Annotated in this window: 69 protein-coding genes (1 of these 69 only partly in view); 59 read left to right on the top strand and 10 right to left on the bottom strand. The window is 38.3% G+C overall.

Features of this window, described 5'->3' with window-relative positions; genetic code table 11:
- A protein-coding gene (locus tag R2S57_RS23695) for an alpha-2-macroglobulin family protein (RefSeq protein WP_316847398.1) crosses the window boundary here: on the top strand, positions 1-4816 show its 3' portion. 1622 nt of this gene lie to the left of the window's left edge; only the last 4816 of its 6438 coding nucleotides appear in the window; its start codon lies beyond the left edge, outside the window; its stop codon occupies positions 4814-4816.
- A gap of 211 nt (positions 4817-5027) precedes the next feature.
- Here the strand turns inward: R2S57_RS23695 and R2S57_RS23690 are convergent, their stop codons facing one another.
- From R2S57_RS23690 to R2S57_RS23680, 4 genes are all read right to left on the bottom strand, one after another.
- Positions 5028-5702 carry a LytTR family DNA-binding domain-containing protein gene (locus R2S57_RS23690; RefSeq protein ID WP_316847397.1) on the bottom strand — a complete coding sequence of 225 codons (675 nt, stop codon included), beginning with the start codon at positions 5700-5702 and terminating at the stop codon, positions 5028-5030.
- A gap of 52 nt (positions 5703-5754) precedes the next feature.
- Entirely contained in the window at positions 5755-5901 is a 147-nt protein-coding gene (locus tag R2S57_RS30595; RefSeq protein ID WP_410479107.1) for a hypothetical protein, read from the bottom strand.
- 4 nt (positions 5902-5905) lie between these two features.
- Positions 5906-6070, bottom strand: a complete 165-nt coding sequence (locus R2S57_RS23685; protein ID WP_316847396.1) for a GIY-YIG nuclease family protein — start codon at positions 6068-6070, stop codon at positions 5906-5908.
- Positions 6071-6269: 199 nt separating this feature from the next.
- The gene (locus tag R2S57_RS23680) at positions 6270-7808 is read right to left on the bottom strand and encodes a sensor histidine kinase (RefSeq protein WP_316847395.1); all 1539 of its coding nucleotides are present in this window, start codon (positions 7806-7808) and stop codon (positions 6270-6272) included.
- A gap of 446 nt (positions 7809-8254) precedes the next feature.
- Between R2S57_RS23680 and R2S57_RS23675 the strand changes: the two genes are divergently transcribed.
- The 12 genes from R2S57_RS23675 to R2S57_RS23620 all read left to right on the top strand — a co-directional run bounded on the left by R2S57_RS23675 (position 8255) and on the right by R2S57_RS23620 (position 20935).
- Entirely contained in the window at positions 8255-8602 is a 348-nt protein-coding gene (locus tag R2S57_RS23675; protein WP_316847394.1) for a Spx/MgsR family RNA polymerase-binding regulatory protein, read from the top strand.
- A gap of 68 nt (positions 8603-8670) precedes the next feature.
- The gene (locus R2S57_RS23670; RefSeq protein ID WP_316847393.1) at positions 8671-9411 is read left to right on the top strand and encodes a carboxypeptidase-like regulatory domain-containing protein; all 741 of its coding nucleotides are present in this window, start codon (positions 8671-8673) and stop codon (positions 9409-9411) included.
- 117 nt (positions 9412-9528) lie between these two features.
- Positions 9529-11514 (top strand): M1 family metallopeptidase, encoded by a 1986-nt coding sequence (locus R2S57_RS23665; RefSeq protein WP_316847392.1) that lies wholly within the window; start codon positions 9529-9531, stop codon positions 11512-11514.
- A 122-nt stretch (positions 11515-11636) separates the two neighbouring features.
- Entirely contained in the window at positions 11637-12044 is a 408-nt protein-coding gene (locus R2S57_RS23660) for a RidA family protein (protein ID WP_316847391.1), read from the top strand.
- A 337-nt stretch (positions 12045-12381) separates the two neighbouring features.
- On the top strand, positions 12382-12990 hold the full coding sequence (locus R2S57_RS23655) for a class I SAM-dependent methyltransferase (protein ID WP_316847390.1): 609 nt from the start codon (positions 12382-12384) through the stop codon (positions 12988-12990).
- 23 nt (positions 12991-13013) lie between these two features.
- The gene (locus R2S57_RS23650; RefSeq protein WP_316847389.1) at positions 13014-13235 is read left to right on the top strand and encodes a VF530 family protein; all 222 of its coding nucleotides are present in this window, start codon (positions 13014-13016) and stop codon (positions 13233-13235) included.
- A 196-nt stretch (positions 13236-13431) separates the two neighbouring features.
- Complete coding sequence (locus R2S57_RS23645) at positions 13432-13830, top strand: hypothetical protein (RefSeq protein WP_316847388.1); 399 nt, start codon at positions 13432-13434, stop codon at positions 13828-13830.
- A gap of 154 nt (positions 13831-13984) precedes the next feature.
- Positions 13985-14155, top strand: a complete 171-nt coding sequence (locus tag R2S57_RS23640; RefSeq protein ID WP_316847387.1) for a hypothetical protein — start codon at positions 13985-13987, stop codon at positions 14153-14155.
- Positions 14156-14769: 614 nt separating this feature from the next.
- The gene (locus tag R2S57_RS23635) at positions 14770-17799 is read left to right on the top strand and encodes a SusC/RagA family TonB-linked outer membrane protein (RefSeq protein ID WP_316847386.1); all 3030 of its coding nucleotides are present in this window, start codon (positions 14770-14772) and stop codon (positions 17797-17799) included.
- 12 nt (positions 17800-17811) lie between these two features.
- Positions 17812-19314 carry a RagB/SusD family nutrient uptake outer membrane protein gene (locus tag R2S57_RS23630; RefSeq protein WP_316847385.1) on the top strand — a complete coding sequence of 501 codons (1503 nt, stop codon included), beginning with the start codon at positions 17812-17814 and terminating at the stop codon, positions 19312-19314.
- A 31-nt stretch (positions 19315-19345) separates the two neighbouring features.
- Positions 19346-20356 carry a discoidin domain-containing protein gene (locus R2S57_RS23625; protein ID WP_316847384.1) on the top strand — a complete coding sequence of 337 codons (1011 nt, stop codon included), beginning with the start codon at positions 19346-19348 and terminating at the stop codon, positions 20354-20356.
- Positions 20357-20476: 120 nt separating this feature from the next.
- The gene (locus R2S57_RS23620) at positions 20477-20935 is read left to right on the top strand and encodes a hypothetical protein (protein WP_316847383.1); all 459 of its coding nucleotides are present in this window, start codon (positions 20477-20479) and stop codon (positions 20933-20935) included.
- Positions 20936-20950: 15 nt separating this feature from the next.
- Here R2S57_RS23620 and R2S57_RS23615 read toward each other — a convergent pair whose 3' ends face one another.
- A complete protein-coding gene (locus R2S57_RS23615; RefSeq protein ID WP_316847382.1) occupies positions 20951-21502 on the bottom strand; it encodes a rhodanese-like domain-containing protein in 552 nt (183 codons plus the stop codon).
- A 19-nt stretch (positions 21503-21521) separates the two neighbouring features.
- Positions 21522-22427 carry a prohibitin family protein gene (locus tag R2S57_RS23610; RefSeq protein ID WP_316847381.1) on the bottom strand — a complete coding sequence of 302 codons (906 nt, stop codon included), beginning with the start codon at positions 22425-22427 and terminating at the stop codon, positions 21522-21524.
- 571 nt (positions 22428-22998) lie between these two features.
- Between R2S57_RS23610 and rpsL the strand changes: the two genes are divergently transcribed.
- The 5 genes from rpsL (at position 22999) to R2S57_RS23585 (ending at position 26929) form a co-directional block, all read left to right on the top strand.
- Positions 22999-23412 carry a 30S ribosomal protein S12 gene (rpsL, locus tag R2S57_RS23605; RefSeq protein WP_029278631.1) on the top strand — a complete coding sequence of 138 codons (414 nt, stop codon included), beginning with the start codon at positions 22999-23001 and terminating at the stop codon, positions 23410-23412.
- Positions 23413-23429: 17 nt separating this feature from the next.
- On the top strand, positions 23430-23897 hold the full coding sequence (gene rpsG, locus R2S57_RS23600; protein ID WP_316847380.1) for a 30S ribosomal protein S7: 468 nt from the start codon (positions 23430-23432) through the stop codon (positions 23895-23897).
- A gap of 131 nt (positions 23898-24028) precedes the next feature.
- Positions 24029-26143 (top strand): elongation factor G, encoded by a 2115-nt coding sequence (gene fusA / locus R2S57_RS23595; protein ID WP_316847379.1) that lies wholly within the window; start codon positions 24029-24031, stop codon positions 26141-26143.
- A gap of 137 nt (positions 26144-26280) precedes the next feature.
- Complete coding sequence (rpsJ, locus tag R2S57_RS23590) at positions 26281-26586, top strand: 30S ribosomal protein S10 (RefSeq protein ID WP_008244591.1); 306 nt, start codon at positions 26281-26283, stop codon at positions 26584-26586.
- 97 nt (positions 26587-26683) lie between these two features.
- On the top strand, positions 26684-26929 hold the full coding sequence (locus R2S57_RS23585) for a hypothetical protein (RefSeq protein ID WP_316847378.1): 246 nt from the start codon (positions 26684-26686) through the stop codon (positions 26927-26929).
- 4 nt (positions 26930-26933) lie between these two features.
- Here the strand turns inward: R2S57_RS23585 and R2S57_RS23580 are convergent, their stop codons facing one another.
- Positions 26934-27587, bottom strand: a complete 654-nt coding sequence (locus tag R2S57_RS23580) for a response regulator transcription factor (RefSeq protein ID WP_316847377.1) — start codon at positions 27585-27587, stop codon at positions 26934-26936.
- A gap of 460 nt (positions 27588-28047) precedes the next feature.
- Here R2S57_RS23580 and R2S57_RS23575 point away from each other — a divergent pair, with 460 nt between their 5' ends.
- A complete protein-coding gene (locus tag R2S57_RS23575) occupies positions 28048-28320 on the top strand; it encodes a hypothetical protein (protein ID WP_316847376.1) in 273 nt (90 codons plus the stop codon).
- Between the two features lie 276 nt (positions 28321-28596).
- On the opposite strand, the gene R2S57_RS23570 is transcribed toward R2S57_RS23575, so the two are convergent.
- Both R2S57_RS23570 and R2S57_RS23565 read right to left on the bottom strand, forming a co-directional pair.
- Entirely contained in the window at positions 28597-28803 is a 207-nt protein-coding gene (locus R2S57_RS23570; protein ID WP_316847375.1) for a YtxH domain-containing protein, read from the bottom strand.
- A 10-nt stretch (positions 28804-28813) separates the two neighbouring features.
- Positions 28814-29176 carry a hypothetical protein gene (locus tag R2S57_RS23565; RefSeq protein WP_316847374.1) on the bottom strand — a complete coding sequence of 121 codons (363 nt, stop codon included), beginning with the start codon at positions 29174-29176 and terminating at the stop codon, positions 28814-28816.
- Positions 29177-29368: 192 nt separating this feature from the next.
- On the opposite strand from R2S57_RS23565, the gene dgt reads away from it, so the two are divergent.
- The 5 genes from dgt to R2S57_RS23540 all read left to right on the top strand — a co-directional run bounded on the left by dgt (position 29369) and on the right by R2S57_RS23540 (position 34512).
- A complete protein-coding gene (gene dgt, locus R2S57_RS23560; protein ID WP_316847373.1) occupies positions 29369-30712 on the top strand; it encodes a dGTP triphosphohydrolase in 1344 nt (447 codons plus the stop codon).
- A 252-nt stretch (positions 30713-30964) separates the two neighbouring features.
- A complete protein-coding gene (locus R2S57_RS23555) occupies positions 30965-31660 on the top strand; it encodes a hypothetical protein (RefSeq protein ID WP_316847372.1) in 696 nt (231 codons plus the stop codon).
- A gap of 62 nt (positions 31661-31722) precedes the next feature.
- Positions 31723-33111 (top strand): hypothetical protein, encoded by a 1389-nt coding sequence (locus R2S57_RS23550; RefSeq protein WP_316847371.1) that lies wholly within the window; start codon positions 31723-31725, stop codon positions 33109-33111.
- A gap of 5 nt (positions 33112-33116) precedes the next feature.
- The gene (locus R2S57_RS23545; protein ID WP_316847370.1) at positions 33117-33620 is read left to right on the top strand and encodes a gliding motility-associated C-terminal domain-containing protein; all 504 of its coding nucleotides are present in this window, start codon (positions 33117-33119) and stop codon (positions 33618-33620) included.
- 13 nt (positions 33621-33633) lie between these two features.
- Positions 33634-34512, top strand: a complete 879-nt coding sequence (locus R2S57_RS23540; protein ID WP_316847404.1) for a PorP/SprF family type IX secretion system membrane protein — start codon at positions 33634-33636, stop codon at positions 34510-34512.
- Positions 34513-35284: 772 nt separating this feature from the next.
- Here the strand turns inward: R2S57_RS23540 and R2S57_RS23535 are convergent.
- On the bottom strand, positions 35285-35896 hold the full coding sequence (locus R2S57_RS23535; RefSeq protein ID WP_316847369.1) for a hypothetical protein: 612 nt from the start codon (positions 35894-35896) through the stop codon (positions 35285-35287).
- A 171-nt stretch (positions 35897-36067) separates the two neighbouring features.
- Between R2S57_RS23535 and R2S57_RS23530 the strand changes: the two genes are divergently transcribed.
- From R2S57_RS23530 to rplQ, 35 genes are all read left to right on the top strand, one after another.
- Complete coding sequence (locus R2S57_RS23530; protein WP_316847368.1) at positions 36068-37324, top strand: prephenate dehydrogenase; 1257 nt, start codon at positions 36068-36070, stop codon at positions 37322-37324.
- An 8-nt stretch (positions 37325-37332) separates the two neighbouring features.
- Positions 37333-37947 (top strand): hypothetical protein, encoded by a 615-nt coding sequence (locus tag R2S57_RS23525; protein ID WP_316847367.1) that lies wholly within the window; start codon positions 37333-37335, stop codon positions 37945-37947.
- Between the two features lie 60 nt (positions 37948-38007).
- Positions 38008-38688, top strand: a complete 681-nt coding sequence (locus R2S57_RS23520) for a hypothetical protein (RefSeq protein WP_316847366.1) — start codon at positions 38008-38010, stop codon at positions 38686-38688.
- Between the two features lie 115 nt (positions 38689-38803).
- Positions 38804-39637 (top strand): sulfite exporter TauE/SafE family protein, encoded by an 834-nt coding sequence (locus R2S57_RS23515; protein WP_316847365.1) that lies wholly within the window; start codon positions 38804-38806, stop codon positions 39635-39637.
- Positions 39637-40032, top strand: coding sequence for a DUF1634 domain-containing protein (locus R2S57_RS23510; protein ID WP_316847364.1), 396 nt, complete (start codon positions 39637-39639; stop codon positions 40030-40032). The genes R2S57_RS23515 and R2S57_RS23510 overlap by 1 nt, the downstream gene beginning before the upstream one ends.
- Positions 40033-40108: 76 nt before the next feature.
- Positions 40109-41371, top strand: a complete 1263-nt coding sequence (locus R2S57_RS23505) for a hypothetical protein (RefSeq protein WP_316847363.1) — start codon at positions 40109-40111, stop codon at positions 41369-41371.
- A 282-nt stretch (positions 41372-41653) separates the two neighbouring features.
- A complete protein-coding gene (gene rplC, locus R2S57_RS23500) occupies positions 41654-42271 on the top strand; it encodes a 50S ribosomal protein L3 (protein WP_029278646.1) in 618 nt (205 codons plus the stop codon).
- A 4-nt stretch (positions 42272-42275) separates the two neighbouring features.
- Entirely contained in the window at positions 42276-42905 is a 630-nt protein-coding gene (rplD, locus tag R2S57_RS23495; protein WP_316847362.1) for a 50S ribosomal protein L4, read from the top strand.
- A gap of 1 nt (position 42906) precedes the next feature.
- Positions 42907-43197, top strand: coding sequence for a 50S ribosomal protein L23 (gene rplW / locus R2S57_RS23490; RefSeq protein WP_086547743.1), 291 nt, complete (start codon positions 42907-42909; stop codon positions 43195-43197).
- Between the two features lie 20 nt (positions 43198-43217).
- Positions 43218-44042, top strand: a complete 825-nt coding sequence (gene rplB, locus R2S57_RS23485; RefSeq protein WP_055910079.1) for a 50S ribosomal protein L2 — start codon at positions 43218-43220, stop codon at positions 44040-44042.
- Positions 44042-44308, top strand: a complete 267-nt coding sequence (rpsS, locus tag R2S57_RS23480; RefSeq protein ID WP_010599906.1) for a 30S ribosomal protein S19 — start codon at positions 44042-44044, stop codon at positions 44306-44308. Before rplB ends, rpsS begins: the two co-directional genes overlap by 1 nt.
- A gap of 7 nt (positions 44309-44315) precedes the next feature.
- Positions 44316-44678, top strand: a complete 363-nt coding sequence (gene rplV / locus R2S57_RS23475; RefSeq protein ID WP_029278650.1) for a 50S ribosomal protein L22 — start codon at positions 44316-44318, stop codon at positions 44676-44678.
- A 9-nt stretch (positions 44679-44687) separates the two neighbouring features.
- Complete coding sequence (gene rpsC / locus R2S57_RS23470; protein WP_116250178.1) at positions 44688-45542, top strand: 30S ribosomal protein S3; 855 nt, start codon at positions 44688-44690, stop codon at positions 45540-45542.
- 40 nt (positions 45543-45582) lie between these two features.
- A complete protein-coding gene (gene rplP, locus R2S57_RS23465; RefSeq protein ID WP_010599903.1) occupies positions 45583-46005 on the top strand; it encodes a 50S ribosomal protein L16 in 423 nt (140 codons plus the stop codon).
- Between the two features lie 73 nt (positions 46006-46078).
- On the top strand, positions 46079-46291 hold the full coding sequence (gene rpmC, locus R2S57_RS23460) for a 50S ribosomal protein L29 (RefSeq protein ID WP_116250179.1): 213 nt from the start codon (positions 46079-46081) through the stop codon (positions 46289-46291).
- Positions 46292-46304: 13 nt separating this feature from the next.
- Positions 46305-46559: a 30S ribosomal protein S17 gene (gene rpsQ, locus R2S57_RS23455; protein WP_010599901.1), complete on the top strand. Its 255-nt coding sequence runs from the start codon at positions 46305-46307 to the stop codon at positions 46557-46559.
- Between the two features lies 1 nt (position 46560).
- Positions 46561-46929, top strand: coding sequence for a 50S ribosomal protein L14 (rplN, locus tag R2S57_RS23450; RefSeq protein WP_010599900.1), 369 nt, complete (start codon positions 46561-46563; stop codon positions 46927-46929).
- A 1-nt stretch (position 46930) separates the two neighbouring features.
- Positions 46931-47272, top strand: coding sequence for a 50S ribosomal protein L24 (gene rplX, locus R2S57_RS23445; protein ID WP_116250180.1), 342 nt, complete (start codon positions 46931-46933; stop codon positions 47270-47272).
- Positions 47269-47835: a 50S ribosomal protein L5 gene (gene rplE, locus R2S57_RS23440; protein WP_088301915.1), complete on the top strand. Its 567-nt coding sequence runs from the start codon at positions 47269-47271 to the stop codon at positions 47833-47835. The genes rplX and rplE overlap by 4 nt, the downstream gene beginning before the upstream one ends.
- Positions 47835-48104, top strand: a complete 270-nt coding sequence (gene rpsN / locus R2S57_RS23435; RefSeq protein WP_025145214.1) for a 30S ribosomal protein S14 — start codon at positions 47835-47837, stop codon at positions 48102-48104. The genes rplE and rpsN overlap by 1 nt, the downstream gene beginning before the upstream one ends.
- 155 nt (positions 48105-48259) lie before the next feature.
- Positions 48260-48658 carry a 30S ribosomal protein S8 gene (gene rpsH / locus R2S57_RS23430; RefSeq protein WP_056869756.1) on the top strand — a complete coding sequence of 133 codons (399 nt, stop codon included), beginning with the start codon at positions 48260-48262 and terminating at the stop codon, positions 48656-48658.
- Between the two features lie 18 nt (positions 48659-48676).
- Positions 48677-49234, top strand: a complete 558-nt coding sequence (gene rplF / locus R2S57_RS23425) for a 50S ribosomal protein L6 (protein ID WP_055910076.1) — start codon at positions 48677-48679, stop codon at positions 49232-49234.
- A gap of 5 nt (positions 49235-49239) precedes the next feature.
- Positions 49240-49593: a 50S ribosomal protein L18 gene (rplR, locus tag R2S57_RS23420; RefSeq protein ID WP_029278655.1), complete on the top strand. Its 354-nt coding sequence runs from the start codon at positions 49240-49242 to the stop codon at positions 49591-49593.
- A gap of 17 nt (positions 49594-49610) precedes the next feature.
- Entirely contained in the window at positions 49611-50129 is a 519-nt protein-coding gene (gene rpsE, locus R2S57_RS23415) for a 30S ribosomal protein S5 (RefSeq protein WP_010599893.1), read from the top strand.
- Between the two features lie 4 nt (positions 50130-50133).
- On the top strand, positions 50134-50313 hold the full coding sequence (rpmD, locus tag R2S57_RS23410; protein ID WP_010599892.1) for a 50S ribosomal protein L30: 180 nt from the start codon (positions 50134-50136) through the stop codon (positions 50311-50313).
- Positions 50314-50417: 104 nt separating this feature from the next.
- Positions 50418-50864: a 50S ribosomal protein L15 gene (gene rplO / locus R2S57_RS23405; RefSeq protein ID WP_316847361.1), complete on the top strand. Its 447-nt coding sequence runs from the start codon at positions 50418-50420 to the stop codon at positions 50862-50864.
- A 7-nt stretch (positions 50865-50871) separates the two neighbouring features.
- Positions 50872-52212 carry a preprotein translocase subunit SecY gene (secY, locus tag R2S57_RS23400; RefSeq protein ID WP_116250182.1) on the top strand — a complete coding sequence of 447 codons (1341 nt, stop codon included), beginning with the start codon at positions 50872-50874 and terminating at the stop codon, positions 52210-52212.
- An 8-nt stretch (positions 52213-52220) separates the two neighbouring features.
- Positions 52221-53006: a type I methionyl aminopeptidase gene (gene map / locus R2S57_RS23395; protein ID WP_316847360.1), complete on the top strand. Its 786-nt coding sequence runs from the start codon at positions 52221-52223 to the stop codon at positions 53004-53006.
- A gap of 71 nt (positions 53007-53077) precedes the next feature.
- Positions 53078-53296, top strand: coding sequence for a translation initiation factor IF-1 (gene infA, locus R2S57_RS23390; RefSeq protein WP_010599888.1), 219 nt, complete (start codon positions 53078-53080; stop codon positions 53294-53296).
- A gap of 1 nt (position 53297) precedes the next feature.
- Positions 53298-53414 (top strand): 50S ribosomal protein L36, encoded by a 117-nt coding sequence (gene rpmJ / locus R2S57_RS23385; RefSeq protein ID WP_010599887.1) that lies wholly within the window; start codon positions 53298-53300, stop codon positions 53412-53414.
- Positions 53415-53482: 68 nt separating this feature from the next.
- The gene (gene rpsM, locus R2S57_RS23380) at positions 53483-53860 is read left to right on the top strand and encodes a 30S ribosomal protein S13 (RefSeq protein WP_116250184.1); all 378 of its coding nucleotides are present in this window, start codon (positions 53483-53485) and stop codon (positions 53858-53860) included.
- Between the two features lie 151 nt (positions 53861-54011).
- Complete coding sequence (gene rpsK / locus R2S57_RS23375; RefSeq protein WP_116250185.1) at positions 54012-54401, top strand: 30S ribosomal protein S11; 390 nt, start codon at positions 54012-54014, stop codon at positions 54399-54401.
- Between the two features lie 62 nt (positions 54402-54463).
- On the top strand, positions 54464-55072 hold the full coding sequence (gene rpsD, locus R2S57_RS23370) for a 30S ribosomal protein S4 (RefSeq protein WP_029282720.1): 609 nt from the start codon (positions 54464-54466) through the stop codon (positions 55070-55072).
- Positions 55073-55157: 85 nt separating this feature from the next.
- Positions 55158-56150 (top strand): DNA-directed RNA polymerase subunit alpha, encoded by a 993-nt coding sequence (locus R2S57_RS23365; protein ID WP_025145205.1) that lies wholly within the window; start codon positions 55158-55160, stop codon positions 56148-56150.
- A gap of 134 nt (positions 56151-56284) precedes the next feature.
- Entirely contained in the window at positions 56285-56809 is a 525-nt protein-coding gene (gene rplQ, locus R2S57_RS23360) for a 50S ribosomal protein L17 (protein ID WP_316847359.1), read from the top strand.
- Positions 56810-56853: the final 44 nt, after the last annotated feature.

Here is a 56853-nt window from a genome sequence, read left to right as displayed (position 1 = left end):
TGATAAAAATGGCTTTGCAGAAAGTGTGCTAAATACTGCTGTTAATAAGGTTGTAGTAAGTAGTGGTACCGATTCGGTAGTGTTGGACGTTAATGAGCGCGTTTTTAGGTACTTATCCACAAACCAGAAGGTGGTGTTATTTACCGACCGGCCAATTTACCGCCCTGGCCAAACAGTTTATTATAAAGGGATTTATTTTGAATATAAAGAAAATAAAAACCAAATCTTAAAGGAAAAGAGTATTGATGTCACCTTTAATGACGTGAACCGGAAAGAAATTGAAAAAATATCAAAAATTACCAATGAATATGGAACTTTTCAGGGCAGCTTTATCATTCCGGTGGGTAAATTAACTGGTCAGATGAGTATCAATACGGCTTATGGAAATGCTTTTATACAGGTAGAAGAGTATAAAAGACCAACTTTTGAAATCGTATTCGATAAATTGAACAAAAAATATAAACTGAACGATAGTATACGAGTAGAAGGGAAGGCAAGTAGTTTTGCTGGTTATGCCGTTTCGGGTGCTAAGGTTAAATACACAGTTACCAGGAATATGCTGGCCGCCAATTACAGGATCAGCGAATTCGACCGTAGCAAACAAGTGGCATTCGGTGTAACCGAAACCAAGGCAGGAGGGGCTTTTAATATCAATTTTTTTGCTGAGGCCGACAACAGCGGGGCGGATGGATATTCGTATCAGTTACAGGTAAATATTACCGATGTTAATGGCGAAACCAAATCGAAAACATTTGTGGTTAATGCTGCGAAGAATGATGTACTGTTAAACGTATTTATGCCCACGCAATTTTTTAAATCCTCAAAAACCGATAGCATTCCTTTTGTAGTAACCAATATCAACATGGAGCCTATAATGGCAAAAATCAGCACAGAATGGTTTAAATTAAGCAGTCCCGAACGTATCATCTACCAAAATATCAACTCCAATTTAAAAAAGATAGAAAAGTACAATATCACCAGGGAAGAGTTTTTAAAGAATTTTCCAAACGAAGATTATGACGGCGACGGAAATCCGGGAAACTGGAAAACGGCGAAGATTGATTTTGCTCAGCAATTAAATGCTGATACGGGAATTGGGCAAATGGCGGTAAATATGAATAAAATTTCTTCAGGTTATTATAAAGTGAAATTTAAAGCTAGTAGCCAGGATCAGGATACCGTTATTGTGGAGAAGATTGTGAGGGTGTATAACAACGGAGATGAAAAGATCCTATCAGGCAGAGAATGGCTCGTAGCAGAAAAAACGACTATTAAACCAATGGAGGTAGCCATTTTTAGGCTAGCAAGTATTGCCACAAATGCAAAAGCTTATTACGAGGTATATTATAAAGATCAGGTTGTTGAAAAAAACTGGGTCAATATTTCGCAACAACAAACAATGATCGATATTAAGCCGCAAGCAGGATGGAGAGATGGTTTTGCGGTACAGTTTTATTTGGTGCAGAACGGAAGGGTTTTGCAATCGATGAATGAAGTTGCTATAATAGACAGTGATCATGATATTGAGATCAAATTTTTAACTTTTAGGGATAAACTCCAGCCTGGTGAAAAAGAAAATTGGAAGCTTAGCATCGCCAATAAAAAAGGCGAAAAACAGATGGCCGAAATGGTGGCTTCATTATACGATGCATCGCTAGACGATTTGAGAGAGATGAGCTGGAATAAAATTACAGCACCAAAATATAATTATTATTACTATAACTGGAATTTTGCGCTCAACAACCTTTCGATGGGGAACGAGTTGTGGTTTTTAAGAAATTATGCTAATTATTACGATATTATAAAAAGAGATTACGAGGCGATAAATTTTTATGGGTTTTACTTTAATCATTATGATCTTAAAAGTAGCTACAACGAATATTTAACAGCAATAGAAGAGGCAAAACGCCGGGGTGATGCCAATGCAGCTGCCCAAAAACTTGCAAGCTTAGAATTAAGCGGTAAAATTTATGGAGTGGTAACCGATAAAGATGGTTACGGAATCCCGGGTGTTTCGATTAAAGCTGGCAATAAAAAAGCAATAACCGATGCCTTTGGAATTTACAGCATTGATGCAAAAGCAGGAGAAGAACTTAGTGTTACATTTGTCGGTTATAACCGGTCATTTGCCAAAGTTGGCAATGAAAAGCGGATTAACTTTAAATTAGAAGAAGATGGTAAGGGCCTAAATGAGGTATCGGTGGTGGGTTATGGCACCCAGGATAAATCTGCTGGTGCTGCTGGTGTGCGAAGTTTTGATATGAATTTGAGGCAGGAACTAGCACCTCAAAACGTCGTTTTAAGAGAAATTAGAACGAAAAGTGTGGGTTATACTGCGAATGGCGCGCCCTCACCAACATTACCGATTGAAAAAGGAATCGCTGTTGACGATAATAAGGTATACGATTTTGTTAGCATTAATGCTTACGACCCAAAAACAGATACCTACATTGTAAATGGCAAACCTGTTAAAAGAACAACCGTAATACCCCGTACAAATTTTACCGAAACGGCATTTTTCTACCCACAGTTGCAAACCAATGAAGCTGGCGAAATTTTTATCGAATTTACCATTCCGCAATCATTAACACGTTATAAAATGATGGGCTTTGCCCACACCAAAGACCTTAAAACAACAACTATTACAAAAGAACTGGTGACCCAAAAACAGCTTTCTATCTCTGCTAATGCACCCCGCTTCTTCCGTGAAGGCGATACGATTTTGTTCAGTGCCAAACTGAACAATCTATCTGGAAAAGAAATCGGGGGAAGTGCAATTTTGGCACTAAGGAATGCACTTACGGGTAAAGTGATTTCAATTTTTAATAAGGGTGCAGAAGCTGAGCAAAAATTTCAATTGGATAATAATGGTAATCAATCTTTAAAGTGGTCTTTGATTATCCCCACGGGCGTTAGCGCTATTACCTATAAAGTATTGGCCGAAAGCGGTAAATTTAGTGATGGTGAAGAAAACACCATTCCGGTTTTGGCCAATGCCATGTTGGTAACCGAAAGTATGCCGATAAATGTACGTGGTAATACTACTAAAACATTCGACTTCGAAAAACTGGACAAATCGGGCAGTTCAAAAACCTTGCGCAACCAGAGTTTAACCTTTGAGTTTACCTCAAACCCGGTTTGGTATGCCGTGCAGGCCTTGCCATACCTAATGGAATACCCGTCTGAGTGTGCCGAACAAACTTTTAGCAGGTTTTATGCCAATAGTTTTGCAACAGGAATTATCAATTCATCTCCAAAAATTAAAACTGTTTTTGAACAATGGAAAAATACCAATAACGGCGAGGCGCTTTTATCCAATTTGGAAAAAAACCAGGAACTTAAATCTATTTTGTTGGAAGAAACACCCTGGGTACGCAACGCGGATAATGAAACTGAACGCAAAAAACGTTTGGCTGTGCTTTTCGATTTAAACAGAATGACTTACGAGTTGAAAAGCAATTTTGAGAAGCTGGAGAAAATGCAATTTGATAATGGTGCGTTTCCGTGGTTTAGCGGGATGCGTGAAGACCGTTACATTACCCAACATATTGTTTTAGGTATGGGGCAGTTAAAAAAACTTAAACTGATTGACGAAAAAGCCAATCCGAAATTTAATAACATGCTAAACAAAGCCATTGTGTATTTAGATGCTGCATTGGTTAAGGATTATAAAGATGAAGTAAAGGGAAAAAGTTTTGCCTATTTACCACTGCATTACCTGTTTGCCAGAAGTTATAGCAACCAGAAAAATACCAATGCCGATTTTGTAAAGGCCAAAGATTTTTACCTGAAAAAATTAACAGCCAACTGGAAAACATTCGATACCTATCAGTTGGCACAAACTGCGCTGGTATTAAATAGAAACGGCAATAATGTAGAAGCAAAAAAAATCATTACGCTGCTCAGTCAAACCGCACAGCAAAATGATGAGTTGGGCATGTATTGGGCTACCAATAAAGCAGGCTGGTGGTGGTACCAAAGTCCGATTGAGACACAGTCATTGTTGATTGAGGCTTTCGATGAAGTAGCGAATGATGCCAAAGCCGTAGAAGAAATGAAAATCTGGCTGCTCAAAAACAAACAGACCAACGATTGGAAAACTACCAAGGCCACTACCGCCGCCTGTTATGCATTGCTAATGAAAGGGACTGATTTACTAACCGAAAACAATGATCCGGAAATCACTATTGGAAGTCAGAAAATAGCAGATTTACAACAGCCTAATGCCGCAAAAGAGGCTGGAACGGGTTATCAGAAATTAACCATTGCAGGTCCAGATGTAAAACCGGAAATGGGTAAAGTACAGGTGAAAAATAACAACAAAACCATTGCCTGGGGTGCATTGTACTGGCAATATTTCGAGCAATTGGATAAAATAACCTCGGCCAATACCGGAGTGAAGATCAAAAAACAGTTGTTTATCCAGAAAGCGAGCGAAAAAGGCGATGTGTTAACACCGCTTACTGCCAGCAATATTTTGGCTCCCGGCGATTTATTGAAAGTACGTATCGAAATTTACTGCGACCGGGATATGGAATATCTCCACTTGAAAGATATGCGTTCATCGGGTTTTGAACCTGTAAATGTGATCTCACGTTACAAATATCAGGATGGCCTGGGTTATTATGAAAGTACCAAAGATGCCTCGACCAATTTCTTTATCAGTTATATGCCAAAAGGAACCTACGTATTCGAATATCCGCTGCGGGTTACCCATGCAGGGAATTTCTCGAACGGAATTACTTCTCTGCAAAGTATGTATGCGCCAGAGTTTACTACCCATTCGGCAGGAATAAGGGTAAATGTTAAACCCTAGTTTTAATTTATTTGGGTTGTCTGGTCTGTTGTTTTAGTCTTTTGAAGAGCAATAATAGTAATGCTTCGGATGCTGTAGTCCTGCTTTTTGGTACAAGTCCCGGTGATACCGGGAGCTTTCCCCGCCAATCAGGTCTAGATTTGGGGTTGTTTTGCTACTATTAACGGTTAAATGATATGGAGCAGAAAATTATATTGTGTTCTACACTAGTTTATATCAACTGAATACCGCCATAGGTTGCACCAATAGGAATCACTTTTTCTCCAATCCAAATTTGGCTCCGGTCAAATTTGGACACTTTGTTTTTGGCTACAATGAAGGCCCGGTGGCAGCGGATAAAATCTGCCCTTGGTAGCAGTTCGGCCAGATCGTTGATGGTAATGCGCGAGCTTAGAAGTTTGTCTTTTAGTTGAATTTGGGTATAGTTTCCTGAGGCTTCCACATAAAGGATTTCGTCTAATTCCACCTTAATTTGTTCATAACCATCTTTCACGAAAATATACTCCGATTTAGCTTCCTGCTTTTGATTTCGCAGGTTAAAGAGTTCCTGTGCCTTATTACAGGCCTTTAAAAAACGTGAAAGTGAAAAAGGTTTTAACAAATAATCAACAGCATCGAGTTCAAAACTTTGTACGGCGTGCTCGGTATAGGCGGTAGTAAAAATCACCATTGGTGCTTTGCTCAAACTCTTTAAAAAATCAATGCCACTAATGTCGGGCATTTTGATATCCAGAAAAAGCAGGTCAACTTTGTTGTGTTGAAGATAACTGATCGCAGCGAAAGCATCTGTAAAAGTTTCCTGCAATTCTACAAACGGAACTTTTGAGGCATGAGATTTTATAATATCAAGTGCAATGGGTTCATCATCTATAGCAATAGCAATCATGTTTTTATTTGTTCTTTGTGTTTTTCTTTCCTGTCATGCTGACGAAGGAGGCCTATGATTTGGTAAAATTCGTATGGCTAGTAATATTTTTGCAAATGGATAGTTCTTTAAGTTTATCCCAATTATCGTTTATAATAGCCTCTTTCTTTTTTCTCGACCAGCCTTTGATCTGTTTTTCAAAACTTATTGCTTCGTTAATATCTTTAAAGTGCTCGCAAAATACTAAAACTAGCGGTCTTTTGTGAGGTATAGCAAGTTGGATTTATAGCATTATGGTGTTCATATAGGCGCCTATCAATATCATTGGTAACACCTGTATAATAGGAGTGATCAGCACATTTTAAAATATAGACCGTATAAGTTTCCATTTAATTTTTTCGCTTCGACTCAGTTCATTATAAAGAGGGTGTCATCCTGAGCGGAGTCGAAGGACATTTTAAATATAGTTAAATCTAGCAGTTATTAAAAAGCTATAATCGCGCTACGACTCCGCTCAGCGTGACATAGCTCTGTAAATCGGTCATCTTAAATTTATGATCGGTTGTCATCCTGAGCGGAGTCGAAGGGCTAATCCAACTGTAAAGTTAAATGCACAAAAAACTCGTTGGCACTTTCGCGGATAATTAATTCATGTTTACCATAATAAAGCAATGATAAACGTTGTTTTACATTTTCCAGTCCGATACCACTTTTCAGTTTCTCAGGATCGTTATCGGCTTTGACATAAATGCTATTGCTGATATCGAAATATAAAGTACTTTCTTTTGTTTGCAAAGTGATTTTAATGTACGATGGTTGCTGCAAACTGATCCCATGTTTAAATGCATTTTCGATAAAAGGAATCAATAACATAGGCGTAATCTGTAAATTATTGAGCTGCTCTTCGATGTGTGTATCGATCCGGATATCTCCAGAGCGCGAAGTGCGAAGCTTTTGTAAATCGATATAATTGTTAAGGTATTCTACTTCCCGCGTTAACGAAATTTTATCCTGGGTATTTTCGTGGAGCATAAAGCGCATCATATCACCCAGTTTTTGTATGCCTTCTCCTGTTCTTTCGGCATTTTCCTGTAAAGCCGTTCCAAATAGGGTATTTAATGCATTGAATAAGAAATGTGGATTGATCTGCGATTTTAGAAAATTTAAGTTCGCATCCGATTTGCCCAACTCTGTTTTGAGCATTTGTATTTCGCTCAGTTTTTCGAATTTATGTTTGTAAATATACCAGGCTGAAGGCGTACTGATGCAGATCAAACAAATGGCATTTAAAATTAAAGTAATAGGTACTACTGCGCCATTGCGCATAAAAGGGATAAGGATGATCAACAACAGGAGTGAAATGATAATGGTTAAACCAACATTTCCCCAAAAATAGCGGCCAAAACCTTTAAAATCTTTTCTGAGATTTGGAATAACATAATAAATAGAACAAAAAGTTAGAAAGATGTTTACCGGAGGTACGATTAACCAAACGATCAATATTTCGTAATCTATTCTTACCGAAAATATAGAAGCAGCAATCATCAGCGTAATCAGCCAGATTCTGGTCGCGGTAAAAAGTTCCGGAATCACATTTTTGTTATCGCTTTTTAAAAATTGAATTTTACTTAGCAGCTCCAGGCCCCGCTCATTAAAATAGGCATAGGCATTAAAGAGTAGATAGAGAAAGAAAATATAAGTAAAGGCTTCACCAAAAAAGATTCCGTAAGCGTTATCGATGTTATCGTATTCTAACAATCGGTAAGCTTGAGAGTAGGTATTGTAAACCATCCACGCAACTACAGAGAACGACGTGACTAAAATGATCAGGATGAGATTAAGTGCAATATTTTTTTTGTTCGCCAGTTGCGGCATAAAACAAAAATTGAACAATAAAAAACTGATATACAAAATAGTGATCTTAAATAATTCGGGGATAAAGAAATTTGCCATTACACTATAATCAATCTGGCTTTCTTCAAAGCGATAAGAATTGCCTCTGCTATAAACGGTAGAGGAACAGATACTGATCAAGGCCAGGATATATAGTGTTGTAGAAATCCAAAACTCAAGCTGGTTGATGTTTTTGGATTTTATCGTAGATGGTTTGCCAGATAGAATTTCCATTTGATTTAGTTTATGATACAATTTTACGAAGAGTATCTACATCAATACTTAAAATGTGATGGATGAGCCAAAAAATGTGATGAATGAATAGGATTTTTAGGATTATGGGATTGGTTGTGTAATTCCATCATCCGTTTTACATCTTCCACCTCTTAGGGTTTCGGATTGTAGAGTTGTCAACTTTCATAGCCCGCTAACTAGAAAGTTGACAACTCTTGATGTGTAGTCAGATGTTACCATCTGACTAATTTTAGGTAGGGTAATTGATATTAATGCGAGTGTCGGATAGTAATATCCAAGGCCAAAAACGTTAAAAATACCTCACACCACGAACGTAATATCCGCCACCGATAAACAATTTTACTATCTTTGAAAAGGATTGCTGGAACGGTTTACATCATCCATGTTCATTCACTCATTCAACATTCATTCATTCAACTATTAATATGACCGTTTACGGAATTCCAAATTGCAATACAGTAAAAAAATCGCTCGATTGGTTAAAATCGCATCAGGTTGATTTTGAATTTCATGATTTTAAGAAAAAGGGCATTACCGAAGAAAAATTAAACGAATGGTGCAATATCTTCGGTTGGGAAACGGTATTAAACCGAAAAGGCTTGACCTGGAAAAAACTCAGCAAAGAGGAGCAAGCGAAAATCGATAACCAGGATTTGGCAGTAGCTTATTTAAAAGAAAATACCAGTGCCATCAAACGGCCGATCGTTGAGCAAAACAATAAAGCCATATTAATTGGATTTGACGATGACAATTATTTAAAAACACTAGCCTAATTCATTTGTTCTAATGTTAAAGTTTGTTAAAAGCAGATTTTAAATGTCGAACTAAATTACTTTTGAGTATGAACAAACTGATCATTTTTCTATTGCTTGCCCTGCCTATCGGAGTCTTTGCACAAACGGTAACTACGGGTACGGTTTTCGATTATTCGAAAAAAACGCTTTCACTGCCTGGTGTTAACATCAGAAATTTGAACAGTAAAAAAACAACCAGCACCAATAAAGAAGGAAAGTATACTATTGCGGCGAATATTGGTGACCTGATTGAATTTTCGGCGGTTGGCTATCATACCGATACCTTATATCTTACTAATTTATTAAATAGAACCATTTATCTTCCCGTAAAATCAAACAGTTTAAATGATGTAGATGTTACGGCCGTGCGCATGAACAGTCAGGTTACGGACGCGAAAGATCCTTTGGCAGAAAAATATACACTGTTGGCTACTGGCGGAAATTTAAACCGTAAAAGAATGACGGATAAGGTTGGTGGCTTAAACCTAAACCTGGGTTATGGTAAATATAAAAGACAACAACGCAAAGAAGCCGATCTCGATGAAAAAGAAATGTACCAGCAAGAGATTGATGAAAACTTTACTCCAAAAGCCATTACCGATTTAACCAAACTGGAAGGAGAAGACCTTAAGAACTTTATGATCATCTACAGGCCTTCTATTGAAGCAGTAAAAGGTGAAAGGCCGTATCGCTACCCTTATTATATCTCGCGTGCCTTTGTCGCATGGAAAAAATTATCACCACAAGAAAGAAAACTACAGGATTTGCCAAAGTTAAAAGGGAATTAACATCTTTTAACTGCTTAACGCCCGTATTGTAGCCAATATAGGTAACATTATAACCACATATAAATCTATATGTGGTTATTTTTTATATTTACCACTTATTACAATCTTATTATTATCATGAAATTGACTAAACTGATTAATTTTTGTTTGGTTTGTTGTGTTTTTGCCTTTTCGGCATCGGCCCAACAAGCTACAACACCTGCTCCGGCAACGAATTATAATCCTGCTGAAGCATTCGGACCACTATTTTATACGCAAAATGGAAATGAGTTCCGCTCTGCAATAGGCGCACCAGGACCAAAATACTGGCAGAACCGTGTAGATTATAACATTACCGCTAACCTTGATGAAACCAAGAGTATGGTTACCGGAACGGTTACCATCACTTACAAAAATAACAGTCCTGACAAATTACCTTATTTATGGTTGCAGTTAGATCAGAATACTTTTAAAGAAACTTCGCGTGGTTATGCCATTACACCATCGCGCAGCCGTTATGGTGCACAGGGCGAAAAATTTGATGGCGGATATAAAATCCAGAACATCAGTGTATCGCAAAAAGCGGGCGCTGTAAAATTTACTTCCCTTGTTGAAGATACGCGTATGCAGATCCGTTTAGATCAGCCTTTGGCGGCTAACGGTGATATTGTAACCGTTAAAATGGACTATTCGTATGTGGTGCCAAAAGAAGGATCAGATAGAACCGGGCATTTAACCACAAAAAATGGGGAAATTTTTGCCATTGCACAGTGGTTTCCACGCATGTGTGTGTACGATGATGTAATTGGATGGAATACTTTGCCCTATTGGGGCGGTGGTGAGTTTTATTGCGAATATGGCGATATCAACTTTGCCATTACTGCACCAGCAAGTCACATCGTAATGGGTTCGGGTGAGTTATTAAACCCTGCCGAAGTTTTTACAGCAGAGCAGTTAAAAAGATGGAATGCGGCTAAACTGAGCGATGCTACGGTTCACATCCGTAGCGAAGCGGAAGTAACCGATCCAAAATCTCGTCCGGCGAAAGATAAGCTGACCTGGAAATTTAAGATTACCAATGCACGTGATGCCGCCTGGGCTTCATCAAAATCTTTTGTATTAGATGCTGCAAGAATCAATTTGCCAAGCGGTAAAAAATCTTTGGCAGTTTCTGCGCAACCTGTAGAGAGTAACGGTGTTGATTCTTATGGCCGTGGGGTTGAATATGTAAAATCTACTATCGAGCATTATTCTTCAAAATGGTTCGAATATCCGTACCCAATGGCTGTTAACGTAGCCACCAATATTGGTGGTATGGAATATCCGGGTATTGTGTTTTGTGGCTGGACTGCAAAAAAAGCAGGCGCATGGGGCGTAATCGATCACGAATTTGGCCATACCTGGTTCCCGATGATTGTGGGGTCTAACGAACGCAAATACGGCTGGATGGACGAAGGTTTTAATACTTTTATCAACGGTATTTCTAAAAGCAACTTTAACAAAGGCGAGTATGCCACTCCTCCTGCTGATTTAAACAGAATTGGTAAAGCTGTTATCGGTAACCCGATTTACGAAAACATTATGCAGATGCCTGATGGAATGGCAGAAAGAAATATCGGGGTAAACTTATATAGCAAACCAGGATGGGGATTAGACATTTTAAGAAACCAGATTTTAGGTGAAGACCGTTTCGATTATGCTTTCCGTCAATACATTAAAAACTGGGCCTTTAAACACCCAACACCGTTTGATTTCTTCCGTTCGATGGAAAATGGTGCAGGTGAAGATTTAGCCTGGTTTTGGAGAAGCTGGTGGTTAAACAGCTGGAAAATGGATCAAGGCATTGCTGCAGTTGAACCGGTTAAAAAAGACGATAAACTGGTAGGTTATAACATTAAAGTGGTAAACCTCGAAAAAATGCCAATGCCAATTATCCTTCAGGTTAAAACCAAAAGTGGTAAAACCGAGATCGTAAAAGTTCCGGTTGATGTTTGGATGAAAAATACAAGCTGGTTGGTACGTTTCCCAACAGCAGAAGAAATTGAATCGGTTACTTTAGATCCAAATAAAGTACTGCCAGATTCGAACCCTGATAACAATACGTGGACTGCTACAGGTAACTAATCTTTCCATAAAATAATATAAGACCTCCTGATTTTAAAACATCAGGAGGTTTTTTTATTGCAAATTGCCGACGGTTTACTATTTCTTAACGGATAATTTAGCGGTGATTAAACTTATAATAAATGGAAAAACATGCTTTAGAAATTACCAACCCCGAAGGGATATACGATCCCCGTGCACATGGCTATTCTCATGTAGCCTCAGTTCCGGCAAACAGCCAACTGGTGTTTGTTGCCGGTCAGGGAGGCAGCAGAACAGACGGCATATTGAGTGATGATTTTAGAACGCAGGTAAGTATTGTATTTGAGAATATTGCGCTAGCTTTAAAAAGCAAGAACGTAACAATGGCTCATATTGCAAAACTGACCACCTTGGTGGTGGATTATGATGACGAAAAACACCATATCCTGATAGAAGAATCAACCAAAATATGGCCCGATCAGAAATTTCCGGTGAATACTTTAATTCCGGTACAGCGCCTGGCTTTGAACGGTATGTTGATTGAAATTGATGCAACGGCAATAGGGTAGTTATTCAATAATTAGCAGATTTATATTTGTAAATTGATAGAGTTATAGCCATAAATAAACACAACAAGCATCAATTTACGTAGTGAAAACCGAGCAAAGAGCCTATTTCAGGGTTAGATGGGTAAAACGTTATGAAAGCTTCCCACCATGGGTGGCGGTAAATCATAAGGGTTATGAGAGCTTCCCACCATGGGTGGCAGCAAATCATAAGTAAAAAGAGAAAATAGGATAATAGGTTGGCAGTATAAAATAGCGTTGTATAACCTGCAGCAACCGGGTTAACCATTTTACACGATCCATAAAGCCTATAATTAAACAAGGGCAGTCAAAAAACAGCATGGAAAAAGGAGAACGCAAAAACGTTTATAAGGTATACGACAAAATGGGCCATTGGTTTGCAGAAAACCGTTATGCCGTTTTGGAAGAAAAAGGTTATCTGGACAATATGCTCGAAAAGCTAGCACCTCATGCAAGTGTTTTAGATTTAGGCTGTGGCAGTGGTAAACCTATATTAGAATACCTGATCAGTCAGGATGTAAAGGTTTTGGGTATTGATGCCAGTGCACAGATGCTCGCAATCGCCAGGACAAATTTCCCTGATGTACGGTTTATTCAGAAAGATATGCGTAAGCTGGATCTGGATGAAAAGTTCGACGCGGTAATTGCCTGGCATAGCTTTTTTCATCTCCCTGTGTCCGATCAGCCCGGCATGTTCAGTATTTTTAGGCGCCACCTTAAGCCCAATGGTATTTTATTGTTCACCTCTGGTACCGAAAGGGGAGAAGCCTGGGGAATGAATGGTGGTGAGAATCTGTTTCACGCTTCGTTAGATACAGCAGAGTATCTCCAATTGCTTCAATCGAACGATTTTGAGGTATTTACACATAAAATTAACGATCCCGAATGCAGTGGTGCAAATGTTTGGATGGTGCAATATAAACCCTGATAATTTTGCATTAACTTTGCCTCATGGCCGAACAGCAAAAAAACAACCCCTTACACGGTATCACCTTAGAGAAAATTGTAACCGATCTTCAGGTACATTACGGTTGGGAAAGACTGGGATCACTGATCAGGATTGATTGTTTCAATAATAACCAGACCATAAAATCAAGCTTAAAATTTCTAAGGAGAATGCCCTGGGCAAGGAAAAAGGTAGAAGAGTTATATCTCGACACTTTTCATAAATGAGATCTAGTGATTGATTGATTGATTGATTTTTGAATGAGTGAATGTGCCAGCGATCAAACTCAGCATTTAATCATTCTCTAATCCTCTAATTCACTCATTCAATAATTCCATCATTCTCTAACCTCTCATTCAATATTTACAACTCCTTGCAACCTTTCTTTGATAAGGGGCGTCATCTTAATCTAAACCTGATCATATGAAAAATATTTTCTATTGTTTTTTGTTCATTCTTGTGCTGAGCAGTTGTTCGATTCAAACCATGACAACCTTCTATACCATGTCGAAAGGCAAAATAGATATTCCCCAAAAAGAAAGTTATAGTGTAGTATATCAGGCCAAATTCGGTGATGGTTTAACGGCCGATGTAGCTTATATTAATGAAAGCGGAAAACATACAGAATTAAAAGAAGTAAGTGGTGCCTGGGAAAAAACTGTTACCTTAAAATCTGGCGCACATGTTCAGCTCAAAACATTGGCCACGGCAAAATCGAGATCTAAAGGTGAATATAAAATCCTCGTTGATGGGAAAGTGGTTTCTGAGTATATTTTAAGCGGAAAAAGGTTGAATTATACTTTCTCATTCGATTTACCGTAACGCGCTAAGTTTATTCTATCATTCTCTAATTCAGTCATTCCAACATTCAATCCTTCTATCATTCAATAATTAATTATTCATAAAATCTTCATTTTGATTTTCGAGATTTAATAAACAAAATAACAAGGTTTATTCATCATTAATCCATTTGAAAATGAAAGCAATTAAAGTTTTAGTAATCGCATTAGTAGCCGCTTTTACCATTAATACCGTAAGCGCGCAAACCACAGTTCCGGCAAAAGCAGGTACCGAAAAATCACAGACCAAAAAGGGCCATAAAAAACACCATCATAAAAAGCACAGCAAAAAAATAGCTAAAGCTTAAAAAATAGAAAGTCTTTCAGGTAATAGTGAAGGACTTTTTGTTTTCCATCTATTCGTTACCAGGTATTTTTATCGCGAAAGAAGCAATCCAAATCATACGGTAAATTAAGTAAATCTGTAAATTTTCATCAAGTCCTTAACAATTGATATCGTAAGTTAATTGTTAAGGGCTTTTTCGTTTTCTATTTAATAAAAAACTTAACGCAAACGTTTGTTACTTTTTTTATTCGACAGCATCTATCTTGTTTTTTATGGTAGATTTCTATAATTAATGAGAAAAAAAATCAATTCATTAATATTCTAAGCCTGTTCTTGCTTTAAGTTTCATTCCCTGTCTTGTAACGGTTGCAAAATCGGTTGATTCTTTTATTTATGATCAAACGTTTGCGTGGTGTTTGGCGATTTTATGCATATTAAATCGCATAAATTAGGTCTGGAAAGAGAAACTCCTGAGATTAACCATGTCATGATCATCCCTCTTTTTATAATAGTCGGGTAAGCAAATTATTCAAAATTTTTATGGTGTGACTAAAATATAATAGGCTTATGATTTAAAAGAAAACGCATCTAAATTCTCCCACAACAACCTATCAACTAACTTAAAAACAACAAAATATGAAAATCAAGTCTTTACTGATTTTTGGAACAGTTGGCTTATTATGGCTAAACGAAAGTAAGGCTTTTGCCAATTTTGGCCACAATGGAAATACGAAGTCCAGGACCATTAATCCCATTCATTTTGATGATATTACCATCAAAGGAAAAATAACAGATAAAGCAGGGCCAGTTCCCGGAGCAACCATCACTTTAAAATCAAATCCGAGTATTGGTACCTCTACCGATGGATCTGGTAATTTCGCCATCACCGTTCCTGCAGATGGTATTTTAATCATCAAATCTGTAGGCTATTTAACACAAGAAATCCCTGTTCAGGGAAAGAGCACCTTCAACATCAGCTTAGTGGAAGAAAATAACATCCTTAATGATGTAGTTGTAGTAGGTTATTCGTCAAAAAAGCAGGGCGAATTATCAAGTTCTGTTTCGGTAATCTCGGCCGAAAAATTAAAAGGCGTTGCTTCTAATGATGTAATTTCTATGATCCAAGGTAAGGCGCCCGGTGTAGTCGTTTCATCCGGATCAGGTGATCCTACTTCTGCGCCTAAAATGACAATAAGAGGTATTGGAAGTATTAATGGAGGAACAGCACCACTATTGGTTGTAGATGGAAATATCCTTGGTGCCTATGGTACTGAGGGCGCTACATACAGTCCGAATGATGTAGAATCTGTAACCATTTTAAAGGATGCTGCGGCAACAGGGTTATACGGCTCGCGCGCAGGTAGTGGCGTGATTATCGTAACCACTAAAACCGGTAAAACCGGCGAGGCAAAAATAGAATTTAGCTCTACAGTAGGTTTCAACTCGCCTTCTACAGGCAATTTTAAATTAATGAATAGTCAGCAATTGTATGATTATCAAAAAACATTTTCCAATCCCGATCCGTCCGTTTTAAACAATGATACCAATTGGTGGGATTTGGCAACCCGTAATGGGATGACCCAGAACTATACTCTTTCTGCATCTGGTGGAACAGAAAAAACAAAATATTATATCGCCGGCAACTTTTACAGGGAGCAAGGTACCGTAATCAATAACGACAAAAATGCCTATAATTTAAGGGCAAATCTAAATAGCCAGCTAACCAAAAAACTTAAAGTAAGCCTGTTGTTAAATGGTGTATTTACCCGAAACAACTATGCCAATAGCAATACACTTGGCGATGGCTATTTAAACCTTCCATTCGATCCGGCCTATAATGCAGATGGAACACCCGTTGATGCACGGATTACCCCAACATGGAAAGGACGTGATATTGAAAATTTCCTTCATTCTACTCAGTACAACCTTTCTTATGCGAGGAGTTTAAACCTGAGTGCCGATGTAAACATTGATTACAATATTGTTAAAAGCCTGACTTTTTCAAGCTATAACAGAACAACCTTTTACAATACTTTTGCGGTTGATTATTATGATAAAAGAACCAAGGAAGGTGGTGCAACCAATGGTTCTCTCTACAACTCAACAACCTATAAAAACAGATTGTTAAGCTCGAACAGGTTGAAGTATGAAAATAGTTTTGGCCAAAATCATTTAACGGTTTTAGCTGTGGGCGAAGCCGAAAAATCTTATTATGATGAAGCCAATTTAAATGGGAAGAATTTACCGGCTGGTCGTCCGGTCATGTCGACCGCAACCGACATTATCAGCAACCCATCTGGCGGTACCAACGAATATAACTTCAGTAAATATTTAAGTCAGGTAGATTACAATTATGCCGGTAAATATTTTGCCATTGGGTCCTTTGTGCACGAAAATTCATCACGCTTTGGTTTAAACAAAAGTGGCGGAGATTTTTATCAGTTGGGTGCATCCTGGATTTTAAGCAATGAAACGTTTTTAAAAGGGGTAAAACCGATCAGTTTTTTAAAGATAAGGGCAAGTTACGGTACAACGGGTAATGCTGAAATCGGTGATTATCCATCTTTAGGACTGTATGCAATTGATGCCTCTGCAAGTTATGGTGGAATCCCGGGAGCAAGGCCCGACCAAAAAGGTAATCCCGATTTAACATGGGAAAAGCAAAAAACAGCGAATATTGGTTTAGATATTGGTTTTTGGAATAGGATTGATTTAACAATTGATTTGTACGACAAACGTTCGAATGCCTTACTGTTTAAAGTGCCATTGCCTTCAACCGACGGCTATGCTTACATTTTCCAAAACGTTGGCGCCTTAAAAAACAGAGGCTTGGAGTTTAGTTTAAATACTAAAAATTTTACGGGTGAATTTCAATGGGAAACCAATTTGAATATGGCTTTTAATCGAAATACGATTTTAGGGCTTACCGAAGGAAAAGATGCCATTACACCAGGTGGCTCACAGCCTAAAGCGATAGGTCATGATATTTACGATTACAAAATGCCAATATGGGCGGGTGTAGACCCCAATAATGGAGACCCGCTCTGGGAAAAAGTAATTACCGATGCAGATGGGGTAGCGCATATTGCTGTAACAAATACATACGCTCAGGCAACCCGCCAATATACCGGTACATCGGCCTCACCGAAATTTACAGGTGGCCTTACCAATACCTTCAGTTATAAAGGCATTTCGTTAAGTGCATTTTTCAATTTTGTTTACGGCAACGAAGTATATAATAATAGCCGTGCATATTTTGATAATGATGGATTGTATGAAAGTTATAATGCCATGGTTTTAAAATCGGGTTGGACCAGATGGGAAAAGGTTGGTGATGTAGCTACGCACCCAAAACCAGTTTTGGGAGGTAACCACGATTCGAATCAACAATCTAGCCGATATCTTGAAGATGGAAGTTATATCCGTTTACGGAATGTTACCTTGGGTTACCAGATCCCAAGCAGCTGGTTAAGTAAAATTAAAATAAGCAGCGCAAGGATTTTTGTAAGTGGAGATAACTTATGGACGGGTACTAAATTTTCGGGAATAGATCCAGAGGTTGTGCTTGCACCAGATGACAACGATCCCAATGTTATTCCGGGTAGCTCAAGCTTTAGATACCCAATTAGCAAAAAAATATTGTTTGGTATAAACATTGGTTTATAGGAGAGGAAAAACATGAAAACGAATCAAATAAAAATATATATTGTTGCACTTGCATTAATTTTTAGTGTAAGTAGCTGTAAAAAGGAAGTAAAACCATCAACTGCGATTGATGACGAATCTGCGTTGACAAACCCAGGAGATATCGAGACCGCTACTATTGGTACCTATGCGGTGCTAAGAAATGCCGATTATGTTAGGAGTGCGCATTTTTTGACCGAATATCAGGGGGATAATGTTGCCCAAGGACAGCCCTCATCTGATGATTTGTCAAGATGTTACCGATATACCCATATTCCAACAGGAACTCATGGTGCTAATTTTTGGAAACAGGCTTTTTATGTAATTGTAGCGGCCAATAAAATTATTGCAGCTATTCCAGATAATGCTAATGTCGATTTGAAACAGCTAAAGGGCGAAAATCTTTATCTAAAAGGGATGATGGAATTTAACCTGGTGCGTGTATTTGGCAGGCCATACACTCAGGGAAATGGCGCAAATCCTGGTGTGCCCATTTTAAAGGAAGGCGTTGCAGCAGGTACTCCTGCCAGAAATACCGTTAAAGAAGTTTACGATGCTGCTATTGCAGATTTATTAAAGGCGGCAGATTTAATGACTATCGCGAAACAGGATGTTTTCGCCTCAAAAGAAGTGGCTTACGCACTACTATCCCGTATCTATTTAAATATGGGCGATAATGCCAATGCCATTAAATATGCTGATTTAGTGATTGCCTCTGGGCGTTATAAACTGCTTCAGGGGGGAGATTACCAGAGCTATTTTACCAAAACACCTGAAGCCAATTCGGAAACCATTTTTGCTATCCGTTATACCAAAACAGAAGATCAGGATTTTGGTGCAATTGGTTCGATGTACTATAGCGGTACACCTGGAAGTTTGGCTACACCTGGCCCTCAGGGCAGTACAGGCTATGCTGAAATTTATGCCTCTCAACAATATGTTGCAGAGTTGGATAAAAACCCTGCAGATTTGAGACATAGTTTTATTGCACCTTATAAAGATAAAGGTGTACTGCAGGTAAATACCAAAATTTCACCAAATGTGCCCATGTATTATGTCACCAAATATAATTTACAGGAAGGGATTGCAAATTTAAGTTCGCCGGTATACCTTCGTTTGGCAGAAATGTACTTAAATAAAGCAGAAGCCAATGCCAAACTGGGTAATGCACAATTGGCATTAGATGATGTAAACCTGATCCGTACCAGGGCCGGAATTCCTATTTTAACCCTTGCAGGTATCACTGCAGCAAATAAAACGGCACTAGATGTTGTTCTGGAAGAAAGAAGACTCGAATTTGCTTTTGAAGGGCAACGTGCTTATGATCTGTTTAGGAACAACAGACCGATGGTAAGAAACTATCCTGGTACGCATGCTTTAAATAACACGCCAAATACAAATATTACGCAAACTATTTTGCCAACCGATGCACGTGTTATTTTTTACATTCCCCAGTATGAGATAGACAATAACAAAAATCTAACTCAGAATCCTTAAATCATCGCCCCCTTGAAAACAAATTAAAGAGATGAAAAATATAAAGATATATGCCATGTGCCTGCTTTTTGCAGGTACGGCAATAAGCTCCTGTAAAAAGGAAAAAAGTGCAGAACTTACTTCTAATTTAGAAGAGGTGGTGTTAGACCGTACAGGGTGGAGTGCAACAGCCTCAAGTCAGGAAACAACGAATCTCCCTGTAACTGTTTTAGATGGAAATACCAACACTTTTTGGAGTTCGAATGCTACTGCAGCATTTCCACATTGGTTACTGATCGATATGAAAAAACAAACGGTAGTAACAAAGATCGGTTTAACCACTAAACAAAGTGACCCGAAAGGGTTTACCAAATTTAGGCTGGAAGGCAGTAACGATGGAACCAGTTTTATAGCTATTGGCGAGCTTACATTTAACCCGGCACTTTATACCGAACAGGCATTTACCTTATCGCCGGCTAGAAATGTGCGTTACCTTAAATTAACTGCCATAGAAAAAGCTGCAACGCAAACGGGTAACATTACTTTTTTAGCGGAATTTAGTGTGACTGGCCTGCAGGAAAGAAAACCGCTTACCGATATTGCATTGAGCAAAACAGGCTGGACGGCAACAGCTTCGAGCGAAGTAAATTTTCCGGGCGATGAACTGAACCTGGCCTCAATGATCGTAGATCCTATATCTACCAAAAGCCCGATACCTGATGATTCAAAAGTTCCTTCATTTTGGCAAGCTGATTATGATGTGCTGCATCCGTATCCGCATTGGATTATTGTTGATATGAAAAAAGCAAGTTTACTTTCTTACATCGGTCTTAACGCCCATACCGACCCGAAACAAGGTTTTAGCAAATTTTCTATTTCGGGGAGCGTAGATGGTGTTACTTTTACTCAATTGGATGATGACCGCAATTTCAATCCAACAACGGTAAACGAACAGAAATTTGCGGTTTCTCCTGCAACTCCAATCCGTTATGTAAAAATTACCCTGCTTGAAGGTACAAGTTACCCGTGCTTAGCTAATTTTGAAGGCTATATCAAGTTATAAAATTTAAGATAATTTCAATTAAAGCGGTCAGAAATGATCGCTTTAATTGTTTTATACAGCAGCATATTAAAATGTTCTCGGATAAATAATATCTTTGAAATATACTTTTGCCTGTTGTTTATGAAGAAAACTTTACCCCTCATTTTTGCAATTGTGATCAGCCTGTCCTTTTCTGGCTGTAAAAAAGGTGATATTAAAAACCTGAACAGCATTGGTTATGGCTCGTCATTTGGAATGTGTGCTGGCTATTGTTCGAGTAACCTGCTCATCAGCGATTTAAAGCTCATTTTTTCAAAATCGAAAAATGGGCAAACTGCCGATACCAAAACCTGTAGCAAAACAATTTCTGAAGCTGATGTCAACGCGATTAAAAGCGAGTTGAATATTGATAAAATTTCGGCCTTGCCCGAAGTAATCGGCTGCCCTGATTGTGCAGACGGCGGTGCAGAGTGGATCGCGATCAATGCTGATGGCAAACAATATAAAATTACCTACGAATACGGTAAAGCCCCAAAAGAACTGGAAGCTGCGGTTGCACGGTTGAAGTTGCTGAAGGATAGTTTTAAGGATTGTAATTAAATTTCTTGATGTAAATTACTTTACATCGCTGCCTTCAAAAGTTATGCTTTTATCTAAAGTGCTTACCAATTCAGAAAGTTCGTAAACATTTCGATATCCATATCCGTAAAGGTTAATATAAGTAGGGATATTTAAGGCTAATGAGATAGGGGCTATTTTTTTGTTAATTAAGTCTGGAATTACGATTTTACTGGCAAAATTTATGGCGTCATCTCTAAAGTTGTTATTGCAATAAATTAATATTTTAGTATCAGCATTTGGTATAATCCTGAGGAGGTTTTGTTGTGTAAAATCTGCAAAGTTTAAATGTATGGCACCCTTAACATGTTTTCGCTTGTATAAGCTATCCGAGCGCGTATCTAAAATAATGGTGCCTTTTTCTTCGGCCATCTTTAAAAAAGTTGATAGGTCTACTAACCTGTTTTTCCGGTGGGCTTTTACTTTGGGTATTAATTTTTCATACGCATCAAAGTCTACATTAGCCTTTCTTTTAGCCGGCGTTACGTTTTGTGCGTTACATAAGCACGCTATGCTGAGCAATATGAGGGTTAAGATTTTAATTTTCATACTTCGGGTACTTGAATCATTAATTGCCGCCTAAAATAATCGGGGCACTTTTGCCATTGCCCATAATAATTACTTTGGTATTTGCCGATTTTGCGATTTCCTTTTGCGCCAAAATCGATTCGTACTGGAGCTGGCGATCGCTTAAGCCTGTAGAAAGTATGCGTTGGTAATCGGCAATACCCTGTGCTTCCACTCTTTTACGTTCGGCTTCCTGGCGTTCCTTTTGAAGTACAAAAGTCATTTTTTGTGCATCTTGCTCCGCATTTATTTTAGATTCGATACTGGCTTTTACCGATGCTGGCAAAGTGATGTTCCGTACCAAAAGTTGCTCCAGCTCTAAACCTCTTTTGGCAAAACTTTTTTCTATGGTATTAAATATTTTAGCCTGAAACTCATCCCTTTTACTCGAGTACAATGCAACCGCATCATAAGCAACCGCATTATCTCTTATCGCTGTGCGCGAAACCGGACGGACAATCTTCTCCAGATAATCTGTTCCTATTTCCCTTAGGATGTTTGGTGCTGCACTTCCCTTTACCCTGAATAACACCGAAAGATCAATAATGACTTCCAATCCATCTGCTGATAAAACGCGTAAAGCATCATCGGTTTGTTTATTGCCTTCATCATGAACGCCAGACATGGTATAATTCTGGGTTTTAACATCGAATGGTGTAATTACGGCAATCGGGTTGATCAGATTTAAACCGCTGTATAAAACATCGTTGTCGACTTTTCCAAAAACAGTTTTAACACCAACCTGGCCGGCATCAATCACTTTAAACATAGAGAAAGAGAGGCCAATGATGACCAGCGCCACACCAATTATTTTGGTGATACTGCTGTATCGGCCAATAAGATTGTTTTGGTTAGCAAAGGCAAAACCAATAAAAATGATAATAATCCCGATGATACTTAAGAACATATAATTTAGATTTTTATTAAAGATAAAGTATTTAGCACAATCTTTTATGGATTTAAGGCCAATGTAATTTAAGTGTTTTTAAAGCGTGAGGGGGACATGGCTAATTCTCTTTTTGTAAAATGAGCTTAGAAAGTTAATAGGAGCCATTTACTTTGCAACCTAAACCCGATATACGTGGAAAGCGAGTTCTTCACGAGCTTGTAACATTAGCGGGGCCGAACCCAGCCTAAGGATTACAGCAATTGCTTTTCAAATAACAGTTTAGAAAAATGAAGCGATGTTGTAATTGATTTAATTTTTAGGGAAGAAAGATTGCTTCACGCCATCACAATTTCCTCCGCTTCGGTTCGCAATGACGGCAAGCGAGAGTAAGAACTGCAACTCCTTAACCTTCAACTGAAAAACTGTGCCAAAGGCATGCCTCTGGGAATAATTGCCAACTGAAAACTTTTTATGCTAACCCCTTGATTTTTAAAAAGAATTGTTCTACTTTTGCAGTCCGTTTTATGGGCTATCTGCAAGGATGCCGGGGGAGCGGTAAATTTTTTAATAAAAAACATAAAAAAGCACAATGCCAACCATTCAACAATTAGTTAGAAAAGGTAGAGTAGCACTGGAGTTCAAGAGTAAGTCTCCAGCGTTGGACAGCTGTCCACAGCGAAGAGGTGTATGTACACGTGTGTACACCACTACCCCTAAAAAACCAAACTCAGCAATGCGTAAAGTAGCCCGTGTTCGTTTAACGAACGGTAAAGAGGTTAATGCATACATTCCTGGGGAAGGTCACAACTTACAGGAACACTCAATCGTATTGATCCGTGGTGGTCGTGTTAAAGATTTACCAGGTGTACGTTACCACATCATCCGTGGTGCATTAGATACATCAGGTGTAGCTGGTCGTAACCAACGTCGTTCTAAATATGGTACTAAACGTCCTAAACCAGGACAGGTAGTTGCGGCACCAACAAAAGGTAAAAAGAAATAATCGGGAGGAAATAAGAAATGAGAAAGTCAAAACCAAAAAAGAGAATTATTCTTCCTGATCCAAAATTTAATGATGTTCAGGTAACTCGTTTTGTAAACAATATGATGTACGATGGAAAAAAATCTATCGCATATGCTATTTTTTACGATGCTGTAGAAATTGCTGAGAAAAAAGCAGGTGAAAGCGGTTTAGAGATATTTAAACGTGCTTTAACTAACATTATGCCAGCTGTAGAGGTTAAATCTCGTCGTGTTGGTGGTGCTAACTTCCAGGTTCCAACTGAGGTTAGACCAGAGCGTAAAACAGCTTTAGGTATGAAATGGTTAATTTTATATGCTCGTAAACGTGGCGAAAAAACCATGAAAGAGAAATTAGCTGGTGAAATCGTAGCTGCTGCTAAAGGTGAAGGTGCCGCTGTTAAGAAAAAAGAAGATACGCATAAAATGGCTGAGGCTAACAAAGCGTTCTCTCACTTCAGATTCTAGTTATTAGGATTAACAGATTAGTAAGATTACACAGATTTAATTAGAAGATTATACTGATTAGATAAATTACACCGATTTGTTTTAACATAATCGGTGTAATCATTTAAAATCAGATAAATCAAAAATATAACATGGCAAGAGATTTAAAATTTACAAGAAATATTGGAATCGCGGCTCACATTGATGCAGGTAAAACTACAACAACAGAGCGTATTCTTTATTATGCTGGTGTAAGTCATAAAATTGGTGAAGTGCACGAAGGTGCTGCAACAATGGACTGGATGGCACAAGAGCAAGAGCGTGGTATCACGATCACTTCTGCTGCAACTACTGTTGACTGGAATTACAGAGGTCAAAAGTATCACGTTAACGTGATTGATACACCGGGTCACGTGGATTTTACCGTAGAGGTAAACCGTTCGTTACGTGTACTAGATGGATTAGTATTTTTGTTTTCTGCAGTTGACGGTGTTGAGCCTCAATCAGAAACCAACTGGCGTTTGGCAAACAATTACAGTGTGCCTCGTATTGGTTTCGTTAATAAAATGGACCGTTCCGGAGCAGACTTTTTAAAAGTTGTTAAACAAGTTAAAGAAATGTTGGGTAGCAATGCAGTTCCATTGCAATTACCTATCGGTGCTGAAGACGGATTCAAAGGTGTGGTTGATTTAATCAACAACCGTGGTATCGTTTGGAATGAGCATGATAAAGGGATGACCTTTACTGAAGTGCCAATCCCTGAAGATATGCTTGATGAGGTTGCTGAGTGGAGAGAGAAATTACTTGAATCGGTTGCTGATTATGATGAGTCGTTAATGGAGAAATTCTTCGAAGCGCCAGAAACAATCACAGAACGCGAAGTTTTAGATGCTTTACGTGCAGCTGTTTTAGATGCCAAAATCGTTCCTATGGTTTGTGGTTCATCTTTCAAAAACAAAGGTGTACAAACGATGCTTGATTATGTGATGGAATTATTGCCTTCACCTATGGATAGCGAAGGTGTTATTGGTACTAACCCAGATACTAACGAAGAGGTTTTATTAAAACCAAGCATTAGTGAGCCATTTGCAGCTTTAGCTTTTAAAATTGCAACCGATCCATTCGTAGGCCGTTTATGTTTTATCCGTGTTTACTCAGGTAACTTAGAAGCGGGTTCTTATGTTTTTAACTCTCGTTCAGAAAATAAAGAGCGTATTTCACGTATCTTCCAGATGCATGCTAACAAGCAAAACCCGGTGCCAAATGTGGCTGCTGGTGATATTGCTGCGGTAGTTGGATTTAAAGATATCAAAACAGGCGATACACTTTGTGATGAGAAACACCCAATCATTCTTGAATCTATGGATTTCCCAGAGCCTGTTATCGGTTTAGCTATTGAGCCTAAAACTCAGGCTGATGTTGATAAATTAGGTATTGGTTTAGGTAAATTGGCTGAAGAAGATCCTACATTCAGAGTTCAAACAGATCAGGAAACTGGTCAAACTGTAATCTCTGGTATGGGTGAGTTACACTTAGATATTTTAATTGACCGTTTAAAACGCGAATTTAAAGTAGAGGTTAACCAGGGTGCGCCGCAAGTTGCTTACAAAGAAGCAATTTTTGGCACAACAACTCACCGTGAAACGTACAAGAAACAATCAGGTGGTCGTGGTAAATTTGCTGATATTTCGGTAATTATCTCACCAATTGATGCTGATTTCGAAAAAGGTGGTTTACAGTTCGTAAACGAAATTACTGGTGGTTCAATTCCACGTGAATTTATCCCTTCAGTAGAAAAAGGTTTTGCTGCTTCTATGGCGAATGGCGTATTAGCAGGATATCCACTTCCTGATATGAAAGTACGTTTGATTGATGGTTCATTCCACGCAGTCGATTCAGATGCTTTATCATTTGAGCTTGCTGCTAAAATGGCATATCGCGAAGCTTTACCTAAATGTAAACCTACTTTGATGGAGCCAATCATGAAAATCGAAATCTTAACCCCTGAAGAAAACATGGGTGATGTGATCGGTGATATGAACCGTCGTCGTGGTCAGTTATTAGGTATGGATACCCGTAACGGATCTCAGGTAATTAAAGCAACTGTGCCACTTTCTGAAATGTTTGGTTATGTAACTCAGTTGCGTACAATCACTTCAGGCCGTGCAACTTCTACAATGGAATTCGACCACTACGAAGCTGCGCCTAAAAACGTACAGGATGAAGTAATTGCTAAATCTAAAGGAAGAGTAAAATCTGAAGACTAATTAGTATCAAGATTATAGTATCAAGTATCGAGACCAGCACTGAGTCTTGATACTCGATACTAAATACTTGCTACTTAAAAAGATAAATCCGGTCTTTGTTATTAATAGCTCTAACAAGGATCATAATTAAAATAAAAATGAGCCAAAGAATCAGAATTAAATTAAAATCTTACGATTACAACTTGGTAGATAAATCTGCTGAGAAAATCGTAAAAACTGTTAAACCTACGGGTGCAGTTGTAAGTGGTCCGATTCCACTTCCTACAGAGAAAAAAATCTTTACTGTTTTACGTTCTCCACACGTAAACAAAAAAGCTAGAGAGCAATTTCAATTATGCGCTTACAAACGTTTATTGGATATTTATAGCTCTAACTCTAAAACAGTTGATGCTTTAATGAAACTTGAATTACCTAGCGGTGTTGAAGTTGAAATCAAAGTTTAATTGATTTAAAAAAGAACAGAAAAGTCCCGATGCAAATCGGGACTTTTTTTATGCCCTAAAATTTGAAACAAAAGGGGAGCTGATCGGTTTAACAGGTATGAAAAAGCACGAAAATCAACAAGAGGAATTACCAGTTGAAGGGCAGGATTTCGCTGATCCTAAGGAAGAACTGAAAGAAAAACCTTCCTCGCATGGTGAAGTTGCCAATCAAAAAGGCAGTGATTTTTCCGAACTTGAAGAGAGTAGGATGGAAAATCCGCCGGAGCATAGAGATGAAAATGGATCCAGTAAAAAGGATTTAGACAGCGATACTAAAATTGACCAGAGCAAAGGCGTAAAATAGACCTTTAATCGATGATGCCATTCCGTACCACATAATTAATCAGGGAGGCCGTGTTTTTCTTTCCGGTTTTATCTAAAAGGTTCTGACGGTATCCTTCGATGGTTCTTTTACTGGTAAATAGTTTTTCGGCGATTTCGCTGTTTGTATAACCATCGGCAATAAGATAGAGGATTTCAATCTCCCTTTTGGTGATATTCAGGTTAGATAAATCAGGCTTAAAATTTTTGTTAAAGCCGTTTTCGCCCAATAATTTTAAAGCGATGCCCGTTGATAAATGTTGATAACCAATAGCTGCCTGGTTAATGGCAAAAACAATTTCGTAAACACTTACATTTTTGAGTAAGTAAGCGCTTGCACCTGCTTCAAAACACATTAAAATTTCCTGAAGCTCATCTATCCCACTTAAAACAATAACGTTGATGTGTTGAAAAGATGTTTTTACGTTACTGATTAAGTCTAAACCGCCCATTATTGGCATTTTTAGATCCGTGATAATGATTTTTGGCGCTTCATGATTTTGTAAGTAATCAATTGCTTCCGATCCATTCGATACCTGACCAACAATCTCGATTTCGGGGAACTCTTCCAATATAGCAATGATGCCATTTCGCACAATTGCGTGATCATCAACGAGTAATACTTTTATTGGATTATTCAATTTATGGGTTAATTTACCTATTGGGCTAAATTCAAATATCGATATAATAAAATGCGGCAATTAGTGTGTTAATACTCAAAATAAGCGTATTAATACGTATTTTAAGGCATTGGAAAGGTTAGCAGTACGCTAATTAAATGGAGTTTCTTTTGAAGAGTAACAGTATGAGGTCAAATATGATGCCCCGATAAAAATGCTTTATATTAAATGAGGATTTAAGAGGATAAATTACCGGATTACAGCCCTTAAGAGGAACTAAGGCAACATTAATAATTCTGAATAATTTTAAAATATCAGCGACTGAATAAGCTATATTCTTAAAGTGTACTGTAATTTATTGATTATTAATAGGTTGTTCCGTGTGTTGATGGTTTTTAGTATGCAATAAATACGTCTGGCATAAACTTTTTCACCACAATAATTGTTATTAGCATAGAAGCATCTGCAAATAATAACGATTATGGAAATGAATGACAATAAGAATGTAGATCCTCAACTGGGCATTAATCGTGATGAGGATATCGAATGGGACAATGGCGAGGCTACTTATGGCCATAAACGTGCTGACTTTAAACGGAAGGACCAGCCTGATGAGGCGCATTTAACAAAAACAGCAAATGACCCCAATCACCACATCAACGAAGAACTAAAGAATGCGAACTTGAGCCAGAATGAAGATATTGGCAATAGAAACAAGGAAAGAGATAAAGGAGTGAGCGGGAAAGATTTATAAGTTACGCCATTTAGAAAGGGAATATTCATATAGAATAATCCCTTAATAATATTGATGCATTTTCCGGTAGATGGAAATGAATTAGGATTCCACAACTGAAATGCGTTAACCAAGCAGCAAATGCCCTTAAATCGTTTAGTCTCTGATTTTATTTAATCTTTGTCGCGAATCCTACAGTAGCACAAATTTCAAGAACTTAAATTCAAATTACAAGGTATCCCCTATAAATGAATTGATATAAGTCAATTTTTTTTGTCTTTCGGATTTGTTAATCTGTCAGTATAAATCACTGGTCTGCGAGTAGTCCTGTTTAATCCGTTCCCCATAATTTTTAGCTTTGTCTACATATCTGTCAACATATTCTGGACCGCGTTCTTTCAAATCGTCAAGTAACGATTTCCCATCAGAAGCTCTTTTCTTGGTGACATACTTAAAGCCGTATACAGCTGCTGCGCCTAAAATGGCATATTTTAATAATCCCATAATTTTAAATTTATATTCCGGTATTTAAAGCATGATCTTCGTCGGTCTCGTCAATACCAGTCTTCGTTTTAAAGTCGTCTGATGAACTTCCGGTGTGGCTTTCGGCACTTTTTAGGGTGGGATGTTTATCAGCGCTATTGTAAGCATCATCACTAAGAGAATCTTTTCCCTGAGTGCCTGAATTGTCGAAACCATCTTTTGCCAAGGGATTGCCTTTAATCAGTTCACTTGGCTCCTTTCCGTAAGCAGTTACCACGTTGGTGTCATTACCTTCTTCGTAAGCTTTCTGTACATCCGATTTTTCAGCTGACTCCCCGTTTGGCCCTACATATCCTTCAAGGTGTTTTTCTTTATTATATATGCTCGTTTTCATTTGATAACTATCTTGGTGTAAAATAATAACAGTTCATTTCAAAAATGGTTTCGATTTAGTAAGGTTCCCGATAGCTATTCCCAAAGTTTAAAACATTATGTGTCAATGTAAATGAGCTACATTTGAAATTGTTTTGGTGGCATTTTCTCCTTTTGTTTAACTTGCGCTAAATTTTAAAGGCAAACGGGATAAATGGAGTGGAAATATTTACTTTCAAATAAGCGGTACGGACAGGAACAATATGGTGCAAGTACAGATCGGGCGCGTTCAGATTTTCAACGGGATTACGACCGTTTGATTTTTTCCTCGCCCTTTAGAAGGTTACAAAATAAAACCCAGGTTTTCCCATTACCAGGAAGTGTTTTCGTACACAACCGTCTAACCCATAGTTTGGAAGTGGCGAGTGTAGCCCGCTCCATGGCCAATATCTTTTTAAATAGCGTAGAGGTACACCATCCCGAACTGATTAAAGAAGTGCCCTTAATTAACGAGGTAGGGAATATTGTGGCCGCTGCTGCACTCGCACACGATTTGGGTAATCCGGCTTTTGGTCATTCTGGCGAAGCCGCAATTTCAAGGTATTTTACCGACGGTGATGGCCGTGTTTATCAAAAGGATATGAACGAATCGCAATGGCACGATTTGATCAACTTTGAGGGTAATGCAAATGCGATTCGGATTCTTACCCATCCGTTAAAAGGAAAAGGCAACGATGCTTATGCCTTAACTTATTCCACACTGGCCTCCATTGCAAAATATCCCTGTGCGTCAATAGCAGGTAAACAGAAAGCTTTGTTACACCGTAAAAAGTATGGCTTCTTTCAATCAGAATCTGAGACTTTTAAAAAGATTGCTACCGAACTCCATTTAGCACAAGAAGAAGGCGAACACCTTGTTTACAGGCGCCATCCATTGGTTTATCTGGTAGAAGCTGCCGATGATATCTGTTACAGCATAATTGATCTGGAAGATGCCCACCGTTTGAAAATCCTTTCTTATGAAGAGGTAAAAAACTACTTGTTGCCTTTTGCCAACTCTAACACTATCGAAGATCGTTTAAAAAATGATTATGAAGACGACGATGCAAAAATTGGTCTCTTAAGGGCAAAAGCCATTAATACGCTAACAAACCAGTGTGCAACTATATTTTTCAGGGAACAAGCGCAATTGTTAAAGGGCGAACTCAACCAAAGTTTAACTGATTTACTACCCGAGCCCTATATTTCTGCATGGAAAGCTGTTGAGAAAATTTCTGTAGAACGCATTTATAACTTCTCGTCAGTGATACAAAAAGAAGTGGCAGGGTATAAAATTATGGCTGGCTTGTTGGAAGAGTTTGTTCCTGCACTGATCCACAACAATACCCACTATTATAAAAAACTGGTAAAACTGATCCCTAAACAATATCATACCGATTTAACCGATATTTATTCCATTATACAGAGTGTGCTGGATTTCGTTTCCGGAATGACAGATCTATATGCCGTTGATCTATACCGCAATATTAAAGGAATATCTTTCCCTTCAGAAACATAATCTCACTTACTTTAACTGCTGTGAAGACGTATTTCTGCATTATTTCAGTTTTAAAGCGTTGAAATAAGGCGTTGATGTAAAATTGTGAAATGACGTTTTGTTTAAGACGCTGATTTGTAATTGTTTGTATTTTATCTAGTATTTGCAATAAGCCTTTCGTGTAAAGCTGGGGTATCGATTTGTACTAATTATTAGATTTGATCGTTAAGCTGCTTTTTTTTGTGGCTTGGTATTTTAGATCTATCCCTATTCATGAAAAAAATTTTACTCATCGCTTTGTTATGCGTGGGCTTGGCATTGGCTGTTAAAGCGCAGGCTCCGCAACAATTCAATTATCAAGGTGCTGCCAGAAACGCCAATGGGACTCCACTGGCCAACAAAAACATATCCATACGCATCAGTATTTTGGATGCCTCTGCCACAGGTACCGCTCAATATTCGGAAGTAAGAAATGTAATTACCAATGCTTTGGGCTTATATGCCATAGCAATCGGATCGGCTGGCGCAACTTCTGTTAGCGGTACAATAGGTGCTGTAACCTGGGCAAGTGGATTAAAATTTGTAAAAGTAGAAATCGATCCTGATAACGGTTTCAACTTTAATTTAGCCGGAACCGCGCAGTTATTGAGTGTTCCTTATGCGCTTTATGCAGCTAACGGACCAATTGGCCCAAAAGGAGACACAGGGGCAACTGGCCCTGCGGGTGCGCAGGGAATTGCAGGCACTGTAGGAGCTCAGGGGCCAATTGGATTAACTGGTGCCAGCGGTACACCAGGACCGGTTGGTGCAACTGGTGCTACCGGATTACAGGGTTTGCCGGGTGTTGCGGGAGCAAAAGGAGATAAGGGCGATATTGGGCCAGTAGGTCCATCAACCGGAGTTGCCGGAGGAGATTTAACCGGAAATTACCCGAACCCTACAATCGCTAACCTTCAAGGAAAATATTAAACGCAACTGCCCCGACCAACAATCAGGTACTTTTATTTGATGGAACGGCTTGGAAACCGGCTGTGTTAGGTGTTAACCAGTTATCTGGAGCTAAAGCATTAACTTCAACTGATTTAAGTATTAGCGCGAATGGAAATTCAGCCTTGTTAAAAGATGTTGTAATCGACATTAATGCAGGTGCGGTGAGTACGGTTAAACTTGCGGATGGATCGGTAACGACAGCCAAGTTGGCTGATGCAGCAGTAACCTCAATAAAAATAGGAAACAAAGAAGTTAAAAATTCTAATGTTGCTGATGCAGCGGTGAGTACAGTTAAACTTGCGGATGGGTCGGTAACCACATCAAAACTTGCTGATGCCTCAGTTAGCCTTGCAAAGTTGACTACCGAGGGGGCGAGCGATGCCAACAAAGTATACATTACCAATGTTACAACAGGAAAGCCAGAACTCATCAGCAGGACATTATTTGCCAATGCAAATGCATGGGCGTTGAGGGGCAATACTGGTAATGCAGATCAAAACAATAATTTTTTAGGCAATACCGATGATGTAGCCATTAACTTTTTAGTGAACGGTTTTAAATCTGGCCGTTTGGGCAATTCATCCGAAACCAATATTGCCTACGGTTATAAAACACTTACTGCTAACGTATCGGGTTTCGACAATAGCGCATTTGGAAAAGAAGCATTATCGGTAAATATTTCTGGTTACGAAAATAGTGCCTTTGGTTACCAGGTGTTACAGCGCAGTTTTAGTGGCATTAATAATAGTGGCTTTGGTTCGCAGGCATTGGCCATCAATACTGTAGGCTCTAACAATACGGCGGTAGGTACACATACTTTAATGGCCAATGGAACTGGTGTGGCTAATACAGCAATCGGAAGTTTAGCCTTAGAGGCAAATAATGCCGATAACAACACGGCAATAGGTTATGCTGCCGGATCTAAAAACAATGGCGCTGGTAATGTTTTTATTGGAAGCAATGCAGGTGCCAACAGCACAAACGTGAACAATACCTTAGTGCTGGCCAATAGCAATACTGCATATCCCTTAGTGGCTGGTAATTTTGCCGCAAATGGCGGTACATTAACGTTTAACGGAGCTTCGGCAGTAAATTCTACCAATTATGCGCCTGCAAATGCGAGTACCTTGAATGTGAATGGTTCTGTGGCGGCAAGTATTTTAACTTTTACCACAGCTGGTACAATAACGCTCGATGCCAGCCATTATACCGTTAGGATAAAAAATGGAGGTGCAGCGGTAACCGTTAATCTGCCAGGTGCCTCAACTTGTAAGGGAAGGATTTATGTTATCGTGAAAGCTTTATCTTCAGGCAATGTGTCCTTAAATAGTCCGGTTTTGTTGAACGACGATTCTGGCTTAACAGCCCTAACTGGAGCAAAAACACTCACCATCCAAAGTGATGGCTCGGCCTGGATCGCTATAAACTAAACACCATGAGAAAAATATACTACCTGTTTATTTTCCTGCTGTTGGTTTTTTGTGGTGGCAGGATACAAGCGCAGCGTTTACCCTACGTTTTAAATTCGGCCAGTGGCTACTGTAAGATCAACAATCAACTCTACGATTTCAGCATAGGGGAGATGGCGATTGTGCAGACTTTCCAGTCTGCCAATACCACCTTAAGCCAGGGATTTTTGCAGCCCTTCCTGATTATACAGACCACGGCCGAGGTAGCCATTGTAAATAATATCATTACCCCCAATGGCGATGGTAAGAACGATTTTTTTGTGGTTAAGGGTTTAGAGAAGTACCCCAATAACAAACTAACTATTTTTGATAGGGGCGGACGGATGATTTATACCACAACAAACTACAAGAACAACTGGGATGGTTATTTCAATGGAAGACCATTGATGGGGGATACCTACTACTATATGCTCGATTTGGGTACCGATGGATCAATTAAAGGGTTTATATCAATTTTATATAAAAAATAGCGGCGTGAAAAAGATGAAGTATTACCTATCGGTGCTGTTGTTTTTGTTGATAACACCAGTATTTGCCCAGCTTAACCCAATGGGAAGTATCTACTACCAGAACCAGTTTTTAGCCAATCCGGCAATGGCAGGTTTAGAAGCCGGACTAAACTTAAATGCGGCACTTAAAACCCAGTGGGTTGGGATAGGTGGCGCACCAAAAATCCAGTATCTAACCGCCGATTATGGTTTAACCAATAATAAAGTAGGCTTGGGGTTACTTTTTTACAATGAAGGCGCCGGAGCCATTAACCGTACAAGAGCAACCCTAACCTATGCCTACCACTTACCGTTGAATGATGGGACGAATTTTCTGGATTTTGGCCTCTCGGCAGGCATTATGAACGAATGGGTTGATCTGGGCAAAGTCAAAGGCGATTTGGATGATGATGTACTCAACACTTTTAACGATCGGAAATTATATTTGGATGGCGATTTTGGTATAGCCTACCGTAGCGATAATTTAACGCTGCAGGGCACTCTGCCCAATCTTAAACGTTTTTTTAAAAGAGATGTGTTGAGAAATGTGGTAGACCGGTCGATTTACTTCTTAGCAGCAGGTTACAAGTTTAGCACTGATCAGGTGATGAATAGCATCGAACCAAAACTGGTATATAGAGGGGTGCAAAATTATGATGGCATTTTCGATGCAGGTGTAAATCTTCAGTTTCTGGAGAATAAATTGATGTTAAATGGCATATACCATAGCACCAATAGTTTTACCGGAGGCTTTGGTGCCAATTACAAAAATCAGTTTTCAATTCTGTTCCAGTATACGACCAATACTTCCAAAATGCAGAATTACAGCAATGGTGAGTTTGAGGTGGGAATGAAGTATAGTATTAAGAATTAAGCGGGTTATCGTCCTTTCGATCCGATAGAAGCTATCGGATGCCCGTTCAGGCGGGGAGAAATCTATTGTTAGGTGTAGTTACGGATGTCTTAAATAATTTAATCATTATTTAGACCGTTATTTTTTGGAAAGCAGTTGCAGTAGCTTTTTGGGAAGAGCAGTCCCGCTCCCGCTTCTGCCAATTGAAGGAATTGGCATCCCGCTTTGATCGCCTGCCTACTGCAGGCAGGGGTTTAGGTGGCAAAAGGATGTAGGTCTATTAATGGTTCTTCACCAAACGTTCCTACGGAACGAAAAACGACAATTATGTAACTGGCTACCAGGCAGGCCTCCCGATAGGACGGTTTGTGATTATAAAGTTATCCTTGCCATCCGTCCAATGTCGTTAAGCTAACAAGAAAAAAATATTGTCTTCATGAGCTTGTCTAAAGACAAGTGTTTTTTTACTGGTAAACTCTTCGAGTCTTGGACGACAACACCTATGTTTAGCTGCAGCCCATCCATTCTATCTCATCTGATCAAAAATTGCTCGTCCCATCGGTAGGGGGCTTGGGTAGAAAAAAATGTTTTTTTTTTTTCGTTCCGTAGGAATGTTTGGTGTAAGTTGGTTTCCATTACCCACCCGACCCATTTTCAATAAACCCGACATCAGTGGTTCCGATTCTTCATCGGAAGGAGCGAATGGCGGGACTAGCGTAAACGAAGCACCACCAGCCCTGCTTTTCTTATAATAAAAAGAGTTTTGGCCTACTGTAGGGCGTAAAGGATATGGTTATCTGCCCCTGCCATCATCCCATTTATTGCGTTCATCCTGTAGCTCACGTGCAAGTTTCATCTCTTTATCTTTTGCTTTTACCTTATGTGCCTGAAACTCATCGGCCACTTCCTGATAAAGCTCTGTGCGATATTTGGCTTCGTGCCTTAATTTGCCCGATTGGAAAATTACAAAGGCCAGGCCTATACCCAGTACAATAATGATCGACCAAACAATGGTGTTATAAGTCGCTTTGTTAAAAGAAATCCCTAAAAATTTAATCTCGTTAACAGCGGCATTGGCGTTGGCCAACGAACTTTCTTTGCCATTTACTTCGCCTTTTAAGCTCGAAATGTTGCCGGCCTGCGATTTAATTTCCTGCCTGGCCTCCTGCAATTGTTTGCGTTCTTTCCGTAGCGTATCATTCACACTTTTCCATAAAGACGACAACCGTGATGGGTTGATCAGCCTTGCGCCATACAAGCTTTTAGATTTCTTTAACATGAAGTTGTACTGGCCATTTAAAGATGGATCGGTATTTTTCGTAGTGTCGGGTAAAGTTTGCCCAAACGCAACGTTAAAAAATAGCATAGCGCCTAAAAACAATAGGGTGTGTTTAATTTTCTGCATAGTTTAAATAGGTGTTAGAATGTAAAACTACATTTTTATCCATTTACCAGTTAATATATTTTGTTTAAGGTTTGTTGGAAACGGATAAAATCGTTTGTTGTTTAACATTCTAAATAACAATTTTATCTCAGTTTTATTATAAATTTATTCGCGATAGGTTACATTTGTTTCATGCAAATAGGAATTATTGGTTTAGGCGATATGGGCAAATTGTATGCACTGTCGTTCGTAAACGCTGGTTATAAGGTATGTGGGGCAGATATGCCTTTGCGTTTTACAAATTTAAAAAGCGAGCTGGAACCTAAAGGAATCGAGGTTTTGATCGATGGCCATGAGGTTGCCCGTAAATCAGACTTTATTATCTATTGCGTTGAAGCCGAAAAAATTGATGAAGTGGTGGCTACTTTTGCCCGCTCCACAAAATATGGTGCTATAGTTGCCGGACAAACTTCTGTTAAACATCCGGAAATTGAGGCTTTTGAAAAACACCTTCCAGAAGATACCCAGATTGTAACCTGCCACTCTTTGCACGGACCGGCTTTTAGTCCGGAAGGGCAAACGCTGGTGGTAGTACGTCACCGGGCTACGGATGAAGTTTATGCAAAAGCACTGGATATCTATAAATCCTTAAAATCGAACATCATCGAAATGGACGATTACAGGGAGCACGACCGTATCGTGGCCGATACCCAGGCCGTTACGCACATGGGTTTCGAAAGCATGGGCTCGGCATGGAAAAATGCAGGTTTTTTCCCCTGGGATAACCCAGCCTATGCCGGAGGGATTGATAATGTAAAAATTTTGACTACGTTGAGGATTTTTAGTTATAAATCGCACATTTATGCTGGTTTGGCCATCTTAAACCCTTATGCGCAAAAACAGGTGAAATATTATGCTCAGGCAGAATCGGAACTGTTTAAATTGATGATCTGCGAGAATGAGGCAGAATTTAGGGATAAGATTTATGCTGCCCGCGATTTTGTTTTTCACGAGAGTCGTGCACTTTTACTTCTAGACGATAACATTATGAAGGAATTCAGCCTATCGGATGCCAGCCATAAACAAAAACCCAATTCGCATTTAAGTTTGTTGAGTATGGTATATGCCTGGTACAAAATGGGGGTGAACCCTTACGATAATCTGATCTGCCAAACACCACCTTTTAAATTGAGGTTGGGTATCGCCGAATATCTTTTCAAAAACGAGGAAATGTTAGAAGAGTCGATTAATACCGCTTTATATGATAAATCGATCCGTGGTGATGATTTAGAGTTTCACACAGCAGTTCACGAATGGGCATCGATTATTGGTTATGGCGATTTAAAAGGATACAAAGCACATTTCGAAGCAGCGAAATCGTTTTTTGCCAACCGTTTAAACGATGGAAGAGATTTAAGTGCGGAAATGATTAAGCGATTAGGCAAGTAATATTTAAGATGAAAACCATTTTGAATAAACCTGAACTGGTTACGATATTGCAACAACAATTAAAAGAGATTGCAATGCTTTGTGCAGCATATGATCAGGGAAATGATGCCGTGATGCGATCAATTGCGGAGAAAATAGTGCCGATTTTTCACAACACTGATCATTCGAAAGCGTTGTTGGGCCAGCTTAAACTCAATCACTTTGATCTATACTGTAGTTCAGAAATCTACAATTCCAAAAGCCTCACCAATTTTATAGGATTATTAAAGCTGGGGCATAAAACAGGAAAGGGTTGGAGTTACTCTGCCAAGTTAGGTGTTTCGGAGTTAAAAAAAGTATCGCAAGAAAACTGGTGGAACAACAAAAAAGTGATTATCGATTCGGATGGTATTGCTTTTACAAGAGGCAAAATAATTAAATCGTTTGCCAATACTGAACCTTTGGTACTGAATACCTCAGGCTGGACCGTAAAAGATGCTGAAGGCAACAAATCGACCATTAACCCAATCCCTGAAACGGTGAGGCAAATTGCTTTTGAACTGCTGGAAAGTTTTAGGAATGTTGAAGTAGATAAAGAAAGTAAGTTGCATTATAAAGGTATAGCTAATAAGCCCCAAATTTAGGATATTAATGTTCCTGGTATTTGATGGCATCAGTTTAGAATTAAAATCTTACACTTAAATATGGTACCAGAAGTCAAAATCTCAGTAGGCGATAATCCTTTTTTCGATTTAGTTAAGGCTGTTTATCAGTATTATCCAATAGGCACTGGAGATATAAATGAAGCATTTCCAGGTTATGGCAGGCTTAACGCTATCGTGAAAGATAAAATTGAAAGGCTTGTCGCGAATACACTTCCAGTGGCCAGTAGTAAATTGGATCATGATATTCGGAGCTCATTCAACAATCTAACAGTTCTTAACAGTTACCATCATCAATTCCCGAATTACGCGATGGATATCCACTTCCCCAAAATAGAATATCCGGAAGTAGACCTGAATTATAAACTGAGTTTACGGATATCCCTTTTAACAAACTATTATACCATTTTCTTTGAAGAAGTGATTTTTCATAAAAACCTCAGGGCAGGTTCTGATCAGGCACTGTCAATGTCGTTTGCCGTTTCATCCTCAATTGGCCACATTGCTGACGCTGTAAACATCGTTCAAACGCTAAAGACGATAGTTGGAACCAATTTTCCTGATCATAAATTTGTTAATCATGCGCTCTTGTTCAGCCGTAAAATTAGTGGTGGCTATCCACATGGTGCTGATCGTAATCCATTTAAGAAAGAATACTCGCTCTATAATTTTCTTTTTGATAATGAATATGAAGTATTTGAAGATTTAAATGTAGTTCGTTAAGCAGTTACTCAATCATTCTCTAATTCGAAATTCTATTTATCCATATAACATATAGACTTTATTTTATTCCCTTAATCCTTCGTTTACCCAAAAACAGTGCATTATATTTGCCCGCATGTCGGTATTGCTGTTTACCATTATCGTTTTATTGGGTGCTTTTCTAGCCGGATTATTGGGCTCGCTAACCGGTTTGGGTGGGGGCGTAATCATTATTCCATTGCTCACTTTGGCTCTAGGGGTCGATATTCATTATGCCATCGGTGCATCTATTGTTTCGGTTATTGCCACCTCTTCGGGTTCGGCGGCGGCTTATGTAAAAGAAGGGATCACCAATATCCGGATCGGAATGTTTCTGGAAATCGCCACCACAATAGGGGCGGTATGCGGTGCCGTTGTAGCTGTTTATCTTAATGCGAATTACATTGCCATTCTTTTTGGTTGCATCTTAATCTTTTCGGCCATTATGACTTTAAAGAAAAAGGTAGATCATAGCACTTTGGATGATAGCGATAAATGGGCTAAATTTTTCAAACTTAACGGATCGTATCCTGATAAGGGTGTGGATCATCAATATGCAGTAAAACATATTCACGGAGGTTTTTTAATGATGCTTTTTGCCGGAACATTATCTGGATTGTTAGGGATTGGAAGTGGGGCATTAAAAGTAATCGCAATGGATAACATTATGCGTTTACCTTTTAAGGTATCAACCACCACCAGTAATTTTATGATGGGCGTTACGGCAGCGGCCAGTGCGGTGGTTTATTTACACCGTGGCCAGATTGACCCAGGGATTGCCATGCCGGTTTGCATTGGCGTTTTAACAGGTGCTACGGTTGGCTCGAAGGTTTTGTTAAAGGCCAATACCGGTAAACTTAAAATTGTATTTGCTGTAGTCGTTGCTTTCTTGGCACTGCAAATGATTTATAAAGGAATAAGCGGATTATAATGGCTACACTGGAAAAAGAAAAAATGAACGACAAAGATATCCAGGTGATTCTGGGTACGCTTTTGCGTGCAGGTGTAATCCTTTCGATGAGTATTGTATTAATAGGTGGGGCGATTTTCCTGATCCATAACAAAGGTGCTATTACCGACTATAAAGTTTTTAAACCCGAACTAAGTAAATTTTCTTCCATCATAGCCATATTTAAAGGAGTCGCTACTTTTCAAGGCGATGCCATTGTGCAGTTTGGGATTCTAATGTTGATTTTTACACCGATAGCACGCATTGTTTTTGCTATTTTTAGCTTTTTAATCGAGCGCGATTACCTCTATGTGCTCATTGGATTTATCATTTTAGCGATCATAACCATTAGTTTAAATGGCGGATTGGCACATTGATTTTCCGCTATATTTTTTTTATTTTTTTTTGAAAGATTTAATTTTAAACTCTTAAAATTGTGTTTAAAAAAAAATAATGGCAAAATCTGGAAAAGTAGTTCAACTGTTTCAAAAACCTGAAAATTTCATTAAATCCCGTGCCAGAGAACTCCAATTGGGCACATGTTATATAACAGAGGACTGGGATGAAACAGGTATTGCCAATATAATGGTAAGCCGTAAACATACGAATGGGAATTTTACGTTAGGGATTTATCTGGTCGATTTAAAATGCTTAGGAATAAAAGATACTACATTTAAATTCAATGTAAGCGAAGAAGAATTGGATTACTTCGCAGACTTTGTTGGTGGAATTGAAATTGAATACAATGAAGTACATAACATTATTTACGGTGCTGAAGTTTTTGCCGACAGTTGTGGTTTTAAGGCCCATAAAGATTGGGCAATAACCCAATTTATTCTGGAAGAAGATAACGACAGTATTCCAATAATTGATATTGAATTCGGAGAGGGTGGTGTTCCGGCCTATTATGTTGGCATTAATGACGACCCTGCTAAAGTAAAGCAAATATTAGCCACGTTAGATAAAAACATTGGCCCTGGCAACTACCTCTTTGCGGGCGATAATGATGATGAGTTTGAAGACGAAGATATGCTTGATGACAACGAAACGCAGAGTTTTAAGCAAGTCTATTTTACCTTAACAGGTGCTTACGGTAACTTGCCCAAGAGCAGAAATACATTTGAATTAGATGTAAATCTTCTGGAGGAAATCTTAGATGATATGGTCTTAGCTAATTATTACAGCATTAATGATAAGCTGGAGGAAGAAATAATTGCAATTGTTGAAATACATGAATCTGTTTTTGATGAAAAATCTGAGGAGAGTATAATTGAAATACAAAAACTTTTGGTTAAAAATCCAGATAACCCCTATCTGTATACTGAGTTATTTTTACAATATAAATTTGCATTGCTTAACAATAAGGCCGATGCAATAGCAAAAAAGGGATTTGAACTTTTTCCTGATTTCTTACACCATAGGTTTTTTGTTGCCCATGCAGCTATGGTAGATAAAGAATTAGAAAAAGGATTTAAATTATTAAATAATCAATATTATCTTAATCAGGCCTTTCCGCAAAGAACAGCTTTTTCGGAGGGTGAGTTTATGTTTTTTTACTCGGCATTATGCCATTATTTCGTTGAAAAAGGTGATCTTGACAATGCAATTGTTTGTAGTGATTTCCTAATAGATGACATATATACATATGCATGTAATGAAAATGCGATATTTAGCATTATGCAGGCAGTTAAAGAAGAAATGAAAGCACAATTGTAAAATCGTCCGTTTAATCTGCTTTATCATGGCATTTTGAATATAATAACTCTGTTAAAGCGCTTCTAATCAAATTCGTAAGTGTTGGTTTAAGCGTTGCTTTGGCACATTAACATCTCTTTTTAAGTTAACCTCCATCATATCAGCAATTTATTTGAAAAAATATTTGGCTAACTATTTGAAAATTAATATTTCTTGCCTATCTTTGCCGTCCCTTTCGGGGGATGTACAACCACCTTGAACGAAGCCCTACTGCTTCGATGGGTGTTAAAAAGAAAAGATAAAATGTCAGGAATTATTGGAAAAAAAGTAGGAATGACCAGTATCTTTGATGCCGAAGGAAGAAACATTCCTTGTACGGTAATCGAGGCTGGACCTTGTGTAGTTACACAGGTAAAAACCGAAGAAGTAGATGGTTATTCATCAATCCAGTTGGGTTACGATGAGAAAAAAGAGAAAAACACAACTCAACCATTGAAAGGCCATTTCGCGAAAGCAAACACAACTCCGAAACGCAAGCTGGTAGAATTCGATTCGTTTACAACTTCACTTAATTTAGGTGATGTAGTAACGGTTGATTCTTTCGCAGAAGGCGATTTTGTTGATGTTGTAGGTACCTCAAAAGGTAAAGGTTTTCAAGGTGTTGTAAAACGCCACGGATTTGCCGGTGTTGGTATGCAGACTCACGGTCAGCATAACCGTTTACGTGCCCCAGGTTCATTGGGTGCATCGTCATTCCCTTCACGTGTATTCAAAGGAATGCGCATGGCTGGAAGAACAGGTGGAGACAGAGTAAAAGTTCAAAACTTACAGGTTTTGAAAGTTTATGCTGAGCAAAACTTATTAGTAGTTAGTGGTTCCATTCCAGGAGCTAAAGGTTCTTACGTAATCTTAGACAAGTAATCAGATGGAAGTTAAAGTATTAAACATTTCAGGTAAAGAAACAGGTGCCAAGGTGCAACTTCCTGAATCGGTATTTGGTATCGAGCCTAACGACCACGCGATTTATTTAGATGTAAAACAGTATTTGGCTAACCAACGTCAAGGTACTCACAAATCTAAACAACGTAATGAGATTGCTGGTTCAACTCGCAAACTATACAAACAAAAAGGTACAGGTGGTGCCCGTGCTGGTAGCATTAAATCTCCGTTATTTAACGGTGGTGGTCGTGTTTTCGGTCCTCAGCCACGTGATTACAGTTTTAAATTGAACAAGAAATTAAAATCATTAGCACGTAAATCTGCTTTAGCTTATAAAGCAAAAGATAACAATGTGGTAGTTTTAGAAGATTTCAACTTCGATACAGTTAAAACTAAAAACTATACAAGTTTATTGGCTGCGTTAAACGTAGGTACTCAAAAAACTTTATTGGTTTTACCTGCGCAAAATAATAATATCTATTTATCAAGCAGAAACGTTCAGAAAACTAAAGTGATTGCTGCAGCAGATTTGAATACATATGATGTATTAAATGCTGGTGTACTTGTGTTAACTGCTGATTCTGTTAAAACTTTGGAGGAGGCATTTGCCAAATAATATGGACATTTTAAAAAAACCAATATTAACCGAAAAAGCTTCAGCTTTAACTGAGAAATCTAACCGTTTCACGTTTAGCGTTAACCACAAGGCTAACAAAATCCAGATTAAACAAGCCATTGAGAAATTGTACGGTGTAACCATCGTTGCAGTTAACACTATGGTTGTTGATGGAAAAGCTAAATCTCGTTACACTAAAGCAGGTTTTGTATCTGGCCGTAGCCCGAAATACAAAAAAGCAATCGTAACGTTAAAAGACGGCGAAACAATAGATTATTACGCAACCCTTTAATTTAATAATATATTATAACTATGGGCTTAAGAAAATTTAAACCAGTTACTCCAGGTACCCGCTTCAGAGTTGGTGCTAGTTTTACGGAGATTACAGCAACCAAGCCCGAAAAATCATTGGTTGTATCATCAAAAAAGTCTGGTGGACGTAACAACACAGGAAAAATGACTATGCGCTACATGGGCGGTGGTCACAAAAAATCATATCGTTTAATCGACTTTAAACGCGATAAATTCGATATTCCTGCAACAGTAGCTACTGTTGAATACGATCCAAACCGTACTGCCCGCATCGCATTATTACATTATGCAGATGGCGAGAAGCGTTATATCATCGCTCCTGAAGGATTGCAAGTTGGTTCGGTATTATTATCGGGCGACAAAGCAGCACCAGAAGTAGGTAACACTTTAAAATTATCGAACATTCCATTAGGTTCTATCATCCACAACGTGGAGATCCACCCTGGAAAAGGAGCACAATTAGCTCGTAGTGCAGGTGCTTATGCACAATTAGCTGCCCGCGATGGTAAATATGCTACTTTAAAAATGCCTTCAGGCGAAACCCGTTTAATCTTGACTACTTGTCTTGCTACTATCGGTGCTGTATCTAACTCAGATCACGCAAACGAAGTATTAGGTAAAGCAGGTCGTAAACGTTGGTTGGGCCGTCGTCCGAGAACTAGACCGGTAGCGATGAACCCTGTCGATCACCCAATGGGTGGTGGTGAAGGTAGATCATCAGGTGGTCATCCACGTTCAAGAAATGGTGTTTTAGCTAAAGGCTTCAAAACCAGAGAACTTAAAAAATATTCTAATCGTTACATCATAGAGAGAAGGAAGAAATAATGGCTCGTTCGATAAAAAAAGGACCTTATATTGACCATAACGTAGAGAAAAAAGTAAACTCTATGAATGATTCAGGCAAAAAGTCTGTAATCAAAACTTGGTCTCGCAGATCAATGATTTCACCAGATTTCGTGAATCATACATTTGCAGTACACAACGGAAATAAATTTATCCCTGTGTACGTAACAGAAAACATGGTTGGTCACAAGTTGGGAGAATTTGCTCCAACCAGAACATTCAGAGGACACGCTGAAAAGAAAAAATAATTAGACAATGGAAGCAATAGCAAAATTAAACAATTGTCCAACCTCACCGCGTAAGATGCGTTTGGTTGTAGATCTTATCAGAGGTGAACGTGTAGAAAAAGCATTAAGCATTTTAAAGTTTACCAATAAAGAAGCAGCAATAAGAGTTGAGAAATTATTATTATCTGCTATCAAAAACTGGGAATCTAAAAATGAAGGTGCCCGCCCTGAAGAAAACCAACTTTTTGTAAAAACAGTTATGGTTGATGGTGGCCGTCAGTTGAAACGCTTACGTCCAGCTCCTCAAGGCCGTGGATATAGAATTCGTAAACGTTCTAACCACGTAACGCTGATTGTAGATAGTAAAAGTACAGAAACAACTCAAAACTAATTTTAGGAAATGGGACAAAAAGCAAATCCAATAGGTAACAGGTTAGGTATCATCAAAGGATGGGATTCTAACTGGTTCGGTGGCAACAACTACTCCGATAAATTAGTTGAAGATGAGAAAATAAGAAAATACCTTTCTGCCCGTATCGCTAAAGGCGGTGTTGCAAAAGTAGTAATCGAACGTACGTTAAAACGTATCACGGTAACTATCCACACAGCTCGTCCGGGTATCGTAATCGGTAAAGCAGGTGCTGAGGTTGATAAAATCAAAGAAGAGTTAAAGAAATTGACTAAAAAGGAAATTCAAATTAACATCTTCGAAATTAAACGCCCAGAACTTGATGCACAATTAGTTGCAGAAGGTGTTGCAAAACAATTAGAAGCAAGGATCTCATTCCGTAGAGCAATGAAATCTTCTATCGCATCAACCATGCGTATGGGTGCTGAAGGTATTAAAATCATGACTTCTGGTCGTTTAGGTGGTGCTGAGATGGCACGTACTGAGCAGTACAAAGAAGGAAGAGTGCCTTTGCATACATTCCGTGCTGATATCGACTACGCTTTAGCTGAAGCCTTAACTACTTATGGTAAAATAGGTGTTAAAGTTTGGATCTGTAAAGGTGAAGTTTATGGAAAACGTGATTTGTCTCCAAACATTGGTGCAACAAACAACGGTCCAAAAGGCGCATCTGATAAGCCAGCTTTCGGTGGAAGAGATAACAGAGGTGGTGGAAGAGATAACCGTGGCGGTGGTAACAACGACAGACGTGGTGGAAACCAAGGTGGTGGTCGTGGTCCAGGTCAAGGTGGTCCCGGAGCAAATAGAGGTGGTGGCGCAGGCGCTAACAGAGGTCCTCGTAAATAATTGATTTATTAACATCGTTTAACGATTAGAACAAAATAAAATGTTACAGCCAAAAAGAACGAAGTTCAGGAAGATGCAAAAAGGCAGAATGAAGGGTTTAGCTTCTCGTGGAGCTGAGTTAGCATTCGGATCTTTCGGTATCAAATCTCTAGAAGCAACTTGGATCACAAGTCGTCAGATAGAGGCTGCCCGTATTGCCGTAACTCGTTTCATGAAACGTGAAGGCCAAGTATGGATCAGGATCTTCCCGGACAAACCGGTAACTAAAAAACCTGCTGAGGTACGTATGGGTAAAGGTAAAGGTGCTCCTGAGTATTGGGTAGCAGTTGTAAGACCAGGACGTGTAATTTTCGAAGCTGAAGGTGTGCCTTTAGAAGTTGCTAAAGAAGCATTGCGTTTAGCAGCTCAGAAATTACCGATCCAAACCAAATTCGTAGTACGTAGAGATTACGTAGAAGCATAGTAAAGAGTTGAGGTGAATGTTGTAAATACTTGTTTATTATAACCGCTACACTCAACGTAAAAGAAAAAGAAAAATGAAAAATTCAGAAATCACAGGGCTTTCAAAAGAAGAATTAGTAGCTAAGATTGCGGAAGAAAAAGAGAACTTATCAAAATTGAAGTTCGCACACACTATTTCAGCTATCGAAAATCCTTCGCGCATTGCAAAAGTAAGGAAAGACGTAGCCCGTTTAAACACTGAGTTGACTAAAGTGAAAAACACTGAGTCAGCTACTGAAACTAAATAATTTGATAGTCGACATGGAAAGACAATTAAGAAAAACAAGAACCGGGTTAGTGGTAAGCAACAAGATGGATAAATCTGTTGTAGTGAGCGTGGAACGTAAAGTAAAACACCCGATTTATGGTAAGTTCGTAAAGAAAACTACCAAATTTATGGCTCACGACGAGAAAAACGAATGCGGTATCGGTGATACAGTATTGATTATGGAAACTCGTCCTTTGAGTAAAAACAAGAACTGGAGATTGGTACAAATTTTAGAAAGAGCTAAATAAGATGGTACAACAGGAATCGAGATTAAACGTTGCTGATAACAGCGGCGCAAAAGAAGTATTGGTAATTCGCGTGCTAGGTGGAACCGGCAAACGTTATGCTTCAATTGGTGATAAAGTAGTTGTTACCGTAAAAAGCGCGTTACCTTCTGGTAACATTAAAAAAGGTACAGTTTCTAAAGCAGTTGTTGTAAGAACTAAAAAAGAAATCCGTCGTAAAGATGGTTCTTATATCCGTTTTGACGATAATGCAGCTGTATTATTGAACGCACAGGATGAGCCAAGAGGTACACGTATCTTTGGCCCGGTTGCGAGAGAACTACGTGAAAAACAATTCATGAAAATTGTATCATTAGCACCGGAGGTATTATAAAATGGGAAACAAAGTAAATACACCATCAAAACTTAAAATCCGTACAGGAGATTTAGTTAAAGTCATTGCTGGCGATTCAAAAGGTCAACAAGGAAAAGTACTTTCAGTACTTATAGATAAAAACAGAGCCATTGTAGAAGGCGTTAACTTGGTATCTAAACATACTAAACCAAATGCTGCAAATCCTAACGGTGGTATTATTAAAAAAGAAGCTGCTCTTCACATTTCTAACTTGATGTTGGTTGATCCAAAATCTGGTAAAGCTACCCGCGTAGGTCGTAAACTTAACGCAGATGGTAAATTAGTTAGAGTTGCTAAAATTTCAGGAGAGGAGATTAAATAATGGCTACACCTAGATTAAAAAGCAAATACAAAGAAGAAGTTGTAAATGCACTAAAAGAAAAATTTCAGTACAAAACTGTAATGCAGGTTCCAAAATTGGAAAAAATCTGTATCAATCAGGGTGTTGGTCGTTTTTCTGTTACAGATAAAAAGATTATGGATACCACAATCGTTGAGTTGTCAACCATCACTGGTCAACAAGCGGTTCCGGCTAATTCTAAGAAAGATATCTCTAACTTTAAATTACGTAAAGGTATGCCGGTAGGTGTACGTGTTACATTACGCGATAACAACATGTACGAGTTCTTAGATCGTTTGATCTCTGTAGCTTTGCCTCGTATCCGTGATTTCAAAGGTATCAATGATAAAGGATTTGATGGAAAAGGTAACTATACATTAGGTGTTACTGAACAAATCATCTTTCCTGAGATTAATATCGATAAAATCAATAAAATTTTAGGTATGGATATAACTTTCGTAACTTCGGCAAAATCTGACGTTGAGGCTCTTGAGTTATTGAAACAATTCGGATTACCATTTAAAAATCAAAAAACAGCAGAATAATGGCAAAAGAAGGTGTAAAAGCACGCGAAGTTAAGCGCCAAAAATTGGTAGCTAGATACGCTGAAAAACGTGCAGTATTAAAAGCTGCAGGAGATTTCGAGGGTTTAGATAAATTACCTAAAAACTCATCTCCAGTACGTTTACACAACCGTTGTAAATTAACTGGTCGTCCTCGTGGATATATGCGTACCTTTGGTATTTCAAGGGTAACGTTCCGCCAGATGGCATTAGACGGTAAAATACCAGGTGTTAAAAAAGCATCTTGGTAATATAATATAGTATCAAGTACTACAGTATCAGGTATCGAGACCAAATGGTTTCTTGATACTTGATACTTATGTCTGTTTACTAAAAATGAATTTTAACCGATAGCAGGTCCCACAGCTGAGTAGCAGAAGGAAACCACTATCAAAAACAATAAAAAATGAATACAGATCCAATAGCAGATTATTTAACAAGAGTAAGGAATGCCATTAAGGCCAACCACCGTGTTGTAGAAATTCCTGCATCAAACCTTAAAAAAGAAATCACTAAAGTTCTTTTTGACAAAGGTTACATCGCGAACTACAAGTTTGAAGATACTACAGTTCAAGGCACCATTAAAATCGCTTTGAAATACAATCCGATTACTAAAGTTCCTGCTATTCGTACTTTGATGCGAATTAGTAAACCAGGTTTGAGAAACTATGCTGGTGTTGAAAATATGCCAAGAGTATTAAACGGTTTAGGTATCGCAATCTTATCTACTTCTAAAGGTGTAATGACTGATAAAGAAGCAGCCAAATTAAACATTGGCGGTGAGGTATTGTGTCACGTTTATTAATATTAGGAGAACAGCACAATGTCAAGAATAGGAAAAGCCCCAATTACAATCCCTGCAGGTGTTACAATTACCGTATCAAAAGATAACGTAGTAAGTGTAAAAGGTCCTAAAGGAGAATTAACACAAGCAGTAGATTCAGATATCACTGTAAGTCAAGAAGAAGGAATTTTAACAGTTCAACGTCCTTCAGAACAAAAGAAACACAAAGCATTACACGGTTTATATCGCTCTTTGCTTAACAATATGGTTATTGGTGTTACAGATGGTTATAAATTAACTCAAGAATTAGTAGGTGTTGGTTACCGTGCTACAAACACAGGTAATACATTAGATCTGGTTTTAGGTTATTCTCACCATTATGTGTTCCAGTTACCAGAAGAGATTAAAGTAACTACATCTTCAGAAAAAGGTCAGACTCCTAAAATCATTTTAGAAAGTATTGACAAACAATTGATCGGTCAGGTAGCAGCGAAAATCCGTTCGTTACGTGCACCAGAGCCATATAAAGGTAAAGGTATCAAGTTTGTAGGTGAAGTGTTAAGAAGAAAAGCAGGTAAATCAGCATCTAAAAAATAGTAATCATGGCAGGTAAAAAATTATCAAGAAGAGATCGTATTAAAAAAGGGATCAGAAAAAGACTTACCGGTTCGGAAGAGCGTCCAAGGTTATCTGTATATAGAAGCAATAAAGGGATTTATGCGCAGGTAATTAACGATGTAACCGGTAAAACAATAGCATCAGCATCATCATTATCGAAAGATTTTACTGGTACTGGAAACAAGAGCGATCAGTCAGTTGCTGTAGGTAAATTAGTTGCCGAAAAAGCAATCGCTGCAGGTGTAAAAGAAGTTGTTTTCGATAGAAATGGCTATTTATACCACGGTCGTGTAAAATCGTTGGCAGAGGGTGCCCGCGAAGCTGGTTTAGTATTTTAATCTGAAGAAAAAGTAAGATGTCAACTATTAATATAAAAAGAGTAAAAACCACCGATATCGAATTAAAGGATCGTTTGGTTAGTATACAACGTGTTGCCAAAGTAACCAAAGGTGGCCGTACTTTCAGCTTTTCAGCAATTGTTGTTGTAGGTGATGAGAACGGTGTTGTTGGTTTCGGTTTAGGTAAAGCGAAAGAGGTAACTGAAGCAATTGCAAAAGGTGTGGATGATGCTAAAAAGAACTTGGTAAAAGTTCCAATTTTAAACGGTACTGTTCCTCACGAGCAAATCGGTAAATTCTCAGGTGGTTTTGTTTTAATCAAACCAGCTGCAGTAGGTACCGGAGTAATTGCTGGTGGTGCGATGCGTGCTGTATTAGAGAGTGCTGGTGTACATAACGTATTGGCAAAATCTAAAGGATCATCTAACCCACACAACGTGGTAAAAGCAACTGTTGATGCATTAACTAAAATGCGTGATGCATATACAGTAGCACAAACCCGTGGTATAGATTTAAACAAAGTATTTAACGGATAATATCATGGCTAAGATCAAAATAACACAAGTAAAAAGCGTTATCGACAGAAGCGAGCGCCAAAAAAGAACCGTTCAGGCTTTGGGTTTATCTAAAATGAACCAAAGTGTTGAGGTTGAAGCTACTCCACAGATTATCGGTATGGTTCGCAAAGTGAACCACTTGGTAGCAATCGAAGCAATCTAGTAAAGTTTTTAAAGGTAGTATGGGTAAAAGCCGGTACTACCTTTATATATGTTTAATCGTTGTACCTGTTTAGTGAAAGCGAAGGGCAACACAAATTCAAAAAAATGAATTTAAATAATTTAAAACCTGCAGAAGGTTCTACAAAAAACAGAAAAAGAATTGGTCGTGGTACAGGTTCTGGTCGTGGCGGTACTTCAACCCGTGGTCACAAAGGTGCAGGTTCTCGTTCAGGTCACAAAACCAAAATCGGTTTCGAAGGTGGTCAAATGCCTTTACAACGTCGTGTGCCTAAAGTTGGTTTCAAACCAATCAACCGTACTGAATATGTAGGTGTAAACTTAGATGTTTTACAAGCATTAGCTGAAAAACACAGCTTAACAACTATCGATTTTGCTGCTTTACAAGCACATGGTTTAGCTTCTAAAAACGACTTAGTTAAAATTTTAGGTCGTGGTGAAGTTAAAGCAAAGTTAGACATTACAGCACATGCGTTCTCTGCAACCGCACAAAAAGCTATTGAAGCTGCAGGTGGTTCTATTGTAAAATTGTAATTATTAAATGAAGAAGCTATTTACTACTTTAAGTAATATCTGGAAAATTCAGGAATTAAAAGAGCGTATATTGTTTACGCTCTTAATTCTTTTGGTATACCGTTTCGTATCTCACGTGGTTTTACCAGGTGTAGATCCAACTGCTTTAGGCAATAACGAAAAATCAGGAATCTTAGGCTTACTAGATATGTTTGCCGGAGGTTCTTTCTCTCGTGTGTCTATTTTAGCATTGGGCGTAATGCCTTATATCTCTGCATCCATTGTGGTGCAACTATTGGGTATTGCTGTTCCTTCTTTCCAAAAAATGCAGAAAGAGGGCGAAAGTGGTAGAAAGAAAATGAACCAGATTACCCGTTACCTTACGGTAGCGATCACAATCGTTCAATCTGTTGGTTACGTTAAAACGCAAGTTCCTGCAGAAGCTATTTTATTGCCAAATACTTTATTCTTAGTGTTATCTACGTTTGTATTAACAGCAGGTACATTATTTGTAATGTGGTTAGGCGAAAAAATTACTGATAAAGGTATTGGTAACGGTACATCACTAATCATTATGGTTGGTATTATTGCCCGTTTACCAGTTGCAATTTCTCAAGAATTTAGTGCACGTGTGGGTTCATCTAGTGAAGGTGGAGGTCCGGTTGCCCTGGTTTTAGAGATCGTTGCATTATTTGCAGTGGTAATGTTTACCATTTTAATTGTTCAAGGTGTACGTAAAGTACCTGTACAATACGCAAAGAAAATTGTTGGTAACCGCCAGTTTGGTGGTGTTCGTCAGTACATTCCCTTAAAAGTGAATGCTGCTGGGGTGATGCCGATCATTTTCGCTCAAGCGTTAATGTTTATTCCAGGTGCTTTAATGCAGTTTGTTCCTAAATTACAAGGTTCTTGGTTAATCCAGTTCAGCAACACTACTTCGTTGGCTTATAGCTTAACGTTCGCATTTTTAATTATCGCATTTACTTTCTTCTATACTGCAATTACAGTTAATCCAACTCAAATGAGCGACGATATGAAGAAAAATGGTGGTTTTATTCCAGGTGTTAAACCTGGCTTTGCAACATCAACTTTTATTGATGATGTAATTTCTAAAATTACTTTCCCAGGTGCGGTTTTCTTAGCGATCATTGCTATTTTACCTTCGTTAGCGGTTAAGTTTGGCATTAAACAAGAGTTTGCTCACTTCTTTGGTGGTACTTCATTATTGATTTTGGTTGGTGTTGTTTTGGATACTTTACAACAGATCGAAAGTTATTTATTGATGCGCCATTATGATGGTTTGATGAAAACGGGTAGAGTTACAGGCAGAACAGGTGTACCTGCTGCAAGTAGCAACGCAGCGTTGTAGTGTAAAGGATGTCTAAAATTTATTACAAATCTCTTGAGGAGATCGAGTTAATAAGAGAAAGTTCCATGCTTGTTTCTAAAACTTTGGCCGAAGTGGCGAAGGTGATAAAAGCAGGCATGACTACTATCCAATTAGATAAACTAGCCTATGAGTTTATTAGTGACCACGGAGCAATCCCTGCATTTTTAAACTACAATGGTTTCCCTAATTCTTTATGTATTTCGCCTAATGAGCAGGTTGTTCATGGTTTTCCAAGCGAATACGTAATCCAGGAGGGCGATTTAATTTCAGTTGATTGTGGCGTAATTAAAAACAATTATTTTGGCGATTCGGCCTATACTTTCTCTATCGGGGAAATTGATGCTGAGAAACAGAAATTGGTTGAGGTTACCAAACGTTGTTTGGAGTTGGGCATAGAGAAAGCTGTTGTTGGCATGCGTATCGGTGATATCGGTTTTGCAGTTCAGCAATATGCGGAAGCTAATGGATTTGGTGTAGTAAGAGAGCTTGTAGGACATGGTGTTGGGGTAAAACTTCATGAGAAACCAGAAGTTCCGAATTATGGAAAGCGTTGTGCAGGACCAAAACTTGAAGAAGGAATGGTAATTGCGATAGAGCCCATGATCAATGCAGGCGTAGCCGGTGTTAAATTCCATAACGATGGATGGACGGTAACCAGTAAAGACAATAAACCATCGGCACATTTTGAACACACAATAGCAGTTAAAAAGGGCAAAGCAGAGGTTTTATCAACGTTTTCTATAATAGAAGAAGTTTTACAACAAAAAAAATAAATAATTAGAATTTTTTATTTAATTTTGCAACCCTGTTTAGAAGCAGCTAATTAAGTAACAATCAATAAAATATGGCTAAACAAGCCTCAATTGAACAAGACGGAGTAATAAGAGAAGCATTATCCAATGCGATGTTCCGGGTAGAACTCGAGAACGGGCATGAGATTATTGCGCATATTTCAGGAAAGATGAGGATGCACTACATCAAGATTCTTCCTGGGGATAAAGTTAAATTGGAAATGTCTCCTTATGATTTAACAAAAGGACGCATTACTTATAGATACAAATAAAATGAAAGTTAGATCATCAATTAAAAAGCGTAGCGCTGATTGCAAGATTATTCGCCGTAAAGGAAAACTTTACGTAATCAACAAGAAAAATCCGAAATACAAGCAACGTCAAGGGTAATTAAAAATATTGTAATGAACCGCACAACGGTGGCCCGCCGTTCGGAGTTACGCAAAAAATAAATAAATATGGCAAGGATTTCAGGTATTGATTTACCAAGAAACAAAAGAGGAGAGATCGGTTTAACCTATATCTACGGTATTGGAAAAACAACTGCACAACGTATATTAACTACTGCAGGTATCGATTTAAACAAAAAAGTACAAGATTGGTCTGATGATGAGTTAACAGCAATCCGTACAATGATTAACGATGAGATTAAAGTAGAAGGTGCTTTACGCTCAGAAGTTCAGTTAAACATTAAACGTTTAATGGATATCGGTTGTTACCGTGGTTTACGTCACAGAAAAGGTTTACCTTCTCGTGGTCAGCGTACTAAAAACAACTCACGTACTCGTAAGGGTAAGAGAAAAACAGTTGCTAACAAGAAAAAAGCTACTAAGTAATAGATAGATATGAGAGGTGAGATTTTAGATGTGGGAATCATGTGTTTAAAATCTGCTCAAATCTGGAATAAAGATACAAAGTAGGATACTGAGTGCCGGGGTAGAGAAAGTCTCATATCTCAAGTCTCGTATCTAAAATCTAAAAGATAAAATGGCTAAGAGTAAAAAAGTAACAAAAAAACGTATCGTTGTAATTGAGTCTGTTGGTCAGGCGCATATCAATGCTACCTTCAACAACATCATCGTTACCTTAACAAACAACGGCGGACAAACCATTTCATGGTCATCAGCTGGTAAAATGGGCTTTAAAGGTTCTAAAAAGAACACGCCGTATGCAGCTGGTCAAGCAGCTTCAGATTGCGGTAAAGTTGCGTTTGATTTAGGTTTACGTAAAGTTGAAGTATTTGTAAAAGGTCCGGGTTCAGGTCGTGAATCTGCAATCAGAACTTTGCAAGTAGCAGGTATCGAAGTATTATCTATTAAAGATATTACACCACTTCCTCACAACGGATGTCGTCCTCCTAAAAAGAGAAGAGTTTAATTAATTTTAAAGCTAAGAATCTCCAGCTTCAGGTTGGATGATACTTTAAAACAGAAAAAAAAATGGCAAGATATACAGGCCCAAAATCAAAAATCGCCCGTAAATTCAGAGAACCAATCTTCGGTCCTGATAAGGTGTTAGACAGAAAAAATTATCCTCCTGGGCAACATGGCTCATCAAAAAGGAGAGGAAAACAATCTGAATATGCTATCCAGTTAATGGAGAAACAAAAAGTAAAATATACTTATGGTGTATTAGAAAAACAGTTCAGTAACTTGTTTAAAAAAGCATCTTCTCGTGCTGGTATTACCGGTGATAACTTACTTCAGTTATTAGAAGCACGTTTAGATAATACAGTTTACCGTTTAGGTATTTCAACAACCCGTTCTGGTGCACGCCAGTTAGTTAGCCATAAACACGTTACCGTGAATGGTGAAGTTGTAAATATTCCTTCATATCAGTTAAAAGCTGGTGATGTGGTTGCTGTTCGTGAAAAATCTAAATCTTTAGAATCAATTAGTAACTCAGTTGCAGGCAGAACAATTAATAAGTTTGCTTGGTTAGAGTGGAATGCTAGTGAATTAACTGGTAAATTCTTAACCTACCCTCAACGTGATGAGATTCCTGAAAACATCAAGGAAAACTTAATCATCGAGTTATACTCAAAGTAATAAATGATCTAGTTAATTACCTCAAAAGGGTAATTAACTTTTTTCATGTTACTATATATTCAATAACGAATTTAAAAAATTATAAATGGCAATTTTAGCATTTCAGAAACCAGACAAAGTGATCATGCAGAAATCAACTGATTTCGATGGCACATTTGAATTTCGTCCTTTAGAGCCCGGTTTCGGTGTAACAATTGGTAATGCCTTAAGAAGAATTTTACTTTCTTCATTAGAAGGTTATGCTATTACTACTATTCGTTTTTCAGGCGTTTCTCATGAGTTTTCTACCATGAAAGGTGTTGTAGAAGATTTAACTGACATCATCTTAAACTTAAAACAAGTTCGTTTTAAGAAAACAGGCGATTCAGGTGATTCTGAAAAAGTTTTCATCATCGTTAATGGTCAAGATCAGTTTAAAGCTGGTGATATCACTAAATTCTCTAACAACTTTACAGTATTAAACCCTGAGCATGTAATTTGCAACATGGATAAATCTGTTACTTTGGAAGTGGAATTAACCATCAATAAAGGACGTGGTTATGTACCTGCTGAAGAAAATAAAGTTGCTGATGCTGTTGTAGGTGTAATCGCAATCGATTCGATTTATACTCCAATGAAAAATGTAAAATACACGATCGAAAACTTTCGTGTTGAGCAAAAAACGGATTATGAAAAATTGGTTTTAGATATCTCTACCGACGGTTCAATTCATCCTGAAGAAGCATTAAAAGAAGCGGCTAAGATTCTTATCCAACACTTTATGTTATTCTCTGATGAGAATTTAGTATTAGAATCTCAAGCTAAAGAAGAAACTAAAGAAGTTGATGAGGAAATTTTACACATGCGTAAAATCCTTAAAACTGAATTGGTAGATATGGATCTTTCAGTTAGAGCATTAAACTGCTTAAAAGCTGCTGATATCCGTACTTTAGCTGATTTAGTTTCTTACGATGTTGCTGATATGTTAAAATTCAGAAACTTCGGTAAAAAATCTTTAACAGAGATCCAGGAATTAGTAAAATCAAAAGGTTTATCTTTCGGTATGAACCTGTCTAAATTTAAATTAGACGAAGAGTAAGATTAGTCCTGAGTCTTTAGTTCGGAGTCGTGAGTCTTCCTTTCTAAAGTCTTAACTAAAATAAATAATTTTTCACAGTGTATAATTCCCTCAGCTTAATTGCAACGAGACGGTATACACTCAATTAAAAAACAATGAGACACGGTAAAAAAGTAAACCACTTAGGTAGAACCGCAAGCCACAGAAAGGCGATGTTAGCGAATATGGCTTCATCACTTATTTTGCACAAAAGAATTACAACAACTTTAGCTAAAGCTAAAGCTTTACGTACTTATGTTGAGCCAATTATCACTAAATCAAAAAATGATACTACTCACTCACGTCGTACAGTTTTTGCTTATTTACAAGATAAAGAAGTAGTAACCATCTTATTCCGCGAAATTGCTGAGAAAGTTGCAAACCGTCCAGGTGGTTATACTCGTATCATTAAATTAAACAACCGTTTAGGTGATAACGCTGAAATGGCTTTAATTGAATTGGTAGATTACAATACAGTTTACGGTAAAGACGTAGAAGCTAAAGAAGAGAAGAAAACAACTCGTCGTGGTAGAAGTAAAGCTACTACAGCACCTAAAGCTGCTGAAGCGAAAGCTGAAGTTGCCGAAGAAGTTGCTCCTGCTGAAGAAGCTCCTGCTACTGAAGAACCAAAAGGAGAATAATTTTATTCACCTTAAGATGAAAAAAGTCCTGTTCGAAAGAACAG

The sequence above is a fragment of the Pedobacter psychrodurus genome (assembly GCF_032678585.1).
Taxonomy (GTDB): domain Bacteria; phylum Bacteroidota; class Bacteroidia; order Sphingobacteriales; family Sphingobacteriaceae; genus Pedobacter; species Pedobacter psychrodurus_A.
Note: the sequence above shows the minus strand (reverse complement) of the source record. Positions and strands in the feature narration are given on the sequence as shown.

Coding starts and splice junctions, on each gene's coding strand:
- R2S57_RS23690 (WP_316847397.1), bottom strand. CDS start 5,702: ATGATTGCTATTGCTATAGATGATGAACCCATTGCACTTGATATTATA.
- R2S57_RS23685 (WP_316847396.1), bottom strand. CDS start 6,070: ATGGAAACTTATACGGTCTATATTTTAAAATGTGCTGATCACTCCTAT.
- R2S57_RS23680 (WP_316847395.1), bottom strand. CDS start 7,808: ATGGAAATTCTATCTGGCAAACCATCTACGATAAAATCCAAAAACATC.
- R2S57_RS23675 (WP_316847394.1), top strand. CDS start 8,255: ATGACCGTTTACGGAATTCCAAATTGCAATACAGTAAAAAAATCGCTC.
- R2S57_RS23670 (WP_316847393.1), top strand. CDS start 8,671: ATGAACAAACTGATCATTTTTCTATTGCTTGCCCTGCCTATCGGAGTC.
- R2S57_RS23665 (WP_316847392.1), top strand. CDS start 9,529: ATGAAATTGACTAAACTGATTAATTTTTGTTTGGTTTGTTGTGTTTTT.
- R2S57_RS23660 (WP_316847391.1), top strand. CDS start 11,637: ATGGAAAAACATGCTTTAGAAATTACCAACCCCGAAGGGATATACGAT.
- R2S57_RS23655 (WP_316847390.1), top strand. CDS start 12,382: ATGGAAAAAGGAGAACGCAAAAACGTTTATAAGGTATACGACAAAATG.
- R2S57_RS23650 (WP_316847389.1), top strand. CDS start 13,014: ATGGCCGAACAGCAAAAAAACAACCCCTTACACGGTATCACCTTAGAG.
- R2S57_RS23645 (WP_316847388.1), top strand. CDS start 13,432: ATGAAAAATATTTTCTATTGTTTTTTGTTCATTCTTGTGCTGAGCAGT.
- R2S57_RS23640 (WP_316847387.1), top strand. CDS start 13,985: ATGAAAGCAATTAAAGTTTTAGTAATCGCATTAGTAGCCGCTTTTACC.
- R2S57_RS23635 (WP_316847386.1), top strand. CDS start 14,770: ATGAAAATCAAGTCTTTACTGATTTTTGGAACAGTTGGCTTATTATGG.
- R2S57_RS23630 (WP_316847385.1), top strand. CDS start 17,812: ATGAAAACGAATCAAATAAAAATATATATTGTTGCACTTGCATTAATT.
- R2S57_RS23625 (WP_316847384.1), top strand. CDS start 19,346: ATGAAAAATATAAAGATATATGCCATGTGCCTGCTTTTTGCAGGTACG.
- R2S57_RS23620 (WP_316847383.1), top strand. CDS start 20,477: ATGAAGAAAACTTTACCCCTCATTTTTGCAATTGTGATCAGCCTGTCC.
- R2S57_RS23615 (WP_316847382.1), bottom strand. CDS start 21,502: ATGAAAATTAAAATCTTAACCCTCATATTGCTCAGCATAGCGTGCTTA.
- R2S57_RS23610 (WP_316847381.1), bottom strand. CDS start 22,427: ATGTTCTTAAGTATCATCGGGATTATTATCATTTTTATTGGTTTTGCC.
- rpsL (WP_029278631.1), top strand. CDS start 22,999: ATGCCAACCATTCAACAATTAGTTAGAAAAGGTAGAGTAGCACTGGAG.
- rpsG (WP_316847380.1), top strand. CDS start 23,430: ATGAGAAAGTCAAAACCAAAAAAGAGAATTATTCTTCCTGATCCAAAA.
- fusA (WP_316847379.1), top strand. CDS start 24,029: ATGGCAAGAGATTTAAAATTTACAAGAAATATTGGAATCGCGGCTCAC.
- rpsJ (WP_008244591.1), top strand. CDS start 26,281: ATGAGCCAAAGAATCAGAATTAAATTAAAATCTTACGATTACAACTTG.
- R2S57_RS23585 (WP_316847378.1), top strand. CDS start 26,684: ATGAAAAAGCACGAAAATCAACAAGAGGAATTACCAGTTGAAGGGCAG.
- R2S57_RS23575 (WP_316847376.1), top strand. CDS start 28,048: ATGGAAATGAATGACAATAAGAATGTAGATCCTCAACTGGGCATTAAT.
- R2S57_RS23570 (WP_316847375.1), bottom strand. CDS start 28,803: ATGGGATTATTAAAATATGCCATTTTAGGCGCAGCAGCTGTATACGGC.
- R2S57_RS23565 (WP_316847374.1), bottom strand. CDS start 29,176: ATGAAAACGAGCATATATAATAAAGAAAAACACCTTGAAGGATATGTA.
- dgt (WP_316847373.1), top strand. CDS start 29,369: ATGGAGTGGAAATATTTACTTTCAAATAAGCGGTACGGACAGGAACAA.
- R2S57_RS23555 (WP_316847372.1), top strand. CDS start 30,965: ATGAAAAAAATTTTACTCATCGCTTTGTTATGCGTGGGCTTGGCATTG.
- R2S57_RS23545 (WP_316847370.1), top strand. CDS start 33,117: ATGAGAAAAATATACTACCTGTTTATTTTCCTGCTGTTGGTTTTTTGT.
- R2S57_RS23540 (WP_316847404.1), top strand. CDS start 33,634: ATGAAGTATTACCTATCGGTGCTGTTGTTTTTGTTGATAACACCAGTA.
- R2S57_RS23535 (WP_316847369.1), bottom strand. CDS start 35,896: ATGCAGAAAATTAAACACACCCTATTGTTTTTAGGCGCTATGCTATTT.
- R2S57_RS23530 (WP_316847368.1), top strand. CDS start 36,068: ATGCAAATAGGAATTATTGGTTTAGGCGATATGGGCAAATTGTATGCA.
- R2S57_RS23525 (WP_316847367.1), top strand. CDS start 37,333: ATGAAAACCATTTTGAATAAACCTGAACTGGTTACGATATTGCAACAA.
- R2S57_RS23520 (WP_316847366.1), top strand. CDS start 38,008: ATGGTACCAGAAGTCAAAATCTCAGTAGGCGATAATCCTTTTTTCGAT.
- R2S57_RS23515 (WP_316847365.1), top strand. CDS start 38,804: ATGTCGGTATTGCTGTTTACCATTATCGTTTTATTGGGTGCTTTTCTA.
- R2S57_RS23510 (WP_316847364.1), top strand. CDS start 39,637: ATGGCTACACTGGAAAAAGAAAAAATGAACGACAAAGATATCCAGGTG.
- R2S57_RS23505 (WP_316847363.1), top strand. CDS start 40,109: ATGGCAAAATCTGGAAAAGTAGTTCAACTGTTTCAAAAACCTGAAAAT.
- rplC (WP_029278646.1), top strand. CDS start 41,654: ATGTCAGGAATTATTGGAAAAAAAGTAGGAATGACCAGTATCTTTGAT.
- rplD (WP_316847362.1), top strand. CDS start 42,276: ATGGAAGTTAAAGTATTAAACATTTCAGGTAAAGAAACAGGTGCCAAG.
- rplW (WP_086547743.1), top strand. CDS start 42,907: ATGGACATTTTAAAAAAACCAATATTAACCGAAAAAGCTTCAGCTTTA.
- rplB (WP_055910079.1), top strand. CDS start 43,218: ATGGGCTTAAGAAAATTTAAACCAGTTACTCCAGGTACCCGCTTCAGA.
- rpsS (WP_010599906.1), top strand. CDS start 44,042: ATGGCTCGTTCGATAAAAAAAGGACCTTATATTGACCATAACGTAGAG.
- rplV (WP_029278650.1), top strand. CDS start 44,316: ATGGAAGCAATAGCAAAATTAAACAATTGTCCAACCTCACCGCGTAAG.
- rpsC (WP_116250178.1), top strand. CDS start 44,688: ATGGGACAAAAAGCAAATCCAATAGGTAACAGGTTAGGTATCATCAAA.
- rplP (WP_010599903.1), top strand. CDS start 45,583: ATGTTACAGCCAAAAAGAACGAAGTTCAGGAAGATGCAAAAAGGCAGA.
- rpmC (WP_116250179.1), top strand. CDS start 46,079: ATGAAAAATTCAGAAATCACAGGGCTTTCAAAAGAAGAATTAGTAGCT.
- rpsQ (WP_010599901.1), top strand. CDS start 46,305: ATGGAAAGACAATTAAGAAAAACAAGAACCGGGTTAGTGGTAAGCAAC.
- rplN (WP_010599900.1), top strand. CDS start 46,561: ATGGTACAACAGGAATCGAGATTAAACGTTGCTGATAACAGCGGCGCA.
- rplX (WP_116250180.1), top strand. CDS start 46,931: ATGGGAAACAAAGTAAATACACCATCAAAACTTAAAATCCGTACAGGA.
- rpsN (WP_025145214.1), top strand. CDS start 47,835: ATGGCAAAAGAAGGTGTAAAAGCACGCGAAGTTAAGCGCCAAAAATTG.
- rpsH (WP_056869756.1), top strand. CDS start 48,260: ATGAATACAGATCCAATAGCAGATTATTTAACAAGAGTAAGGAATGCC.
- rplF (WP_055910076.1), top strand. CDS start 48,677: ATGTCAAGAATAGGAAAAGCCCCAATTACAATCCCTGCAGGTGTTACA.
- rplR (WP_029278655.1), top strand. CDS start 49,240: ATGGCAGGTAAAAAATTATCAAGAAGAGATCGTATTAAAAAAGGGATC.
- rpsE (WP_010599893.1), top strand. CDS start 49,611: ATGTCAACTATTAATATAAAAAGAGTAAAAACCACCGATATCGAATTA.
- rpmD (WP_010599892.1), top strand. CDS start 50,134: ATGGCTAAGATCAAAATAACACAAGTAAAAAGCGTTATCGACAGAAGC.
- rplO (WP_316847361.1), top strand. CDS start 50,418: ATGAATTTAAATAATTTAAAACCTGCAGAAGGTTCTACAAAAAACAGA.
- secY (WP_116250182.1), top strand. CDS start 50,872: ATGAAGAAGCTATTTACTACTTTAAGTAATATCTGGAAAATTCAGGAA.
- map (WP_316847360.1), top strand. CDS start 52,221: ATGTCTAAAATTTATTACAAATCTCTTGAGGAGATCGAGTTAATAAGA.
- infA (WP_010599888.1), top strand. CDS start 53,078: ATGGCTAAACAAGCCTCAATTGAACAAGACGGAGTAATAAGAGAAGCA.
- rpmJ (WP_010599887.1), top strand. CDS start 53,298: ATGAAAGTTAGATCATCAATTAAAAAGCGTAGCGCTGATTGCAAGATT.
- rpsM (WP_116250184.1), top strand. CDS start 53,483: ATGGCAAGGATTTCAGGTATTGATTTACCAAGAAACAAAAGAGGAGAG.
- rpsK (WP_116250185.1), top strand. CDS start 54,012: ATGGCTAAGAGTAAAAAAGTAACAAAAAAACGTATCGTTGTAATTGAG.
- rpsD (WP_029282720.1), top strand. CDS start 54,464: ATGGCAAGATATACAGGCCCAAAATCAAAAATCGCCCGTAAATTCAGA.
- R2S57_RS23365 (WP_025145205.1), top strand. CDS start 55,158: ATGGCAATTTTAGCATTTCAGAAACCAGACAAAGTGATCATGCAGAAA.
- rplQ (WP_316847359.1), top strand. CDS start 56,285: ATGAGACACGGTAAAAAAGTAAACCACTTAGGTAGAACCGCAAGCCAC.